Origin of the sequence: Nocardioides hankookensis (assembly GCF_042658885.1) — a bacterium.
GTDB classification, from domain to species: Bacteria; Actinomycetota; Actinomycetes; order Propionibacteriales; family Nocardioidaceae; genus Nocardioides; species Nocardioides hankookensis.
Genome location: NZ_JBHSRJ010000003.1, coordinates 166,174 through 223,844, shown reverse-complemented (window position 1 = coordinate 223,844; position 57,671 = coordinate 166,174). Strand labels below are relative to the sequence as shown.

Annotated in this window: 45 protein-coding genes and 1 pseudogene (2 of these 46 only partly in view); 27 read left to right on the top strand and 19 right to left on the bottom strand. The window is 72.2% G+C overall.

Translation table 11 applies throughout. The annotated features are described in order from the left end of the window. From paaN to ACFPYL_RS06205, 3 genes are all read left to right on the top strand, one after another. Positions 1-974, top strand: partial view of a phenylacetic acid degradation protein PaaN gene (gene paaN / locus ACFPYL_RS06215; protein WP_379151765.1) — the 3' portion only. It extends 679 nt beyond the left edge of the window; 974 of the gene's 1,653 nt are visible here — the last part of the coding sequence; its start codon lies off the left edge, out of view; the stop codon is at positions 972-974. Positions 975-1,070: 96 nt separating this feature from the next. Further along, positions 1,071-2,495, top strand: coding sequence for a DHA2 family efflux MFS transporter permease subunit (locus tag ACFPYL_RS06210; protein WP_379151762.1), 1,425 nt, complete (start codon positions 1,071-1,073; stop codon positions 2,493-2,495). 150 nt (positions 2,496-2,645) lie between these two features. Beyond that, entirely contained in the window at positions 2,646-4,157 is a 1,512-nt protein-coding gene (locus ACFPYL_RS06205) for an amidohydrolase (RefSeq protein ID WP_379151759.1), read from the top strand. A 9-nt stretch (positions 4,158-4,166) separates the two neighbouring features. On the opposite strand, the gene ACFPYL_RS06200 is transcribed toward ACFPYL_RS06205, so the two are convergent. Together ACFPYL_RS06200 and ACFPYL_RS06195 are read right to left on the bottom strand one after the other, a co-directional pair. Beyond that, positions 4,167-11,885: an SdrD B-like domain-containing protein gene (locus ACFPYL_RS06200; RefSeq protein ID WP_379151756.1), complete on the bottom strand. Its 7,719-nt coding sequence runs from the start codon at positions 11,883-11,885 to the stop codon at positions 4,167-4,169. A 60-nt stretch (positions 11,886-11,945) separates the two neighbouring features. Further along, on the bottom strand, positions 11,946-12,839 hold the full coding sequence (locus tag ACFPYL_RS06195) for an SGNH/GDSL hydrolase family protein (RefSeq protein WP_379151753.1): 894 nt from the start codon (positions 12,837-12,839) through the stop codon (positions 11,946-11,948). A gap of 37 nt (positions 12,840-12,876) precedes the next feature. Here ACFPYL_RS06195 and ACFPYL_RS06190 point away from each other — a divergent pair, with 37 nt between their 5' ends. From ACFPYL_RS06190 to ACFPYL_RS06150, 9 genes are all read left to right on the top strand, one after another. Then, a complete protein-coding gene (locus tag ACFPYL_RS06190) occupies positions 12,877-13,833 on the top strand; it encodes a cation diffusion facilitator family transporter (RefSeq protein WP_379151750.1) in 957 nt (318 codons plus the stop codon). Between the two features lie 82 nt (positions 13,834-13,915). Next, positions 13,916-15,046 (top strand): ROK family protein, encoded by a 1,131-nt coding sequence (locus ACFPYL_RS06185; RefSeq protein WP_379151747.1) that lies wholly within the window; start codon positions 13,916-13,918, stop codon positions 15,044-15,046. Positions 15,047-15,117: 71 nt separating this feature from the next. Next, the gene (locus tag ACFPYL_RS06180; RefSeq protein WP_379151744.1) at positions 15,118-16,422 is read left to right on the top strand and encodes an extracellular solute-binding protein; all 1,305 of its coding nucleotides are present in this window, start codon (positions 15,118-15,120) and stop codon (positions 16,420-16,422) included. Positions 16,423-16,531: 109 nt separating this feature from the next. Continuing rightward, positions 16,532-17,452: a carbohydrate ABC transporter permease gene (locus ACFPYL_RS06175; protein WP_379151742.1), complete on the top strand. Its 921-nt coding sequence runs from the start codon at positions 16,532-16,534 to the stop codon at positions 17,450-17,452. Between the two features lies 1 nt (position 17,453). Further along, a complete protein-coding gene (locus tag ACFPYL_RS06170; protein ID WP_379151739.1) occupies positions 17,454-18,293 on the top strand; it encodes a carbohydrate ABC transporter permease in 840 nt (279 codons plus the stop codon). Continuing rightward, positions 18,290-19,669 (top strand): glycoside hydrolase family 3 protein, encoded by a 1,380-nt coding sequence (locus tag ACFPYL_RS06165; protein ID WP_379151736.1) that lies wholly within the window; start codon positions 18,290-18,292, stop codon positions 19,667-19,669. Before ACFPYL_RS06170 ends, ACFPYL_RS06165 begins: the two co-directional genes overlap by 4 nt. A gap of 38 nt (positions 19,670-19,707) precedes the next feature. After that, entirely contained in the window at positions 19,708-20,592 is an 885-nt protein-coding gene (locus tag ACFPYL_RS06160) for an ROK family protein (RefSeq protein WP_379151733.1), read from the top strand. Next, on the top strand, positions 20,589-21,524 hold the full coding sequence (locus tag ACFPYL_RS06155) for an N-acetylglucosamine-6-phosphate deacetylase (RefSeq protein ID WP_379151730.1): 936 nt from the start codon (positions 20,589-20,591) through the stop codon (positions 21,522-21,524). Before ACFPYL_RS06160 ends, ACFPYL_RS06155 begins: the two co-directional genes overlap by 4 nt. Then, complete coding sequence (locus tag ACFPYL_RS06150) at positions 21,524-22,303, top strand: glucosamine-6-phosphate deaminase (RefSeq protein ID WP_379151727.1); 780 nt, start codon at positions 21,524-21,526, stop codon at positions 22,301-22,303. Before ACFPYL_RS06155 ends, ACFPYL_RS06150 begins: the two co-directional genes overlap by 1 nt. 335 nt (positions 22,304-22,638) lie before the next feature. Here ACFPYL_RS06150 and ACFPYL_RS06145 read toward each other — a convergent pair whose 3' ends face one another. After that, positions 22,639-23,295, bottom strand: a complete 657-nt coding sequence (locus ACFPYL_RS06145; RefSeq protein ID WP_379151725.1) for a M20/M25/M40 family metallo-hydrolase — start codon at positions 23,293-23,295, stop codon at positions 22,639-22,641. After that, positions 23,288-24,193: a phospholipase domain-containing protein gene (locus tag ACFPYL_RS06140; protein ID WP_379151722.1), complete on the bottom strand. Its 906-nt coding sequence runs from the start codon at positions 24,191-24,193 to the stop codon at positions 23,288-23,290. Before ACFPYL_RS06140 ends, ACFPYL_RS06145 begins: the two co-directional genes overlap by 8 nt. Positions 24,194-24,306: 113 nt before the next feature. Between ACFPYL_RS06140 and ACFPYL_RS06135 the strand changes: the two genes are divergently transcribed. From ACFPYL_RS06135 to ACFPYL_RS06120, 4 genes are read left to right on the top strand one after another with little or no spacing between them, the layout of a single operon-like run. Further along, positions 24,307-30,684 carry a putative Ig domain-containing protein gene (locus ACFPYL_RS06135; protein ID WP_379151719.1) on the top strand — a complete coding sequence of 2,126 codons (6,378 nt, stop codon included), beginning with the start codon at positions 24,307-24,309 and terminating at the stop codon, positions 30,682-30,684. A gap of 52 nt (positions 30,685-30,736) precedes the next feature. Next, positions 30,737-32,659: a phospholipase C gene (locus ACFPYL_RS06130; protein WP_379151716.1), complete on the top strand. Its 1,923-nt coding sequence runs from the start codon at positions 30,737-30,739 to the stop codon at positions 32,657-32,659. 17 nt (positions 32,660-32,676) lie between these two features. Then, positions 32,677-33,366 (top strand): aspartate/glutamate racemase family protein, encoded by a 690-nt coding sequence (locus ACFPYL_RS06125; protein WP_379151713.1) that lies wholly within the window; start codon positions 32,677-32,679, stop codon positions 33,364-33,366. Continuing rightward, the gene (locus ACFPYL_RS06120) at positions 33,363-33,848 is read left to right on the top strand and encodes a diadenosine tetraphosphate hydrolase (RefSeq protein WP_379151710.1); all 486 of its coding nucleotides are present in this window, start codon (positions 33,363-33,365) and stop codon (positions 33,846-33,848) included. The genes ACFPYL_RS06125 and ACFPYL_RS06120 overlap by 4 nt, the downstream gene beginning before the upstream one ends. Here the strand turns inward: ACFPYL_RS06120 and ACFPYL_RS06115 are convergent. The 3 genes and pseudogenes from ACFPYL_RS06115 to ACFPYL_RS06105 all read right to left on the bottom strand — a co-directional run. Further along, positions 33,835-34,329 (bottom strand): DinB family protein, encoded by a 495-nt coding sequence (locus ACFPYL_RS06115; protein WP_379151708.1) that lies wholly within the window; start codon positions 34,327-34,329, stop codon positions 33,835-33,837. The genes ACFPYL_RS06120 and ACFPYL_RS06115 overlap by 14 nt on opposite strands. Positions 34,330-34,424: 95 nt before the next feature. Next, positions 34,425-35,120, bottom strand: coding sequence for a helix-turn-helix transcriptional regulator (locus ACFPYL_RS06110; protein WP_379151904.1), 696 nt, complete (start codon positions 35,118-35,120; stop codon positions 34,425-34,427). 42 nt (positions 35,121-35,162) lie between these two features. Beyond that, a pseudogene (locus ACFPYL_RS06105) lies at positions 35,163-35,348 on the bottom strand (helix-turn-helix domain-containing protein); the annotation flags it as partial. Between the two features lie 18 nt (positions 35,349-35,366). Here ACFPYL_RS06105 and ACFPYL_RS06100 point away from each other — a divergent pair. After that, positions 35,367-35,927, top strand: a complete 561-nt coding sequence (locus tag ACFPYL_RS06100; RefSeq protein WP_379151705.1) for a mycothiol transferase — start codon at positions 35,367-35,369, stop codon at positions 35,925-35,927. Between the two features lies 1 nt (position 35,928). Here ACFPYL_RS06100 and ACFPYL_RS06095 read toward each other — a convergent pair whose 3' ends face one another. Beyond that, on the bottom strand, positions 35,929-37,092 hold the full coding sequence (locus tag ACFPYL_RS06095; protein WP_379151703.1) for a PucR family transcriptional regulator: 1,164 nt from the start codon (positions 37,090-37,092) through the stop codon (positions 35,929-35,931). Positions 37,093-37,185: 93 nt separating this feature from the next. Between ACFPYL_RS06095 and ACFPYL_RS06090 the strand changes: the two genes are divergently transcribed. Together ACFPYL_RS06090 and ACFPYL_RS06085 are read left to right on the top strand one after the other, a co-directional pair. Next, positions 37,186-38,301, top strand: coding sequence for a ferredoxin reductase (locus tag ACFPYL_RS06090; RefSeq protein WP_379151700.1), 1,116 nt, complete (start codon positions 37,186-37,188; stop codon positions 38,299-38,301). Positions 38,302-38,319: 18 nt separating this feature from the next. Then, positions 38,320-39,555, top strand: a complete 1,236-nt coding sequence (locus ACFPYL_RS06085; protein WP_379151697.1) for a fatty acid desaturase family protein — start codon at positions 38,320-38,322, stop codon at positions 39,553-39,555. A 149-nt stretch (positions 39,556-39,704) separates the two neighbouring features. On the opposite strand, the gene ACFPYL_RS06080 is transcribed toward ACFPYL_RS06085, so the two are convergent. Beyond that, positions 39,705-40,586 carry an aldo/keto reductase family oxidoreductase gene (locus ACFPYL_RS06080; RefSeq protein WP_379151694.1) on the bottom strand — a complete coding sequence of 294 codons (882 nt, stop codon included), beginning with the start codon at positions 40,584-40,586 and terminating at the stop codon, positions 39,705-39,707. Positions 40,587-40,688: 102 nt separating this feature from the next. Between ACFPYL_RS06080 and ACFPYL_RS06075 the strand changes: the two genes are divergently transcribed. After that, positions 40,689-41,549 (top strand): helix-turn-helix domain-containing protein, encoded by an 861-nt coding sequence (locus tag ACFPYL_RS06075; RefSeq protein WP_379151691.1) that lies wholly within the window; start codon positions 40,689-40,691, stop codon positions 41,547-41,549. Then, entirely contained in the window at positions 41,546-41,944 is a 399-nt protein-coding gene (locus ACFPYL_RS06070) for a hypothetical protein (protein WP_379151689.1), read from the top strand. Before ACFPYL_RS06075 ends, ACFPYL_RS06070 begins: the two co-directional genes overlap by 4 nt. A 6-nt stretch (positions 41,945-41,950) precedes the next feature. Here the strand turns inward: ACFPYL_RS06070 and ACFPYL_RS06065 are convergent, their stop codons facing one another. After that, entirely contained in the window at positions 41,951-42,448 is a 498-nt protein-coding gene (locus ACFPYL_RS06065; protein ID WP_379151687.1) for a pyridoxamine 5'-phosphate oxidase family protein, read from the bottom strand. 23 nt (positions 42,449-42,471) lie between these two features. On the opposite strand from ACFPYL_RS06065, the gene ACFPYL_RS06060 reads away from it, so the two are divergent. Beyond that, entirely contained in the window at positions 42,472-43,011 is a 540-nt protein-coding gene (locus ACFPYL_RS06060; RefSeq protein WP_379151684.1) for a hypothetical protein, read from the top strand. Here the strand turns inward: ACFPYL_RS06060 and pgm are convergent. Both pgm and ACFPYL_RS06050 read right to left on the bottom strand, forming a co-directional pair. After that, positions 42,992-44,626 (bottom strand): phosphoglucomutase (alpha-D-glucose-1,6-bisphosphate-dependent), encoded by a 1,635-nt coding sequence (gene pgm, locus ACFPYL_RS06055; protein ID WP_379151682.1) that lies wholly within the window; start codon positions 44,624-44,626, stop codon positions 42,992-42,994. The genes ACFPYL_RS06060 and pgm overlap by 20 nt on opposite strands. A 21-nt stretch (positions 44,627-44,647) precedes the next feature. Next, positions 44,648-45,001, bottom strand: coding sequence for a ClpX C4-type zinc finger protein (locus ACFPYL_RS06050; protein WP_379151679.1), 354 nt, complete (start codon positions 44,999-45,001; stop codon positions 44,648-44,650). 210 nt (positions 45,002-45,211) lie between these two features. Between ACFPYL_RS06050 and ACFPYL_RS06045 the strand changes: the two genes are divergently transcribed. Beyond that, positions 45,212-45,904 (top strand): VC0807 family protein, encoded by a 693-nt coding sequence (locus ACFPYL_RS06045; protein WP_379151676.1) that lies wholly within the window; start codon positions 45,212-45,214, stop codon positions 45,902-45,904. A gap of 10 nt (positions 45,905-45,914) precedes the next feature. Here ACFPYL_RS06045 and ACFPYL_RS06040 read toward each other — a convergent pair whose 3' ends face one another. Further along, a complete protein-coding gene (locus ACFPYL_RS06040) occupies positions 45,915-46,736 on the bottom strand; it encodes an oxidoreductase (protein WP_379151673.1) in 822 nt (273 codons plus the stop codon). Positions 46,737-46,800: 64 nt separating this feature from the next. Between ACFPYL_RS06040 and ACFPYL_RS06035 the strand changes: the two genes are divergently transcribed. After that, positions 46,801-48,210, top strand: coding sequence for a hypothetical protein (locus ACFPYL_RS06035; RefSeq protein WP_379151670.1), 1,410 nt, complete (start codon positions 46,801-46,803; stop codon positions 48,208-48,210). Between the two features lies 1 nt (position 48,211). On the opposite strand, the gene ACFPYL_RS06030 is transcribed toward ACFPYL_RS06035, so the two are convergent. From ACFPYL_RS06030 to ACFPYL_RS06015, 4 genes are all read right to left on the bottom strand, one after another. Continuing rightward, positions 48,212-49,150: an oxidoreductase gene (locus tag ACFPYL_RS06030; RefSeq protein WP_379151667.1), complete on the bottom strand. Its 939-nt coding sequence runs from the start codon at positions 49,148-49,150 to the stop codon at positions 48,212-48,214. Then, positions 49,147-49,974, bottom strand: a complete 828-nt coding sequence (locus ACFPYL_RS06025; RefSeq protein ID WP_379151664.1) for a maleylpyruvate isomerase family mycothiol-dependent enzyme — start codon at positions 49,972-49,974, stop codon at positions 49,147-49,149. Before ACFPYL_RS06025 ends, ACFPYL_RS06030 begins: the two co-directional genes overlap by 4 nt. A 10-nt stretch (positions 49,975-49,984) precedes the next feature. Continuing rightward, positions 49,985-51,664: a GAF domain-containing SpoIIE family protein phosphatase gene (locus ACFPYL_RS06020; RefSeq protein ID WP_379151660.1), complete on the bottom strand. Its 1,680-nt coding sequence runs from the start codon at positions 51,662-51,664 to the stop codon at positions 49,985-49,987. A 74-nt stretch (positions 51,665-51,738) separates the two neighbouring features. Then, positions 51,739-52,341 carry a LysE/ArgO family amino acid transporter gene (locus ACFPYL_RS06015; protein WP_379151657.1) on the bottom strand — a complete coding sequence of 201 codons (603 nt, stop codon included), beginning with the start codon at positions 52,339-52,341 and terminating at the stop codon, positions 51,739-51,741. Between the two features lie 69 nt (positions 52,342-52,410). Between ACFPYL_RS06015 and ACFPYL_RS06010 the strand changes: the two genes are divergently transcribed. Further along, complete coding sequence (locus ACFPYL_RS06010) at positions 52,411-53,283, top strand: LysR family transcriptional regulator ArgP (protein WP_379151654.1); 873 nt, start codon at positions 52,411-52,413, stop codon at positions 53,281-53,283. A 73-nt stretch (positions 53,284-53,356) separates the two neighbouring features. Here ACFPYL_RS06010 and ACFPYL_RS06005 read toward each other — a convergent pair whose 3' ends face one another. Further along, positions 53,357-55,213, bottom strand: coding sequence for an acyl-CoA dehydrogenase (locus ACFPYL_RS06005; RefSeq protein WP_379151651.1), 1,857 nt, complete (start codon positions 55,211-55,213; stop codon positions 53,357-53,359). 181 nt (positions 55,214-55,394) lie between these two features. On the opposite strand from ACFPYL_RS06005, the gene ACFPYL_RS06000 reads away from it, so the two are divergent. Both ACFPYL_RS06000 and ACFPYL_RS05995 read left to right on the top strand, forming a co-directional pair. Next, on the top strand, positions 55,395-56,300 hold the full coding sequence (locus ACFPYL_RS06000) for a sulfite exporter TauE/SafE family protein (protein WP_379151648.1): 906 nt from the start codon (positions 55,395-55,397) through the stop codon (positions 56,298-56,300). Between the two features lie 103 nt (positions 56,301-56,403). Next, positions 56,404-56,862 carry an RrF2 family transcriptional regulator gene (locus ACFPYL_RS05995; protein WP_379151645.1) on the top strand — a complete coding sequence of 153 codons (459 nt, stop codon included), beginning with the start codon at positions 56,404-56,406 and terminating at the stop codon, positions 56,860-56,862. Positions 56,863-56,874: 12 nt separating this feature from the next. Here ACFPYL_RS05995 and ACFPYL_RS05990 read toward each other — a convergent pair whose 3' ends face one another. Beyond that, a protein-coding gene (locus tag ACFPYL_RS05990; protein ID WP_379151642.1) for a hypothetical protein crosses the window boundary here: on the bottom strand, positions 56,875-57,671 show its 3' portion. 67 nt of this gene lie beyond the right edge of the window; the window shows 797 of its 864 coding nt (coding positions 68-864); its start codon lies off the right edge, out of view; its stop codon occupies positions 56,875-56,877.

Genomic DNA, 57,671 nt, shown 5'->3' with positions numbered 1-57,671 from the left:
CGCACCCGTCGGCCGTGCTGCCGATGGCGATCACCGTGCAGGTGTGCCAGGAGGTGCTGGCCGAGGCCGGTTTCGACGTCGGCTTGGTGACCCTCGCCGTCGGCGCGTGCGAGGACCGCCTGCACGAGCGCCTCGCCGTACGCCCGGAGGTCAGGATCGTCGACTTCATGGGGCCGGCGGGGTTCTGTGCCTGGCTCGAGGAACGGGCCGGCCAGGCCGTGCTGTTCACGGGGTGTCCCGGCGTCAACAGCGTCGTCGTCGACTCGACCTCGGACTTCGCGGGGATGTGCGACAACCTGGCCCTCTCGCTGGCCGCGTTCACGGCGCAGATGACCACCGCGCCGCACAACCTCCTGGTGCCGAGGACCGGCATCGACACCGACGAGGGGCGCAAGTCGCCGCGTGACGTGGCCGACGGGATCGCGGCGGCACTGGACCGGCTGCTGCGCCACGACCTCGGCGCGATCGAGGTGCTGGGCGCCCTCGCCACCCCGGCGGTGCTGGCCTTCGCCGAGGCGGCGGCCCGCAAGGGAGAGGAGCTGATCGCGAGCCGGCAGGTGCCGCACCCGACGTACACCGACGCCGAGGTGCGCACCCCGGTGCTGGTGGGCCTCCAGGCGGCCGACGCCGACATCTACTCGGGCGAGAGCATCGGGGCGGTCTGCTACCTCGTCGAGACGGCGGACACCGAGGAGTCGATCGCGCTGTTCTACCTGATGGCGAGCCGCCACGGAGCCGTGACCGCCGGCGTCTACTCGACGTCGGAGGAGGTGCTCGACGAGGTGCGCGACGTCGCCCTGGACGTCGGGGTCGCCCTGTCGGAGAACCTCCTCGGCGACATCGTCGTGAACTCCGTCTCGGCGTTCTCCGACTTCCACGGCACCGGCACGAGTCCGGCGTCCAGCGCCACGATCCTCGACGCTGCGTTCGTGTCACCGCGCTTCCGGGTCGTCCAGTCCCGCCGCCACGTCTGACCGATGAGTCCAGGAGCTCGGGCAGGTCTGTCGATTTCGTAGTCCCCCGTTCGTGGAGAAGGTGACGGAACCTTGTCCCACCGAGGAGATCAGACGATGGCAGACCTCAAGTCCCGCTGGCTGGCGCTCTACGTGCTGTGCCTGGGCGACCTCATGATCGTGCTCGACTCCAGCATCGTGAACGTCGCGCTGCCCTCCATCCAGGCCGACCTGGGCTTCTCCCAGTCGGCGCTCGCCTGGGTGGTCAACGCCTACCTGCTGACCTTCGGCGGGTTCCTGCTGCTCTCCGGCCGGCTCGGCGACCTGCTCGGCAACCGGCGGGTCTTCCTGGGCGGGGTGGTCGCCTTCGTGGCCGCCTCGGTCGCGTGCGGCCTCGCACCGACGTCCGGCCTGCTGGTCGTGGGCCGCGCGGTCCAGGGCCTCGGCGGTGCCGCCGTCTCGGCCGTGGCGCTCGCCCTGATCATGGGACTCTTCACCGACCCGGCCGAGCGCGCGAAGGCGATGGGCTTCTTCGGCTTCGTGATGTCGGGCGGTGGCGCCGTCGGCGTCCTGCTCGGCGGGGTGCTGACCGGCCTCTTCTCGTGGCACTGGATCTTCCTGGTGAACGTGCCGGTCGGCGTCGGCGTGTGGATCGCCGCCCGCCGGGTGCTGCCGGACGACGAGGTCGTCGAGCAGCGCGGCCGGATCGACGTGCTCGGCGCCGTCCTGGTCACCGGTGCGCTGATGCTCTCCGTCTACGGCATCGTCGAGACGTCGGCGCCGCTGATCATCGGCAGCCTCGGGCTGCTCGCCGTCTTCGTCCTCTGGGAGGCGCGGGTCGCGGAGCCGCTGGTGCCGCTGCGTCTCTTCCGGCTCCGCAACGTCGTGGTGTCCCAGGTCGTCGGCGTCCTGTGGGCGGCCGCGATGTTCGCGTGGTTCTTCCTCGCCGCGCTCTACCTCCAGCAGGTGCTGGGGTACGACGCCCTCGAGGTCGGCCTCGCCTTCGTGCCGACCAGCGTCGTGATGGCCTACTGCTCGCTGCGCGTCTCCGACAAGCTGGTCATGCGGTTCGGCATCCGCCCGCCGCTCGTGGCCGGCTTGGCCCTGGCCGCCGTGAGCCTCGCGCTCTTCTCCCGCGCTCCCGTCGACGGCACCTTCGTCACCGACGTGCTGCCCTCGATGCTGCTGCTCGGCGCGGGTGCCGGCATCGCCTTCAACCCGGTGCTGCTCGCGGCGATGGGCGACGTCGAGCCGCACGAGTCCGGGCTCGCCTCCGGCGTCGTGAACACGTCGTTCATGATGGGCGGTGCGCTCGGCCTGGCCGTGCTCGTCAGCATCTCGACGGCTCGCACCGACTCGCTCGCCGCCGACGGCGCCTCCGCGGTCGAGTCGCTCAACGGCGGCCTCCAGGTGGCGTTCGCCGCCGGAGCCGTCGCCGCCGCGCTCGCCGCCGTGGTCGGCGGGCTGTTCCTGCGGCCCAAGCCGATGGTCGCCCCCGACGAGGTCCCCGCGATCGGGGAGCCCTGCCCCGACGTCGTCTGAGCGGCCTGAGAGTTTCATCGGCCGGCCGACATTTCTCACGCTTGGACGATGAAACTTCATCGTCCAAGGTCCAGTTTCATCGGCCGGCCGATGAAACTTGCGGCTCACCCCCGGCGTGACCCCCCCGGCGGCCGCGCTAGCGTGCGCGACATGACGAGCCTGCTGATCCGCAACGCCCGCCTGGTCCCGCTCGGGGCCGGGGAGACCGCCCCCGACGCGCCCGTCGACATCGCGATCCGGGACGGCGTGGTCAGCGCCGTCGACGCCGGGTTGGAGCGGCCGGACGGCGTCGAGGAGCTCGACGCCGAGGGCCGGTGGGCGATCCCGGGGCTCTGGGACCAGCACACCCACCTCGCGCAGTGGACGCTCTCCTCCCAGCGGCTCGACCTCGCGGGCGCGCGGTCGCCGGAGCACGCGATCAGGGCGGTCGCCGAGCGGATCGCGGAGTACCCCGACCTGCCCGTCATCGGCTGGGGTCACCGCTCGGCGGGCTGGGACCGCGAGGTCACGGTGTCCGAGCTCGACGCGGTCTCCGGCGACACCGCCGTCGTTCTGATCAGCGGCGACGGCCACCACGCCTGGCTGAACACCACCGCGCTGCTGCACCTCGCGATGCCGGTCCGCGACTCGGTCGTCCGCGAGACCGAGTGGTTCGCGGCGTACCCGCGCCTGGCCACCCTCGTCGGCAACGACGGCACCTCGCCCGAGGCCTACCGGCGGATGCTCGACGAGTCCGCCGCGCGGGGGATCGCCGGCCTCGTCGACTTCGAGTTCGGTGCGGGCGTCGAGGAGTGGGTCGAGCGGTGGGCGCAGGGCTGCGACCTGCTGCGCGTCCGCGCGGCGACGTACAGCCACCTGCTCGACCAGGTCATCGAGGCGGGCTGGCGCACCGGTGACCCGCTGGCCGACGACCCGCGGCTGACGATGGGCCCGCTGAAGATCATCAGCGACGGCTCGCTCAACACCCGCACGGCCTGGTGCTGCGAGCCGTACGGCGACGCGCACCGCCTCGAGTACCCCGCCGGCCAGCCGAACCTCTCCGGCGACGAGCTGCGCGAGCAGCTCGGCCGGGCGCACCGCGCCGGCCTCGAGGTCGCCACGCACGCGATCGGCGACGCGGCCGTGCAGGAGGCGCTCGCGGCGTACGCCGACACCGGCGCGCGCGGGTCGATCGAGCACGCCCAGATGGCGCGGCGCGACGACGTACGCCGGATGGCCGAGCTCGGCATCCGGGCGAGCGTGCAGCCCGCGCACCTGCTCGACGACCGCGACCTCACCGAGAAGATCTGGGGCGAGCGCTCGGAGCGGTGCTTCGCCTTCCGCTGGATGCTGGACGACGGGGTCGAGCTCGCGCTCGGCTCGGACGCACCGGTCTCGCCGCTCGACCCGTGGCTGGCGATGGCGGCCGCCGTGCACCGCAGCGCCGACGAGCGCGGGCCGTGGCACGGCGAGCAGGCCCTCACCGTGCGCGAGGCGCTGGCGACCTCGGTCGACGGTCAGCCCACCGTGGCCCCGGGCTCACGCGGTGACGTCGCGCTGATCGACCGCGACCCGCTGCTGCGCGACCTCGACCAGGCCGACACCGCCTCCCTCGGCACGGCGCTGCGGACGATGCCGGTCGCCGCGACCGTGGTCGCGGGCCGGCTCGTCCACCGCGCCTGAGTCGACGGCTCAGGCCTGGCGGCGCCTGCGGAGCCCGAGGACCAGCGCACCGGCGCCGACCAGGACCAGCCCGACGCCGAGGCCGACCATCCACGGCGCGACGTCCGACCCGCTGCCGGGCAGGCCGCCGTCGTCGCCACCCGCGCACTCGGTCGTCACCTCCACCGGGATCGCCACGTCGACGACGCCGCCGCGACCGTCGGCGACCTGGTAGCGGACCGTGAAGTCCTCCTCGCCGCTGGTCGACACGACGAGCCTGCCGTTGTCGTTGAGGCTCGCGACCACGTCGGCCGGCACCTCGATCGAGCCCTTGACCACGCGGAGCCGGTCGCCGTTGGCGTCGGTCACGAAGGCGAACGGGTCGAGCCGCACGCTGCCGTCGCACTCGACCGAGATGCCCGCCCCCGCAGCGCCGCCGCCGTCGAAGGTCGGGACGTCGTTCTGGAACACGGCGAAGTCCGCGTCGAGCTCGGGATCGTCGGTGAGGGTCAGGTGGGTGATCGTCGGGTTCCCGCCGTCCAGGTCCGAGATCGGCGCGTCCGGCGCCTTCACCGTGTCGCCGTCGAGCGTCACGGCGTACTTGCCGGGCGCCAGGCCCTCGACCAGGTAGAACGGGTCGTCGCCGGTCGGCTCGCCCCCGCGGGCGCGGGCCTCGGTCCTCGGCGGGTTGCCGGTGACCTGCTGGATGACGACGTCGTCGTCGGTGTCCTCGACACCGTCGGGCCCGAGGTAGCGGACCGTGATCCCGACGCCCTTCAGCGCCTTCTCGTCGGCCTGACGGGTGCCGTCGCGGTTGGTGTCGCGCCAGACGAGGTCGCCGATCTCGGAGTCGCCGACGTAGCCGAAGTCCTGGTCGAGGTTGCTCGCGCCACCGGCCAGCGTCAGCGCGGACGTGGAGTCGTCACCGCCGTCCGGGTCGGCCGTCGGGTGGACGCCCTCCGGCAGGTCGGCCTGGGTGACCGTCACCCGGTAGTCGCCGGCCGGCAGGCCGGTGAAGAGGTAGCCGCCCTCGGGGCCGGTCGCGGTCGTCAGCCGTCCGTCGTCCGCGTTGCCGAAGACGCCGTCGAAGCCGGCCCAGTCGAGCGTCACGCCGACGTCGGTGAGCCCGGGCTCGGTCGGGTCCTGGACGCCGTCGCCGTTGAGGTCCCACCAGACGAAGTCGCCGATCCGGCCCTCGCCGGCGTACCCGAAGTCGACGTCGCGTGCGTTCTCCGCCTGCGCGAGCACGCGCTGGGCGGTGTTCGGGCTGCTGATGCCGTCGAGGTCGTACGCCGGGACGACGCCGCCGGGCAGCGTGCCCGGGTCGACGGTGGCGCGGTACCGGCCGGGCGGAAGGTCCTCCGCCAGGTAGAGGCCGTCGGCGTCCGTCGTGTACGTCCCGAAGTCGACGTTGTCGCCGGCCGTCGCGAGGTCGCCGTCGAAGCCGGCCCAGGTGACCTGGACGTCGACGTCCGGCAGCCGGGGCTCGCCGGGACCGACGACGCCGTCCCTGTTGAAGTCCAGCCAGACCGTGTCACCGAGCGACCCGGTGCCGGCCAGGCCGAAGTCGTAGGTCAGGTTGTCGGAGGCCCCGACGGTGGCGATCCCGACCCCGTCGAGGGCGCCCTCGTTGTCGTGGCTCACGCGCAGGGTGTTGGCGGGCGCCCCGACGAGTGTGGCGCTCACCGTGCCGGTGGGCACCCCGTCGACGGTCCAGCGGCCGTCCACGCCGGTGTCGACGGCGCCGAGGACCACGTTGTCGGCGGCGGTCGACAGGTCACCGTCGCGGCCGGCCCAGACGACCCGGACCCGCTGCCCCGCGATGCCCGGCTCGGTCGGGTCGGCACCCGTCGTCGAGTCGGGACCGTTGCCGTCGCCGTCCACGTCGAGCCAGACCAGGTCCCCGACGGTGCGGACGCCGCGGTAGCCGAAGTCGATGTCCAGGATCGAGCCACCGGCAGGCAGGGTCACCGTGGTGTCGCCGTCCGGTGAGACCGTCGTGCCGTCGCGGTCGTACGTCGCGGTCAGTCCGCCGGGGAGCGTCCCGGGCACGACGGTGACCCGCACCTGACCGGCGGGAATGCCGTTCACGCCGTACCTGCCGAGCGCGTTGGTGGTGCGTGTGACGGTGATGTCGTCGGCGTTGCCGAAGGTGTTGTCGAAGCCCGCCCAGTGCACCGCGACGTCGACCTGGGAGATCCCGGGCTCGTCCGCGGCCTGCACGCCGTTGGCGTCGGTGTCGAACCACACGGTGTCGCCGACCCGTCCGGTGCCGGCGTAGCCGAAGTCGACGTCGGTGACTGATGCGGTCGTCAGGGTACGCACGGCCACGCCATCGGGATCGTCGGTCCCGTCGTCATAGTCGTAGGTGGGCTGGAGGCCGACACCGGCCCCGGATCCGACGGTGACGCGGAAGTCGCCGCTCGGCAGCTGGTCGAAGGTGTAGCGGCCGCGGTCGGCGCCGACGGTGGCCGTGACCGTGTCGGGGAAGGCGACGTTGTCGGCAGTCGTCGAGAAGTCGCCGTCGAAGCCCGCCCACAGCAGCGAGACGGTCGCGCCGTTGATCCCGGGCTCGTCGGCCTCCTGGGTCCCGCTGCGGTCGATGTCGAACCAGACCGTGTCGCCGAGCGAGAGGTCGCCGTCGTAGCCGAAGTCCTGGTCGAGGTTCTCGGCCGCGTCGGGCAGGTTGACCTCGGAACGATTCGTCGGAGCCGTGCCGTCAGGGTCGAACACGTTCACCAGGCCGGGCGGAAGCGTGGAGGTGTCGACCTCCACCCGGTAGTTGCCGGCGGGCAGGAGCGTGTCCGGGTCGTCGGTGTCGTCGGTGTACCAGAGGCCGTTCGCGTCGGTCGTGCGGTTGTAGACGACCTCGTCGCCGTCGGTGTAGTCCGTGTCGTTGTTCGGTCCAGCCCAGGTCACGGTGACGTCGACGCCGGGGATCCCCGGCTCGCCCGGGTCCTGGGTCCCGTCGCGGTCGAGGTCGAGCCACACGAGGTCGCCCAGCCGTCCCCCGTCGAGGTTGACGTGGCCGTCGTCGGTGATGCCGGTGTCACCGGGCTGCGGGTAGTCGCGGACGTCGGGGTTGCCTGCCCGGTCGGCGGTCGGGAGTCCGAAGTACTGCGTGATGGTCGCGGTGTTGACCAGCTCCGGCCCGCTCTGGAGAGAGGTGAGCGGGAAGTCCGCGGCGACATCGAGGGTGTAGGTGATCGTCACCGACTGGCCAGGCAGGATCACCGGGATGTCGAAGCCCAGGCACCAGTCGCCGGCGTTCGACAGGGTGCCGTCCTCGACCGAGTAGTTGCTCCCGGCGGTGATCCCGCCGGTCGGCACCGAGACCTGCGGCGGCACTGCCGTGTCGGCGGCACAGCTCGTCGTGCGCACAGTGTCGGGCTCGTCCTCGACGTGCACGTCGTACGCCGGCCAGTTGGTGCTGCCGTTGGTGAGTGTCAGCCGGTAGGTGACCGTGCCGCCGGTCTCGCCGCGGGCCGGGGTGCCGGCGGTGGTGTGCCGGAAGCCGGTGTCGATGTTGGTCTGGACGTTCTTGACCAGCGTGACCGACGGTTCCGCGATCTCGATCGTCGCGTCGTCGGACTGGGTGTCGGCCGGGTTGGTGGTGTAGCTGAGCGTCGCCGTGTTGGTCAGGCTGTCGCCGGCCTGGGGAGCGGTGGGGCTCTGCTCCTCGACCCGGGCGTCGTACGTGATGACGTAGACGCGGGCGTAGCTGACGGCGGGCAGGTCGCCGAGCTCCCAGGTCGGGGTGTCGGTGACGTCGGTGTTGTTGTCCTCGGGGGTGTCGATCTGCGCGAGCTCGGCCGCGGAGCAGTTCGCGCAGTCGACGCTGACGGTGCGGACGAACGTGGTGTCGCCGCCGGCGAGGTCGTCGACGACCCGGGACGGCCCGAAGTTGAGGCCCGCCCCGAACGTGGCGCGCACGACGTAGCGGGCGGTGTCGCCCACGGTGACGAGAGGGGTGGTGGTGTCCTTGGTGATCGACGGACCGGCGACCTCGAGGGTGACCGAGTCGGTGTCGACGTAGCCCGGGCAGGTGCCCGCGTCCGAGCACCCGCCGGCGTCGCGGCCCGAGCGTTCACCGGCCGGCGTGCCGGTGAGCGACGTCGTGGTGACGCGCGCGCCGTTGGTGAACGTGGTGCCGGCGTCGAGGCCCGTGTTGAGCCGGATCGTGTAGCTGAGGGTGACCGACTCGCCCGGATCCAGGCCGAGCAGCGCGGGCGTGGTGGTGGCGTTCCAGGTGATCGTGGTTCCCGCGACATTGCCGTTGTCGGGGTTGCCGCCGGCGATGACCCCCGAGGTCGGGATGGTGCCGAAGTCGTCGGTCACGACCATGTCGTGCGCCCGCGAGACGGCGGTGCCGGAGTTGTTGGTGACCACCAGCTGGTAGGTGACCGTGCTGCCCGGCTGCGCCGCCGAGGTGTTGGTCGACCGCTTGTCGATGGCGATGTCGGGCTCGACGACCTGGGTGTCGACCGACGCGTGGACGTCCCCGCTGCCGTCGACAGTGCCGTCGTTGTCGACGTCGACGTCGTACGTGAGGTCAGCGGTGTTGGTGACGCTGTTCGGCCGGGTGTTGAGCGGCTCGCCGGGGTCGTCCGGGACGTCCTCGACAACCGCCTGGAAGGTCAGCCGCAGGCACGCATCGGTGTCCGCGGGCGTCACGATGCCCGTGTCGGTGACGAGGATGCCGTTGCCGTTCTCGAACTCCGGGTGAGCGGGCAACGGCGTCGGGTAGGTGCACGGCGACCCCGGCGGGGTCGCCGTGACGGCCGCGGCGCGCACGCTGCCGGGCACCAAGGTCTGACCGGTGCCGACGAGGTCGTCCTCGAGTCGGTAGTTGTCGACGGACGTGCCGGCGGGCTGGCGGGTGTCGAGGGTGTAGGTGATGACCTCGCCGATCGTGGCCTGGTCGTCCGGGTCGTTGCCGGGCTCGTCGACCGACGTGGTGCGCGACTTCGTGAGCGTGATGCCGGGGCTGAAGACGTTGGCCGTGTCGTCGGCGCGGTCGGTGTTCCAGGTGCCCGAGGGGTGGCCGGCCGGGTCGATGTTGTCCCGGGGGACGTACGTGAACGGTCCACCGTTGTTGTCGGCGGCCTGGTACTGCACGACGCCGGCGTGGTTGGTCCACTGCTCGGCGATCGACACGGTCCCCGGCAGCGTCCAGGTGTAGTGCAGGACCACCGTGTCGCCGGGCTCGCCTGTCGCGGCGAGCGTCGGGACCGTCCACTCGATCCGTCCGTCGGCCTGGGAGCAGGCGCCGTCCTCGACGTCGATCTGCGCGCACGTGGCGTCAGGCGGCGTGGGTGTGCTGACACCTCGGGGCAGGAGGTCCCACACGTCCACGTCGGTGGCCGCACGCTCACCGGTGTTGGTGACGGTGACGGCGTAGGTGACCTGGTCCCCGGCGACCACGTCGCGCGCCGGGTCGGTCGGTGGGCTGTAGTCGATCGGGTTGCCCGGGTCGGCGGCCTTCGTCACCTGGCTGATGCCCTTGGTCAGCGTGACGTGCGCCTCCTCGAACCCGATGCTCGCGGAGTCCGGGACGACGAAGACCTCGCCGTTGCTGTTCTGGAAGGAGTAGCGGGCGTTGTTGGTGATCTCGGTGCCGTTGGTCCCGAGGTCCGGGGTGGAGCCTCCGTCGAGGACCGCGGACAGGATCACCTGGGCGGTCTGCGCCGGCTGGACGTCGAGGTTGCCGCGGAGCGAGTACGCCACGCGCTGCCCGTTCGCCGGCGTCCCGGTGACGGTGGGTGCGGGCACCTCGAGCGCGGGCACCTCGTTGTCCGTGCCAGGCGCCGAGGACTCGTAGCGGAAGCCCGGTGGCAGGAAGTCCACGAGCGACACGTCGCCGGTGTTGAGGTAGTCGGGGGCGATCGCGGTCAATCGGAAGCAGACCCGGTCACCGGGCCCCACGCCGTCGGCCAGGTCCGGGTCCCACGTGATCGCCGAGCCGTCGTCGCACTGCTGCCCGTCGCCCGGGACGCCGACGTCCTTCGTGAACTGCACCGCGGTGCCCGCCTGCTCCCGTGAGGAGTCGTCGGTCACGACAGGGTTGTCGGTGGGACCCAGCGGCCCGAACTGCCGGAAGGTCTCGGCGTTCGCCGTGAACGCGGTCGTGTTGACCCAGCTGTCGTTGGCCTGGACGTTCTGGCCGTTGTGGTACTTCTGGAGCGCGACGGTCGAGAAGGAGATCTGGCCGGTCTCGTTGGGCCCGAACGTCCGCGAGGACACATCCCATGACAGCGCCGTCTTGCCGGTGCTCGCGTCGTAGGCGTAGCCGCCGGGGGTCTTGTAGGCGAGGCTCGGGCCAGGGCTGGTGAGGCTGGTACAGCCCGCGCCACCGTGGTCGACGGTGTCGATCGGGCAGGTGCCGTCCGGGGTGGTGTCCGTGACGCCGAGGCCGGTGATGCCGGCGTCGACGACGTACTCCGAGCTCCGGAAGCGCAGCGTCCACGTGGAGATGCCGCCCTGCTCGATGGTCGGGGTGTCGACGACCTTCTGGAGCGCCAGGTCGACGGCCTGCACGGTCTCGTCGGCCGTGACGCTCGCCGACTCGGGACCGGAGCCGGAGTCGAACGACGCGTCGACCACGGCGTGGTTGGTGTACGTCGTGCCGTCGCCGACCTGGGTGGTGTAGGCGCCGGTGTTGTTGTCCAGGTTGGCCGCCTGCGGACCGTTGTTCGCCGGGGTCGCGCCGGGCCACGCCGTCGTGTTCTCGCGCTGCGGGATGCCCGCGACGTACGTGAGCGTCTTGGTCTCGTTGGCGGCGAAGGTGGCGCTGACGGTCCACACGACGTGCGTGTAGACGCCCGACGCCAGCGGCCCGGCGCCGTCCGGGTCGGCGTTGACGGTCTCGACCGTGGCCGGGTCCTGGCACGTGCTGCCGGGGTCGGTGCCCTGGATCAGCGACCCGGCGCCGGGGTACTCCACGCCCGAGGAGTTGTCCACGTCGCCGCAGCCGAGGAACTCCAGGCCGGCAGGCAGCCAGTCCTCGATGTTGGTCACCACGACGCCCGCCTCGTCGCCACTCTGGGCCGACAGGGTGTACACGGTCTGGTGGTCGTGCACGCCGCGGAGCAGCTCGTTCTCGGGGGAGGGCTCGGACTTCGTCAGCAGGATCGGGACCAGCGTGGTCGACCCGGTCGCGGAGTCGTTGTGGTCGCTGTCGGTGACGACCGGTGTCACCGGGTCGCCGCCGCTCGGGTTGACCTGTGGGATCACGCTGTCGTCGTCGCTCACGTCGCCGCGCACCGGGACGGGCTGGACGGTGTCGTTGACGCTCCACGCGTCGGGCCCGGTGGTCTCGTGCTGGAGCGAGTAGTGGAACGTGTAGAAGCTGGTCGGCTTGATGTCGACGAGGTTCTCCCACACGTACGCCGTCCCGGTCGGCGTGCCACCGGCGTCGGTGGTGGCGAAGGAGCGGGTCGGCGCCTGGTCCGACGACGAGACGCTGATGCCGAGCGGGACGGTCACCGTGAGCGCGAGGTTGTACGCCGTGGTGTCGCCGGTGTTGCGGGCCGTGACGGTGACCGGAGTCTCGCTGCCGATGAGGGTGTTGCCCGGCATCGACTGGGAGATGTCGAGGGCGGCGACGGCATCCGCGCGCGGCGTCAGCGACTGCGGGAGCGGGACGACCGTGAGCATCGCAGCGACCAGCGCGGCCGCGGCGAGCACCCCGATCCGGGCGTCGAGGGGACGACTGTGGGGTCGGGTCCGAGCGCCCGGCGTACGCAGCATTTCAGCATCGTAAGCGCGAATTCGGCCTCTGAACTGGCCCGATGTGGGTGAACCTTCGGATCATTCCCCGCGCTGGAGCGCGTCGACGACCAGCCCGGCGACGGCCTGCTGCTCGACGGCGAGCGGGTGGTAGGCGAGCGCGCGGTCGGCGGACGTGACCCGGCCGTTGATCCAGGGGACGTCGGAGCAGATGTCATGCCCGGCGCTCGGACCCCACACGTCGACGTACTCGACCTGGGTGTCCGCGGCAGCGTCCTGCAGTGCCTGGGTGAGGCCCTCGTTGACCTGGCGGGCGAAGGGATAGTCGTCCGCGGCGAGCGGCAGGTCCTCGCAGGTGCCCGACCCCGGGACGATCTGCGGGTAGCCGACGACCAGGATCCGGGCCTCCGGCGACCGCTGGCGGACACCCTCCACCACCCCGGCCACGTTGGCGCGGATCCGGGCCAACGTGGCCGTGGCGGTCTGCTGGAGCTGGTCGACGCAGGTGCTGCCGGGCGGTGCGGTGGCGAGCTTCGTGCAGGCCCCGAGCACGGCGCCGAAGAGGCCTTCGTCGTTGCCGCCGATGCCGATCGTCACCAGGTCGGTGCCCGGTGTGAGGGCGTCGAACTGCGGCGGCACCGTGCCGGTCATGCCCTGCTGGGGCGTCGTCATGTGCACCGTGCCCGCCCCGCTGCAGCTGACGTCGGTCAGCCGCGTCCCCGGCATCGCGGTGGCGACCAGGGCGGGGTAGTTGACGCCCGAGCGCAGGCAGATGGTGCTGGTGTCCGTCGGCGGGACGAGCGGGGCCGCGGTGTAGGAGTCGCCGAGCGCGACGTACTGGTCGTACGCCGTCGGCGCCGCCGTCGGGCTGCCCGTGGTCTCCGCCGGTGCGGGTGCGGGCGCCGGCTCGGCGTCACTGCAGCCGGCGAGCACGGCGGCCGCGAGCAGCAGCAGGGCGGGGAAGGCGCGACGCATGTCCTCGACGGTACGGGCCGGGCGGATACTGGGCGTCATGGCCTCCAGCGACGTCCCAGCCGCTCCGACCGGTGGGGAGTCCCTCCTGACCGTCGTCATCGCCCTCGCCGCCAACACCCTCCTGGCCATCGCCAAGACGGCGGCCGCCGTCCTCACCGGCTCGGCCGCGATGGTGGCGGAGGCCGCCCACTCGTGGGCCGACTCGGGCAACGAGGTGTTCCTGCTGGTGGCCGAGCGCAGCGGCAGCCGACCGCGCGACGAGGAGCACCCCCGGGGCTACGGGCGCGCGACGTACGCCTGGTCGATGATCGCGGCCTTCGGCCTCTTCACCGCCGGTGCGGTCGTGTCGATCTGGCACGGCGTCACGCAGCTCACGAGCGAGTCGGAGGAGACCAGCTACCTGGTCAACTACGTCGTGCTCGGCATCGCGTTCCTGCTGGAGGGCACGTCGTTCGTCCAGGCCAGCCGCCAGGTCCACGGCGCCTCGCAGCGACTCGCGATGCACCCGCTGCGCTACGTCGCGCAGACCTCGAACCCGACCCTGCGCGCGGTCTTCTTCGAGGACTTCTCGGCGCTGCTGGGCATCTTCATCGCGGGCGCCGGGATCGGGCTGCACCAGCTGACCGGCAACGGGATCTTCGACGCGGTCGCCTCGATAGCGATCGGCGTGCTGCTCGCCCTGGTCGCGGTCTTCCTGATCCGCCGCAACATGGACTACCTGCTCGGGGAGGCGCCGACCCCCGAGACCCGATCGCGGGTGATCGCCGGGCTGCTCGAGCACCCCCAGATCGAGCGGCTCACCTACCTGCACCTCGAGTACGTCGGGCCGGCGCGGCTCTTCGTCGTCGCTGCCGTCGACCTGGTCGGCGACGACACCGAGGACCACCTCGCCATCCGCCTGCGGCAGGTGGAGACCGACATCGAGCAGCACCCGCTCATCGAGGACGCCGTCCTCACGCTGGCGCTGCCGGACCGGCCCTCGCTCGTCCCCTGATCGCCGCCGAGACCAACTCGTGACGGGCGAATTCTGCCGAAACGCTTGACGAAGAATAAGTAAGTGCGCTGAACTAACAAACGTGACCACGACCTCACCGGTGGGCCGGCAGCTCCGGCCCCGCGGCAAGCTCCTCCAGGAGGACGCCCGTCGCCACCACCGGTCGCTGCTGCTCCAGCAGCTGTTCCGCGAGGGTCCGGCCAGCCGCGCGGACCTGGCGCGGACCAGCGGTCTGACCCGGGTCACGGTCTCCGACCTGGTCGGCGAGCTGGTCGCGGACGGGCTGGTCGAGGAGCTCGGGGCCCCCGCCGAGAGCCGGGTCGGCAAGCCGCCGACGCTGGTCGGCCTGGCCGCGGACTCCACCCACATCATCGGCATCGACCTGTCGGCGACGGACCGGATGACCGGTGCGGTCATCAACCTCGCCGGCGAGGTCCAGGCCCGCCACGAGCTGCCGCTCGGCGGGGCCGTCGGCGAGGACGCCGTCGCCCTGGTCCACCAGCTCGCGGCCGCCCTGATCGCGATGACCGACCGCCCCGTGCTCGGCATCGGCGTCGGCAGCCCCGGCGTCGTCGACGCCCACGGCACCGTCATCGACGCGCCCAACCTGGCCTGGAGCGACACCCCGCTCGCCGCCAGCCTGACCGCGGCGTACGACGTCCCGGTCTTCGTCGCGAACGACGCCAACACCGCCGTCCTCGGCGAGCACACCTTCGGCGCCTCCGGCGACGGCGGCCTGATGGTGCTCCGGGTCGGGACCGGTGTCGGTGCCGGTCTGGTGCTCGGCGGCTCGCTGCTGCACGGCCACCTCGGGGCGGCCGGCGAGATCGGCCACGTCGTGGTCGACCCGGACGGCGAGCGCTGCGCGTGCTCGCGCACGGGCTGCCTGGAGACGATCCTCGCGGTCCCGCACCTGCGGCGGCGGCTCGCCGAGGGGGCGGACCCGGCGGAGGTCCTCGGCGGCGTCGGTGAGCAGCTCGGGGCTGCACTGGCGCCGGTCGTGGGGACCCTCAACCTGCACGAGCTGGTGCTGAGCGGCCCGCAGGAGCTGCTCGACGGCCCGCTCCTGGAGGCGGCCGACCGGAGCATCCGCGTGCGGACCATGCCGGTCAGCTCGGCGGGCCTCGTGGTCCGCACCTCGACGCTCGGCGAGGACGTGGTCCTCGTCGGTGCTGCCGTCCTCGTCCTCGCCGGACAGCTCGGCGTCTCCTGACGACCCCCATCTCGGGACCACCATCACCACCCACCACCACATCAGCAGAAGCTCGACGAGAGGAAACAGCGGTGCGCATCAAGAAGCCCCTCAGGAACGCTGCGGCGGTCGCGGCCATCGCCACGATGGCCGTGGCGAGCCTGGCCGCCTGCGGCAGTGACAGCAGCGACGGCGACGCGTCGAGCGACGGACCCAAGACGGCGGACATCCGCGTCTGGCTCAACGGCACGGACACCCCGCAGGAGGCGCGGGACTGGCTGAAGAAGACCTTCGAGGAGGAGAACCCCGGCTCCACGCTGACCATCGAGCAGCAGGAGTGGGACGGCCTCGTCGAGAAGCTCACGACCTCGCTCTCCAGCGAGTCCGAGACCCCGGACGTCGTCGAGATCGGCAACACGCAGGCCCCGACCTTCACGTCGGCCGGCGCCTTCTCCGACATGACGGACCAGCTCGACAGCCTCGGCGGCGACGACCTCCTCCAGGGCTTCGTCGACGGCGCGACCGTCGACGGCTCGACGTACGCCGTGCCGTACTACGCCGGCTCGAAGTACGTCTTCTACCGCAAGGACCTCTTCAAGGCCGCCGGCATCACCGCCGTACCGACCACGATGGACGAGTTCATCGACGACGCCATCAAGCTGAAGCAGGCCAACGCCAAGCCGGCCAACTTCTCCGGCTTCTGGTTCCCGGGCCAGGACTGGCGCAACGGCGCCGCCTTCATCTGGGACGCCGGCGGCGACCTGGCGACGGCGGACGGCGACGAGTGGTCGGGCGCCCTCGAGAGCCCCGAGTCGATCGCCGGTCTCGAGACCGCGCAGAAGCTCTTCACCGAGGCCTCGGGTGCGGCCAAGGACGGCAACGAGGCCGACTCGTGGACGCCGTTCTGCGCCGGTGAGATCGGCATGGTCTCGGCCCCCGGCTGGATCAAGGGCCTGATCCTGGACCCGAAGACCGGCTGCCCCGACACCTACGGCAAGGAGATCGGCGTCTTCGCCCTCCCCGGCAGCGACGGCCAGCCCGCCCCGGTCCTCCTCGGCGGCTCGGACATCGCGATCGCGGCCAAGTCGGCCAACCAGGAGCTGGCCCAGAAGGCCGTCGCCCTGATGCTCAGCGAGGACTACCAGACGATCATGGCGAAGGCCGGCCTCACGCCCGCCCTCAACTCGCTCGCCCCGCTCCTCGGTGACGACGAGTTCGCCCAGGCCACGATCGCCGCCGCGTCCAACGCGAAGCTCACCCCGGCCGCGCCGGGCTGGGCCAACGTCGAGGGCTCGCGCGTCCTCGAGGACCTGTTCAGCGGCCTGGCCCAGGGCGGCGACCCCGCCGAGCTGGCCGCCAAGGCCGACGAGCAGATGAACGACCAGATCAACGGCTGACCCAGCCACCTGCAACACCCAGCAGCACCCGGCCGGGGCGGTGTGAACCGCCGCCCCGGCCGTGGCATGCCCACCATGTACGACCGGACCGGTCGGAAGGAGGATCGTGATGACTGACCAGACCGTCGATAAGCCGCCCCGTGCCCGGCGTACGTCGTTCCCGTACCTGCTGCTGGTCCCGGCCACGGTCGCCCTCGTCGTCGCCCTCGGCTACCCGCTGGTGCGCCAGGTGATCCTGTCCTTCCAGGACTACGGGCTGGCCCAGCAGTTCGGGAAGCCGCCCGAGTGGGTCGGCGTCGACAACTACCGCGAGCTGGTCACCGACCCCTACCTGTGGCGGGTCACCCTCCGCTCCCTTGTCTTCTGCCTCGTCAACGCCGCCGCGACCATGGTGATCGGCGTCGGGCTCGCGCTGCTGATGCGGCACATGGCGAAGGGGGTGCGGCTGCTGCTGCAGACCGGCCTCCTGCTCGCCTGGGCGATGCCGGTGGTCGCCTCGCTGACGGTCTGGCAGTGGCTCTTCGACACCAACTACGGCGTCATCAACTACGCGCTCACCAAGCTGGGCTTCGACTACGAGGGCCACCCCTGGTTGCTGCAGCCGCTCTCCTTCTTCTTCGTCGCGACCGTGATCGTCGTGTGGATGAGCGTGCCGTTCGTCGCGTTCACCGTGTACGCCGCGCTCACCCAGGTCCCCGAGGAGCTGATGGAGTCGGCCGAGATCGACGGCGCCGGGGCGGGTGGCCGGCTGCGCCACATCGTCTTCCCGGCGATCCGCCCGGTCCTGCTCGTGGTCGCGCTGCTCCAGGTGATCTGGGACCTGCGCGTCTTCACCCAGATCTACATCCTCCAGCAGGCCGGCGGCTCCACCCGCGACACCAACCTGCTCGGCACCTACATCTACCGGCTCGGGATCGGGGGCGGGAAGTTCGGCATGGCCGCGGCCGTCGCGATCTTCATGCTCGTGCTGACGGTCCTCCTGACCGCGCCGTACGTCCGGTCCATGCTCAAGCAGGAGAGGGAGGACTGACATGCCTCGCCCTGCCAGCCGTCCCCTGCGCGTCACGGCCAACGTCGTCGGCGTGATCGCCTTCGTGATCGCCGCGTTCCCCGTCTACTGGATGGTCAACAGCTCGTTCCTCGACCGCAACGAGATCCGCAACCCGGTGCCCACCTGGGTGCCGTTCGGCGGCGACCTCGACAACTTCCGGACCGTCTTCGAGGGCGACCAGTTCCTCAACGCGATGAAGATCAGCCTGGTCGTGACGCTGCTGACGATCGTGGTCGCGCTCGCCTTCGCGTTCGTGGCGTCCGTCGCGCTGTCGCGGTTCCGCTTCCGCGGCCGGATGTCCTTCATCGTGACGCTGCTGATCATCCAGATGATCCCGGTCGAGGGCCTCTTCATCTCCCAGTACAAGATGCTGGAGACGATGAACCTGCTCAACACGGTCGTCGGCCTGAGCCTGGTCTACGTCTCGCTGGTGCTGCCCTTCACGATCTGGACCCTGCGCGGCTTCGTCACGGGCGTGCCCTACGAGCTCGAGGAGGCCGCGATGATGGACGGCTGCTCGCGCACCCAGGCGTTCTTCCGGATCACCTTCCCGTTGCTGGCTCCCGGCCTGGTCGCCACCGGTGTCTTCGGGTTCATCCAGGCGTGGAACGAGTTCTCCCTCGCGCTGATCGTGATGACGCGCGAGGACCACCGCACCCTGCCGCTGTGGCTCTCCACCTTCACCGACGTCAACCGCGGCACCGACTGGGGCGGCATCATGGCCGGCTCCACGTTGATCGCCGTCCCCGTCATCATCTTCTTCCTCGTCGTCCAGGGCCGGATGGTCAGCGGCCTCACCTCGGGTGCGGTGAAGGGATGACGGACTCCCTCGACACCCTCGCGCTGCGGGTCCTGCTGCCGGCCTTCGTCGGCACCACGCTGCCTGACGAGTACGCCGAGCTGCTCGCCGACGGCCTCGGCGGGATCTGCTACTTCGCCATCAACACCGAGGACGGTCCGGACGCGGTGGCACGGCTGAGCGCGGCGATCCGCGCGGCCAACCCGGACGCGGTCATCGCCGTCGACGAGGAGGGCGGCGACGTGACGCGGCTGCACGCCCTCGACGGCAGCCCGGTGCTCGGGCCGGCCGCGCTCGGCGCCGCTGACGACGTCGACCTCACCCGCGAGGTCGGCCGCTCGATCGGCGCGGAGCTGGCCGCGGTCGGCATCAACCTCGACCTCGGCCCGGTCGCGGACGTCAACAGCAACCCGGACAACCCGGTCATCGGCACCCGCAGCTTCGGGGCCGAGCCGCAGCTCGTCGCGCGGCACGTCGCGGCCTGGGTGACCGGTCTCCAGGAGGCCGGCGTCGCCGCGTGCGCCAAGCACTTCCCGGGCCACGGCGACACCGCCCAGGACAGCCACCTCGAGCTGCCCACCGTCGACGCCGACCTCGAGGTGCTGCGCGCCCGCGAGCTGGTGCCCTTCGCCGCGGTCGTCGAGGCCGGCATCGCCTCGGTGATGACCTCGCACATCGTCGTACCTGCCGTCGACCCCGACCTGCCCGGCACCCTGAGCGCGCCCGTCCTCGGGCTGCTGCGCGACGAGCTCGGGTACGACGGCGTGATCGTCAGCGACGCCCTCGACATGGCCGGCGCGTCGGCCGGGCGCGGGATCCCGGAGGCGGCCGTCCTGTCGCTGGCCGCCGGCGCCGACCTGCTCTGCATCGGCACCGACGTCGCCGTCGCGACCGTCCGCGAGACCCAGGCCGCCATCGTCGCGGCCGTCCACGACGGGCGGCTCTCCGAGGAGCGGCTGCGGTCCGCGGCGACCCGAACCGCGCAGTTGCGTCGCTATGACATGGCCGGGGTCCCGGACGGTGCCGTTCCAGCGCAGTTGCGCGCGGCCCGCGCCGCGACCCTCGTCGAGGGCGACCTGCCGGACCTGACAGGCGCCGAGATCGTCAGCGTCTCCACGGCCGCCAACATCGCCATCGGGGAGGTCCCGTGGGGGATCGAGCCGGACCGCACCGTGGCGCCCGGCGAGCCGTTCACGAGCGAGCGGCCCGTTGTCCTCCAGGTCCGCGACGCGCACCGCCGTCCCGAGATCGACCTCGAGGGCGCGGCCGTCGTCGTCGAGTGGGGGTGGCCTGGACCGTACGCCGGACCGGCGCCCCGGATCTGCCCGCGCGGCTACTCTCGTCCCGGAGCGGCCGCTGTGACCGAACTGCTGCGAAAGGCCGGGTGGGAGCGGTGAGTGCCGCACAGCGCGGAGCGCTGACTCAGGAGCTGAGCGTGGGTCTCGACATCGGGGCCACCAAGACCCTCGGGCTGGTGCTCGACGCCGACGGCGGGATCCTCGCCGAGGTGCGCGAGCCCACCAAGCCCGGCGCCGACGGCATCGTCGCCTCGGCCGCCCGGGTCTACGACGCGCTCCGGGTCGCGACCGGCCAGCCGCTCGACGGCGTCCTCGGGGTCGGGATCCCGGGCCTCGTCGACGTCGAGCGCGGCGCGGTCAAGCACGCCGTGAATCTGGGCGTCGACGGCGACTGGCTGCCGCTGCGCGACCTCTTGGCCGGACGGCTCGGCGTGCCGGTCGCGCTCGAGAACGACGTCAACGCGGCCACCCTGGGTGCCGCGGCCCTCGACCACGTGAGCGACCTCGTCTACCTGAGCATCGGCACCGGCCTCGCCGCCGGTCTCGTCCTCGACGGGCGGCTCCGGCGTGGGGCGCACGGCGCGGCCGGCGAGATCGGCCACGTGCCGGTCGACCCGCAGGGCGTCGTGTGCCAGTGCGGCCAGCGTGGCTGCCTCGAGACGATCGCCTCGGGCTCGGCCCTCGCCGCAGCGTGGCCGGCCGGAGACGTACCGCCGGCGCAGGCGCTCTTCGCCGCGGCCCGCACCGGCGACCCGACCGCGATCGCCGCGCGGGACCGCTTCTCCGCCGGCGTCGCCAGCGCGATCCGCGTCCTCAGCCTGGCCGTCGACCCCGAGAGCATCGTGCTCGGCGGCGGCGTCGCGCAGCTGGGCGAGCCGCTGCGGCTGGCCGTCGCGCAGGCGCTGCTGGAGCAGGCGGCGAGCTCGCCGTTCCTCGCCTCGCTCGACCTGGCCGGCCGGCTGCGGGTCGTGCCGTCCGACTACCCGGTCGCCGCCGTCGGCGCCGCGTTCCTCGGTCGATGACCACCTATCCAGGCCTCGTCGACGCGCAGGTCAACGGCGCGGCCGGCATCGACCTCACTGCCGAGCCGCACCGGCTCTGGGAGGTGGCGTCCGCGCTGCCGGCGTACGGCGTCGTGGCGTTCGTCCCCACCGTGATCACCTCCGACCCGGCAGCCCGGCGTACGGCGCTGGACACGCTCGCGGCCGGACCGCCCGCCGGCTGGAGCGGCGCCGAGCCGCTCGGCCTGCACTTCGAGGGACCGATGATCGCGCCGACCCGCAAAGGCGCCCACCCCGAGCACTGGCTGCGGGCGCCGTCCCTCGACCTCGTCGACGGGTGGTCGCGCGAGAGCGGTGTCGTGATGGCGACGATCGCGCCCGAGCTGCCCGGCGCGCTCGAGGTGATCGAGCTCCTCTCGACCCGCGGTGTGGTCGTGTCCGTCGGCCACACCGCGGCCGGCACCGCCGATGTGGCCGCCGCTGTCGAGGCCGGCGCCCGGTGCGTCACCCACCTCGGCAACGCGATGGCACCCGTGCTGCCGCGCGACCCCGGCCCCGTCGGGACCGCCCTGGGTGGTGACGACCTGGTCGCCGGCGTGATCGTCGACGGCCACCACCTCGACCCGCTCTTCGTGCGTACGGCGTGGCGCGCCCTCGGACCGGACCGCTTCCTCTCGGTCTCCGACACCACCGCCGGCCTCGGCCTCCCCGACGGCCCGGCACGGCTCGGCGACCAGGACGTCGTCGTGTCGGAGGGGACGGTGCGGCTCCACGACGGCACCCTCGCCGGCTCGGCGGCTTCCCTGCTCGACTGCCTGCGCACCCTGGTCGCCCAGACCGGCTGCTCCGTCGACGACGCGGTCGCGACCGCCACCACCACCCCGCTCACCCTGCTCGGCCTGCCGCCCCGCGAGGAGCGGATCGAGCTCACCGACGACCTGGAGCTGTCCTGATGGAGGTCGTCCCGCTCGGCACGCCCGAGGAGGTCGGCGCCGTCGCCGCCGACGTGATCGAGGCGCTGGTCCGCCGCGACCCCGAGGCCGTGCTGGGTCTCGCCACCGGGTCGAGCCCGCTCCCGACCTACCGGGAGCTCATCGGGCGTCGCGAGGCCGAGACAGCTCCGTCGTACGACGAGGTCCGCTGCTTCACGCTCGACGAGTACGTCGGCCTGCCGGTCGGGCACCCGGAGACCTACCGGGAGACGATCTTCCGCGAGCTCACCGACGGCCTCGGCATCGATCGCGCGCGGGTCTCCAGCCCCGACGCGATGGACCCCGAGCACGCCGGCCCCCGCTACGAGGACGCGATCGCCGCCGCCGGCGGCGTCGACCTGCAGGTGCTCGGGATCGGCGCGGACGGCCACCTGGCGTTCAACGAGCCGGGCTCGTCGCTGGCGTCCCTGACCCGGATGAAGACCCTGACCGACCAGACCCGGCGCGACAACGCGCGGTTCTTCGGGTCGGTCGACGAGGTGCCGCACCACGTCCTGACCCAGGGCCTCGGCACCATCCTCCGCGCCCGTCACCTGCTGCTGGTCGCGACCGGGGCCGGCAAGGCAGCGGCGATCGCCGCCGCCGTCGAGGGTCCGCTCTCGGCCTCCTGCCCGGCCTCCGTGCTGCAGATGCACCCGCACGCCACCGTGCTCGTCGACGAGGAGGCCGGTGCCGGTCTGGCTCGGCTCGGCTACTACCGCGAGGTCTACGCCGGCAAGCCGGCCTGGCAGGGCTGGTAGCCACCTGTCCTGCTGGGTTGGTTGTCGACAACCAACCCGAGCCATGATGCAGCTGAGACAGCAGGATCCAACGCCCAGGGCAGCGACGACGATCGCGAGGCGCAGTTCTATCGCGACCACGTCGACCAGTGGGTGGTCCAGGTCCTCGAGGGGGACGACCCCTGGACGGCGTACGACGCAGCCATGTGTGCGGCGGGGGCGACGTCGGACGACCTGGACTGGCTGCCGCATGGCGGCGGTGTGTATGTGACGTGGATGGCGACGCGGACTTCTGGAGCGAGGTGTGGCCGGGTCGTCGCCTGCGACCTGATCGAGTGGCCGTCGTTCGCGCGAGCTCAGCCCTGCAGCCGGGTGCGCAGCACGAACTCGCACTCGGTGAGCTCGGCCGTCGGCACGAACTCACCGGGGGAGTGCGCCACGGCCGGGTCGCCGGGGCCGAAGACCTCGAACGGGACGCCGAGCGCGGTCAGGTGCTCGGCACCCGAGCAGCTCAGCGACGCCGTCGTCCCGACGACGCCGGAGGTCGGCTCGACCAGGATCGCCAGGCCGACGTCGAGGAGGTCGGGGCGCGCCTCGGCCAGCGCGGCGAGCCCGGCGCCCTCGCCACCCGCGTAGAAGAGGAAGGTCACGTCGCGCTCGTACGCCGGCTGCGCGGCCTTGAGCACCACCGCGAGACCGCCCTTCGCGTCGCACGCTCCCGTGCCGAAGACCTTGCCCATCTCGACGTAGGCGAACGTGTCGGGCTCGCCGGCGACGGTGTCCAGGTGCCCGGCGACCAGCACGCGCTCGCCGGAGTCGGGGCGGGCCCGCGTGCGAGCGACGACGGCGTTGCCGACGCGCTCGACGGTGAGGTGGGGCAGTGGGGTCAGCGCGGTCTCGACCGAGTCCGCGAGGTCGCCCTCGTCCCCGGTCTCCGAGCCGATGTTGACCAACGACATCGCCAGGGAGACGACGTCGAGGTCGAGGATCAGGGGCAGGGTGAAGTCACTCATCGCACTCTCCTGTGAGGTGGGGGCCTGTGAGGTGGGGGCCTGTGAGGTGGGGGCCTGTGAAGTGGCGGGCGAAGCCGGGGCCGGTCACGGTCACGTCGTAGCGGCCGTCGCGTACGGCGACCGGGACCGTCACGACGCGCGGTCGGGAGACCGACGACTCGGGCACGGTGACGGCGTCGGGTCCGTCGGCGCCGTCGACCCGGAGGTGGATGCCACGGGTGGCACCGGCGTTGGCCAGCACCAGCGAGACGGCACCGTCCGTCACCCGGATCTCCGCGGTCGGCGCGTAGGGGAGCGGTCGGACCGACGCACCGTCAGGGAGCTCGACGGGCTCGCCGAGGTCGAGGGCGAGGAGGAGGTCTCCGCAGACCCGGCGCCGCCACTCGGTGAGCCAGATCCGGGCCTCGTGGCCGCGGCCGGCGGTCCATCGTTCGCACAGCTGGATGAGCGAGGTGTGGTCGCACACCTCGTCGCTGACCCAGGCCCGCGTGGTCCACGGCGTACGCAGCAGCAGGGTCCCCGGCGCACCGAGCGCGGTCCCCCACCTCTCGACGACCGCGGGCGCGTCACCGCCGGCGAGCGCGACCGCGACCAGGGTCGCGGGCGGGAGGTCGTCGAGCCCGTCGAGCACGGCCTGCACGGTCTCGCGGCCGGCCTCGATGACGGTGACGTCGCCGAGGGTGTCGGGCATCGAGGCCCGCAGGTGCACCGTGACTCCGGCCTCGCGCAGGGCGACGGCGAAGCTCGGCCAGACCCGCTCCGCACGCTCCTCGCCCGGCGGCGTGAGGTGGTAGCGCCGGCAGGTCGTGACGTGCTCGGGGAGGTCGGTGACGGACGTGATCGGCACGTCCTCGGCGAGGACGAGGAGCAGGTGCTCGACGTCGTTCAGGGCAGGCACAGTGCGACACCTTCGCACGAATTACATAGGGAGCCTAACGATCATCTGAGGACCCCCGGCCGTTCACCGGACGGGCACGATCTGTTGCGGCGTCACCGTGATGCTCACGCCTCGTGACACACCTGAAGAGCTGGCGCGGCGTGGTCGCCGCCATCGTGACCACCGGCCTCACCGCCACCATGGCCGCCCTCGTCGCGGCTCCGGCCCAGGCGGCCGAGCCCCTCGACCACCTCGTCATCTCGGCCGTCTACGGCAGTGACGGCGGCGCCTACAACAGCGACTGGGTCCAGCTCTACAACCCGACGGACCACGACATCTCGCTGGGCACGATCGACGGGTCGACGGTCACGCCGAGCTACTACCAGTGCTACCGCAGCATCAGCGGCACCAGCTGCAGCAGCTCGATGAAGCTCTACGGCACGGTACGCGCGCACCACTACTTCCTCATCTGGGACGGGCACAACGCCGCGGCCGGCACCGACCGCGGCACGCCGCCGGCGGGAGTCACGCCGGACCTGAACTTCGCCCTCAACGCGGCCGGCACCGCGGGCAGCTCGACCGACCCGTCGGGCCAGTCGAACGGCGGCTTCGGTGGCTACTCCACCGGCGGCCAGATCCTGTTGCTCAACGCCTCCAGCGGCGGCGCCTACACCGGCACCGGCGACCTCGCGTCGACCGCCGCCCGCAACGCCGGCGTCGTCGACGCCGTGGGGTGGACCAAGTACGCGTCGTCGGCGTACACCCAGCCGGGCAGCGCGGAGACCAGCGGCGTCACGCCGGTGACCGGTGCGTCCGCCGGGACCACGAACGCCTACATCTCGGTGCGGACGTTCACCGACGGGGTCCCGCAGGACACCGACAAGAGCTCGAACGACTTCACGGCCCTCACGACGGCCGACTTCACGCTCCACTCGCAGATCTCCGACCACGTGGCCGTGGCCGCGGTGGACGACACCGAGGTCAGCCGCGGCGAGGCGATGGCGCCGCTCCAGGTGCACGGCAGCAAGGGCACGGGCGCGCTGACGTACGACGCGACCGGGCTCCCCGACGGCCTCGACATCGACGAGAACACCGGCGTCATCAGCGGTACGCCGGCCGAGACCGTCGCGCTCACGGGCTACCCCGTCACGGTCACCGTCTCCGACCACACGCCGACCGGGGCCGAGACGGCGACGACCACGTTCACGCTCACCGTCAGCAGCGCGCTGCGGGTGGACGACCTGGACGACGTCGTCGTGCGCAAGGGCACCGCCCTCGACCCGATCCAGGTGACCGTCCACGGCGGGACGCCCGACTACCACTACGCCGCGACCGGGCTGCCGACCGGCGTCACCATCGGCGAGACCTCCGGTGCCATCAGCGGCACCCCGACCGGTGCCGCCGGGCGCTACGACGTGCACCTGACCGTCGACGACAGCGGCGCGGGCGGGGCCGTGCAGTCGGCCTCGACCGACTTCACCATCGTCGTGCGCCCGAAGGCGTCGACGCCCGGCGACACCGACCCGCTGGCCGGGCTGCGGATCAACGAGGTCGTGGCGACCGGCACCCCGGCCGACGACTGGGTCGAGCTGGTCAACACGGGTGCGGCCGTCTCCGGTGCCGCGGTCAACCTGGTCGACGACGACGGCCACACCTTCCACGTGCCGACGCAGGACGTCCCGGCCGGCGGCCACGTCGTCGTCGAAGGCGCGGACCTCGACGCCGCCGGCCTCGACCTCGGCGCCGAGGACACGCTCGACCTCACGACCGCCGACGACACCCAGCTCGACGAGACGTCCTGGACGTCGTTCACGTCGACCTCGTGGGCGCGCTTCCCCGACGGCACCGGCGACTTCGTCGTCTCCAAGCACGCCACCAAGGGCACGACGAACGCCGTCCCGTCGACGTACGCCACCGACGACCTGGTGATCGCCGCCGTGTTCGGCGCGAACTCCGACTCGGTCCGGTGGTCCAACGACTGGGTCGAGCTCTACAACCCGACCGACCACCCGATCTCGCTGGGCACGATCGACACGACCACCACGCCCAACGCGACGGTGACCCCGAACTACGCCCTCTGCTACCGCAGCTACAACGCCACGGGTGCGTGCAGCAGCCTGGTCAAGCTGTACGGGACCGTGGCACCCCACCACTACTTCTTCCTCTGGTACAAGAACGCGCACTCCCCGGCGGACCAGGGGACCTACCCGGCGGGCTTCACGCCCGACCTCGACTTCTCGGTCGCGACGCCCGGCAACGGCAACCAGTCCGGCACCAACATGGGTGGCTGCAACACGGGTGGCCAGATCGAGCTGCTCGACGCGACCAAGGGCGTCAACCCGATCAACGGCGACCTGTCGTCGGACGCGTCGCGGGCAGCCGGTGCGGTGGACGGCGTCGGCTGGATGAACGCCTCCACCAACCAGCCGACGGCCGCCGAGAGCAAGGGTGCGCCGACGCTCACCGGTGTCGACTCGGGCACCAACAACACCTGCGTCGTCGCGCGGAAGTTCGCCGACGGGTACGCCGTCGACTCCGACGCGAACCGCTCGGACTTCACCCCGGTCGCGGCCATCGACTCCTTCGTCGCCCACTCGCAGCACGACGACCGCGTGGCGATCGCGCCGGTCGCCGACGCCGAGATCTCGCTCAACGCGCCGATGGACCCGATCCCGGTCCACGCCACCGCCATCTGGGGCGACCTGGCCTACACGGCCACCGGCCTGCCGACCGGCGTCTCGATCAACCCGAGCACCGGCGTCATCGCTGGCACGCCGACGTCGGACGGCGACATCGGCGACCACACCGTGACCGTCACCGTCGCCGACGGCGTCCCGAGCGACACCGCGACGACGACGTTCACGCTGACCCTCAGCAAGATCCTGCGCCTGGACCCGATCGCGGACGTCTCCGTGCGCCAGGGCTCCGCCCTGACCGAGATCCACGCGAAGGCCCACGGCGGCGCGCCGGGCTACACGTACGCCGCCACCGGCCTGCCCGCCGGGGTCACCATCGACGCCGGCACCGGCGTCATCGGCGGCACCCCGACCGCCGCCCCCGGCAGGTACGACGTGCACGTCACCGCCACCGACAGCGGCGTCGGCGACCAGCAGGGCTCCGTCTCCCGGGACTTCGCGCTCGTCGTGCTCCCGGCGACCGGCGGCCCCGGCGCGGGTGACCCGCTGGCGGGCCTCACGATCAACGAGGTCAGGACGACCGGCACCCCGGCCAAGGACTGGGTCGAGCTCTACAACACCGGCGACGCCCTCGACGGCGCCACGGTCGTCCTCCAGGACAGCGCGGGCGACACCTACTCGGTGCCCGCCCACGACATCGCCGCCGACGGCTTCCTCGTCGTGGACGGCGTCGACCTCGACGCCGCCGGCCTCGACCTCGCGGCCGCCGACACGCTCTACCTCACCGAGGTCGACGGCACGCTGCTCGACGAGACCTCGTGGTCGTCGGCCGCGCCGACCTCGTGGGCGCGCGACCCCGACGGCACCGGCGACTTCGGCGTCTCGGCGTACGCGACCAAGGGCGCGCCGAACAGCGGACCCCCGGTCATCGGGCCCAACGACCTGCTGGTCACCGAGGTCAACTACGACAACAACTCGACCGACTACTACGAGTACAGCGAGGTCACCAACACGACCGACCACCCGATCGACTTCTCGGCGTACGGGCTCACGATGACCAAGAGCGGCGCGGTGATGACCTTCCACGACCCGGCCGACACCACGCAGACCTCGCCGACGGTCGACCCGGTCATCCCCGCGCACGGCACCCAGGTCTTCTGGTGGGTCGAGACCCAGTACTTCGGCGTGAAGACAACCGCGCAGTTCCGCGCCAACTACGGCATCCCCGTGACGACGCCGGTCGTGCTGGTCTACGGCTTCAGCTCGATGGCCAACTCCGGTGGTGACCACAGCTACTACATCTCGGTCAACAAGGACGGTGGCACGCCGGTCTCGCGGGCCTGGGTCGACACCCCCTGCGCGGCCAACACGCTCAACGGTGCGGCCGTCTGCACGGCCACCAACGGCAACTACGCCGAGCACTACGAGCTGCCGGCCGACCGCTCCAACGCGGACGCGGCGGTCTGGTACAACTCGCTCTACGCCGGGGGCGACTCCGTCGGCCACCCGCTGAAGAAGGCGCTGAGCAGCCCCAGCACCGTCGACCTCGAGCAGCTCGGGTTCACCCGCGCCGTGAAGATCACGGCGACCAGCAGCTCGGCGGTCACGCTCACCAACACGGCGAGCTCCGCGGTCGGCCTGTCGGGCTACGTCCTCGAGAACCGGGCCGGCTCCGACTACCCGCTGCCGGCCGGCACGACCCTCGCCGCCGGCGCGGAGCTGTCGATCCCGTCGACCGACACCGGCTTCACCCTGGCCGGCACGGACTGGGTCACCCTCCTCGCACCGCGCGGCTACGCCTACACCGACGGCGCCGGCATCGTCGACACCACCGGGCCCCTGCTCACGGCGGTGCCCTACGACTCGAGCACCGGCGGCGAGCCGGTGATCGACGAGACCACCGGCCTGCCGCTGCCCCCGGCGGGTGGCCTCTACCGCCCCGCCGGCATCTCGGCCGCCAACGGCACGGTCTACGTCTCCAACACCGGCGACAACGTGCTGGCCTCCATCACCGACGGCGAGACGACCACCGTGGCGGGCTCGCTGACGGGGTACGGCGACCTCGGCGACGAGGGCCCGGCCAAGGACGCGCAGCTCTACCAGCCCGGCGGCACCGCCATCGACGCGGCCGGCAACCTCTACGTCGCCGACAGCGGCGACAACGTGGTCCGCAAGGTCACGACCGACGGCGTCATCCACCGCTTCGCCGGCACCGGCCTCGCCGGTGGTGCGGGCGCCGCGGTCACCGCGACCAGCACGCCGCTCAGCGTGAACCTCTGGCACCCCAACGACGTCGCCGTCGACAGCGCGGGCAACGTCTTCATCGCCGACACCTACGACCACCGGGTCCTCGAGGTCAGTGCGGCCGGGGTCATCTCGGTCGTCGCCGGCACGGGCCGCGCCGGCTACACCGGCGACGGCGCGTCCGGCGCCAGCGCGCGGCTCGCCCAGCCTGCGGGCGTCGCCGTGGACAGCGAGGAGAACGTCTACATCGCCGACGCGTCCAACAACGTCGTCCGCCGCGTCGACGGTGCCACCGGCGTGATCACCACGGTCGCCGGCGACTACGCCAAGGACCAGGCCACCAACAGCTGCCTCGGCGCCTACTCCGGCGATGGCGGCCCGGCGACCTCGGCGCAGCTCAACACGCCGCAGGACCTCGCGCTCGACGGCCGGGGCAACCTCTTCATCGCCGACACCTTCAACCACGCGATCCGTCAGGTCACGCCGGACGGCACCATCTCCACGCTGGTCAACACCTCGGGCGCGGCCGGGACGGAGAACCTCAGCCCGGTCGGCGGCGGCTCCTACCCCTGGCGCACGCACCTCAACACGCCGTACGCCGTGGCGGTCGACCGGTCGACGAACATCGTCTACGTCGCCGACACGAAGAACAACGCGGTCGCCCAGGTGGTGCACGCGGCGTTCGACGGTGACGCGTCCGGCCCGATCGAGCCGGCCGAGCAGGTCGCGGTGACCGGCTCCGGCACGGCGGCGACGGCCTGCGCCGTGCTGCTCAACGGCCCGGTCGTCTCGGCGAGCGCCCCGACGATCTCGGGCACGCTCGCGGTGGGCTCGACCCTCATCGCCTCCGCCGGCACGTGGACGCCGACGCCGGACTCCTTCACCTACCAGTGGCTGCGCGACGGCGTCCCGATCGTCGGTGCGACGCAGGCGACCTACACGCCGACGACCGCCGACGGCGGCCACCTCATCGCGGTCGCGGTGACGGGCGTCAAGGACGGCTTCGCCTCCACCAGCACGACCTCGGCCGCGGTGAGCATCCCGGCGCCGGTCGAGCCGGGTGAGAAGACGCTGACGACCGCGGTGCCGACCCTGTCCGGCACGTTCGCCGTCGGCTCGAAGGTGACTGCCGCGCCGGGCGCCTGGAAGGCAGGCACCGCACCGGTGACGTCGTTCGGCTACCAGTGGCTGCGCAACGGCGTGCCCGTCGCAGGCGCCACGTCGCCGACGTACGCCGTGACCGCGGCCGACGCCCGGACCCGGCTCTCCGTGCAGGTGACCGGCAGCTACCCGACGTACACGACGGCGACGGCGCTCTCCGCGTCGCACGTCGTCGCGGCCGGCACCCTGACCCGCGGCAAGCCGGTGGTCCACGGCGCCGCCAAGGTCGGGCGACGGCTGACCGCCTCGCCGGGCGCCTGGCGGGCCGGGACGGTCCGGCTGTCCGGCTCCCACCTGAAGTACCAGTGGCTCGTCGGCGGGAAGCGGATCCCCGGCGCCACCAAGGCGAGCTACAAGATCCCGCGGAAGCTCCAGCACAAGCGGATCTCGGTCAAGGTCACCGGCGCCTACCCCGGCTACGGCACGGCCACCGTCACCTCGCGGCCGACGGTCCCCGTCAAGGCCAAGTGACCCCGCCCGCACCCCAGTGCGAACACCAGAGCGCGACGAACAGAAGGAAGTCATGACCGAGAACAGCAGCACCCCGCTCGACACCCAGACCACCCGCCGCACGGTGGTGATGGGCGCGGCGGCCGTCGCGGGCGCGGCCGGCATGTCCGGGCTCCTGCCGACCCGGCTCGAGGCGGCAGCCGCCGCCGAGCCGGAGGAGTTCGACCTGTCCAAGATCAAGCACGTCGTCTACGTGATGCAGGAGAACCGGTCCTTCGACCACTACTTCGGGACCTTCCCCGGGGTGCGCGGCTTCGACGACCCGGACGCGATGACGCTGGCCAACGGCAACTCGGTCTTCCAGCAGCCCGACCCGTCGAACCCGGACGGCTTCCTGCTCCCGTTCCACATGGACACGAAGAACACCGGCGCCGCCGCGATCCCGTCGCTGTCGCACGACTGGCGCGACCAGCACGCGTCGTGGAACAAGGGCGCGATGGACGGCTGGCTGAGCACCCACGTCGCGTCGGACGGTGCGGCCAAGGGCAGCTACACCATGGGCTACATGCTCCAGGAGGACATCCCCTTCCACTGGGCGCTCGCGGAGAACTTCACGCTGCTCGACAACTACCACTGCTCGGTCATGGGCCCGACGTACCCGAACCGCGCGATCTGGATGTCGGGCACCAACGACCCGCAGGGCGAGCAGGGCGGGCCGATCCTCGAGACGGTGGCGCCGAACACGCTGACCTGGAAATCCGCGGCCGAGGTGCTGTACGACGCCGGCTACAGCATCAAGACCTACTCGAGCTCGGGCTCGTACAACTACTTCAAGTGGTGGCAGAGCTTCAAGACCGTCGGGCAGGTCGACACCGAGCTCTACAACTGGGCCACCGGCACGGGCACGCTCTTCGGCAACGGGACGCCCGGTGGCGCCGGCAACCCGCTCGCCCCGACGAAGGCCCAGGTCGGCTACCTCGCCTTCGAGGAGGACTGCGCCAACGGCACCCTCGCCGACGTGACGTGGCTCTTCCCCGACGGCCCGTACGCCTCGGACGAGCACCCGCCGAACACCCCGGCCGCCGGCGCCTACTTCCTCGCGTCGAAGCTCGAGGCGCTGGCCGCGAACCCCGACCTGTGGGCCTCGACCGTCTTCATCATCAACTACGACGAGAACGACGGCTTCTTCGACCACGTGCCGCCGCCGGTCCCGGACCCCGACCTGCACCCCGAGGAGTACGTCCACATGCCCTCGCCGCGGGGCACGCCCGGTGGTGGTCTCCCCGCGGGCGCCGGCTTCCGGGTCCCGTGCCTGATCATCTCGCCGTGGACCGTGGGCGGGCACGTCTACTCCCAGGTCGCCGACCACACCTCGCCGCTCCAGCTCATCGAGGCGATCACCGCCGCCGGTGGCCTCTCCGGCAAGGACCCGGTCACGTTCGACGCGATCACGCCGTGGCGCCGCGCGACCTTCGACGACCTCGCCGGCGCGTTCCAGGCGGTGCCGCAGGCAGCGCCCGCCGACGCGGAGTTCGGCCACGATGCGCGGCAGGCCGACTACGCCGCCCAGCTGACCGCGTCAGCGCTGCCGATGCCGTCGCGCCCGAACGCCGTGCAGACGGTCCCGCACCAGCTCCCCGCGGACCAGCCGTCGTCGGGAGCGACCAGCGAGGCGACGCCGGCTGCGACGTCGAAGCCGGAGGCGACCGCCGCGGTCGCGCCGGTGAAGAGCTCGGTCACCGTGACCGAGGCGGTGCGGTCGGGACGCAAGGCCGCGCTGCGGGTCGTCGGTGCCAAGCCGGCCAGCCGGGTCGTCGTACGCCACGCCCACGGCGCCGTCGTCGCACGGACCGCCGCCACCGCGGACGGCACCGCCGCGATCCGGATCAGCACCAAGCACCTGAAGGTCGGCCACCAGCACCGGTTCACCGTCATGTACGTCGACGCGGTCGGCCACCACCACACCCGCAACGTGGCGTTCAAGGTCACCCACTGATCTGGTAGGCAGGGCCCATGCGACGCATCGGCCTGCTGGGCGGGATGAGCTGGGAGAGCTCGGCGCTGTTCTACGACCTGCTGAACCGCGGGGTCGTCGAGCGGCTCGGCGGGTTCCACTCCGCGAGGCTGCTGATGAGCTCGGTCGACTTCGCCGAGATCGAGGAGCTGCAGCGCGCCGGCGACTGGGACCGCGCCGGCGAGCTGCTGGCCGACGAGGCCAAGCGCCTCGAGGCCGCCGGTGCCGACCTCCTGGTGCTCTGCACCAACACCATGCACAAGGTGGCGCCCGCGATCGAGGCGTCCACCGGCGTACCCCTGCTGCACCTCGGTGACGTGACCGCCACCGCGGTACGCGCCGCGGGCCTCACGAGGGTCGGGCTGCTCGCCACCCGCTTCACGATGGAGCAGCACTTCTACGTCGACCGGATCGCCCGGCACGGCATCGCGGTGGTGGTGCCGACAGCCGAGGACCGCGAGGTCGTGCACCGGATCATCTACGAGGAGCTGGTGCTCGGCATCGTGCGCGACGAGTCGCGGGAGGCCTACCGCGGGGTCATGGAGCGGTTGGTCGCCCGCGGCGCCGAAGGCATCGTGCTCGGCTGCACCGAGATCGAGCTGCTCGTCGGCGCCGACGACACCTCGGTCCCCGTCTTCCCGACCACCCAGCTGCACGTGGACGCTGCCCTCGACGCGGCGCTCGCATGACCGGGGACTACCGCGCCGACTACGTGGGCACAGCGCTGGCCGGAACCAACCCGACCGTGCTGCGCCGGCTGCGCGCGGGCTTCGCCGTCATCGGGGACGTCCAGCACCTGCCGGGCTACTGCGTCCTGATCACCGACGACCCGACGGCCGACCAGCTCACCGACCTGGCACCGGCCCAGCAGGTGGTCTTCCTGGAGGACATGGCGATCCTCGGCCGGGCGGTCGCCGCGGTGTGCGCGCGCCGCGACCCGCAGTTCCGGCGGATCAACCTGGAGATCCAGGGCAACACCGACGCCTTCCTGCACGCCCACGTGACGCCGCGCTACGAGTGGGAGCCGGCCGACGTCGTCGGCTGGCCGGCGGCCCTGCACCACTGGACGAAGCAGGTCGACGCCGGTCACGCCCTCGGCCCGCAGCACGACGAGCTGCGCGCCGACCTGGTCGCCGAGCTCGACCGGCAGGTGGCCACTACCGGCCGGTGACCTCGTCGATCTGCTCGCGCAGGATGTCGGCGTGCCCGACGTGGCGGATCAGCTCGCTGGTCGTGTGGGCCAGCACCCAGCGCAGCGTCTTCTGCTTGCCGTCGACGGTCATCACCGTCAGCGCGTCCGGTGACCCGGCCGCGGCGATGTGCCGGTCGGCCTCGTCGACGGCGGCCCGGAAGTCGGCGATCACCTCGGCCGCCGTACGGTCCGGCGGGACCACCATGGTGAAGTCGGTGTCGGCGTACGCCGGGTCGCCGCCGACGTGGTGCGCGAACCACCAGCGCTCGCCTGCCGCGCAGTGCTGCACCAGGCCGAGCAGGTTCGTGTCGGACACAACGAGGCGCCGCCGGAGCTGCTCCTCGTCGAGCCCGTCCACCTTCTTGAGCAGGCAGGACCGGGCGAAGTTCAGGAAGGCGAGGGCGGTGTCGAGCTCCCCGCCGTCGTCGCGCGGCACGATCTCACGTTGCGTCTCCAGCATGGGTCGAGACCCTAGGCGGGACGTGGCGCCGCCTGAGCCGGACGCATCGCACCTGACGTATCTGTCGCGATTGGTCCGATCTCGCGACACGTACGTCAGGTACGAGCGGTGCCGCCCAGGCGGCGGCCGAGCTCGGCGAGGGCCGCGCGCACCTCGTCGCCGACGACGGTGAAGTCGACCGGGATCTGCGCGAGCTGCCGGGCGTACCAGTCAGGGTCCTCGGTGCTGGCCACCATCCTCGTCCGGTGGCCGGGCAGCTCCTCGAGCAGCGCGAGGCTGCGCGGCACCCAGCGGCGCACCCACTCGGGCGGCGCCTCGACGACCACCTCGACGGCGTACCGCCAGCCCTGCGAGAAGTGCTCCTCGACGGCCCGCAGCGCGTCGAGGCCCACCGGGGGAGTGAAGGTCTCGGGGAGCGTCGCGGCGTCCTCGACCCGGTCGACGCGCAGCACCCGCTGGGCGTCGCGGCTGCGCGACCAGCAGAGCAGGTACCACCGGCTGTGCCGCAGCACGACCGCCCACGGCTCCACGACCATCTGCGAGAGGTGGTCGCCGGACCGGTAGGAGAGCTCCAGCAGGCGGGCCGAGGAGCTGGCGGCCAGCAGCCGGTCCAGTTGGGGGTGCGGGGCGGCCGCGCGCGCCGGCTCCGGCAGGGGTACGGCGAGCCGCTCGGGCAGCGCGCGCACGATCTTGCCGAGCGCGCCGCCGACGACGTCGGCCGGGTCGGCGGCACCCGGGTGCCCCTCCAGCGTCGCCATCACCAGGCCGGCCGCCTCGGCCGCGCTGAACATCAGCGGCGGCAGCCGCAGCCCGCGGCCGACCCGGTAGCCGCCGTACGGGCCGCTGACGGACTCGATCGGCAGGTCCGCCTCCCGCAGGATCGCGACGTAGCGCCGGGCCGCACGGTCGGTGACGCCGAGGGCGGTGCCGAGCTGGTCCGCGGTGATCCCGGGGCGCGCCTGGATCAGCTCGAGCGCCTGAAGAGCTCGAGCGGTCGGGGAAGTAGATCGTCCGGGAATGCTCCTAGTCTGCCGGTCATGACCACTTCTCCGTACGAGTTCCAGACCGAGCCTCCGCTCGCGGGCGACGAGACCGAGGCACTCCTCGGCTCCCTCAACCGGATGCGGACCTACCTGCTGTGGAAGTGCGGCGGCCTCGACGCCGCCGGTCTCCGCGCCACGCTCGGGGCCTCGCCCCTCACGCTGGGCGGCCTGCTCAAGCACCTCTCGGCGGTCGAGGCGGTGACCTTCGCGTGGAAGCTCCACGGTCGCCGGCCCTTCCCGCCGTTCGACGAGTGGGACTGGGACGACGAGGGGTCGGCCTTCCGGGTCGAGGACGACGACACCCCGGAGTCGCTCGAGACGCTCTTCAAGGAGTCGGTGGCGCAGGGCCAGGCGCTCGTCGACGAGGCGATCGCGTCGGTCGGGCTCGGCGGCCAGGCCGACATCGCCGACGACCAGGGCACGCACGCCAACGTGCGCCGGCTCGTCTACGACATGATCGAGGAGTACGGCCGCCACGTCGGCCACGCCGACCTGATCCGCGAGTCCGTCGACGGGCTCACGGGCGAGGACCCGGGCGAGGACTGGCGCCCGTAGCTCAGCCCAGCGCCACCGTCAGGGCCAGCACCGTGTCGGGGTCGTCGAGGCGGTCGCCGTACAGCTCGCGCAGCTGACCCATCCGGTAGCGCACCGTCTGGGCGTGCACGAAGAGGTCGGCGGCGACGTCCTCGCGCCGCCCCTGGTGCAGCAGCCACGAGCGCAGCGTGTCGGTGAGCTTCTCGGCGGTGCCGGGACGCAGGTCGGCGAGCGGAGCGAGCAGCTGGGCGCGCAGGTCGGCGCGGGCGGCCGGGTCGGCCTCGAGGACGAGCGGCACCAGGTGTGCCTCGGTGTCGAGCTCGAGGCCGGCGGCGCGGGCGCGCAGGGCGCGGTCGTACGACGCGCGCACCTCGAGCCAGGGCCGGGCCGGGCCGGCGGTGCAGCCGCGAGTGCCGAGGGTGCGTAGCAGTGCCGTACGCCGGTGGCCGTGCGCGTCGGGCACCAGCAGCAGCACGCTCTCGTCGAGGTCGGGCGCCTCGGTCGCCGCGATCGTCGCCGGGGAGACCGACGCGAGCACCGGCCGCACCTGCGACTCGGGCACGATCACGGCGGTGAGGGTGCGCGGCGGCTCCCAGCCGGCCCGCTCGACCGCGGCCTGCACGGTCTCGACCGGCGAGCCGGTCAGCAGGTGGTGGGCGATCCGCTCGAGCCGGCGCTGGCGGACGCGGCCGGTGGTCGCGAGCTCGTCGGTGTGCCCGGCGACACTCGCCGCCGACAGCTCGTCGATGTAGGCGAAGACGAGCTCCGCGAACGCGACCAGCGTCTCGGCGTCCAGCCCGTTGCGCACCGCGGTCGTCGACATCTCGCGCCAGGAGACGCGGGCACCGATCCGGTACGCCGCGAGCAGCGCCTCCGTCGTCCGGCCGCTGCGGGCCTCGCCGCGCCCGAGCTGGTAGGCGCCCTCGACCGCGGGTGCCGTCGGCGTCGAGACCTCGGCGCCGCGCTTGCCGCTGGCGAGGGAGAGGAAGCCGCCGAGCGCGAGCTGCACCGCGTTGCGGATGGTCTCGCCCATCGGGCCGCTGAACGCGTCGGTGTAGCTGGGGACCTCGTCGATGATCGCCGCGACCACGTGCTCGGCGACCTCGGGCAGCTCGCCACGCATCCGGTCGACGGCGAGCGGGGGGAGGCGCAGACCGTGGTCGGCGGTGCGGCGTACGGCGGCCATGGCGTCCTTTTTGTCATCTGCGAACAACTGTGACGTGGATCTTCACGTCCTGCGGTCATGATCTTACGCGCAGGGCGCAGCACACTGGAACACATGAGCATCACCCTTCCGTCCACCACGACCCGGTCCGGCCGCGGGATCTCCCTCCGCGCCCACCTGCGCCGCGTCGCGGAGGCGGCCGTCACGCCGCTGGAGCTCAGCGACGTCCTCGACGTGTTCCACCCGCTGCGCCGAGGCGCCGACCTCCGAGCCCGCATCGTCGAGGTCCGCCCCGAGACCCACCAGTCCGCCACGATCGTGCTCCAGCCGGGTCGCGACTGGACCGGCCACGTGCCCGGTCAGTACGCCCGCGTCGGTGTCGACGTCGACGGCGTCCGCCTCTGGCGCACCTACTCCCTGACGCACGGGCCGCGCGCGGACCGCCGGATCAGCATCACGGTCAAGGCGATCCCCGACGGCGTCGTCTCCAACCACCTCGTCCACCACGCCCGCGCCGGCCAGATGATCCAGCTCGACCAGGCGCAGGGCGAGTTCGTCCTCCCGCAGCCGATCCCGGGCAAGCTGCTGCTCGTCACCGCCGGCTCCGGCATCACGCCGGTCATCGGCATGCTGCGCAACCTCTTCTCCCGCGCCGAGCGCCCGAAGACCGACATCGTGCTGCTGCACTCGGCCCTCTCGCGGGCCGAGGTGATCTTCGGCAGCGAGCTGCGCCAGTACGACGCCGCCGGGTGGCTGCGCCTCGTCGAGATGCACACCGACGTCCACGGGATGCTCGACGTCGACGACCTCGACGAGATCGTCCCCGACCTGGCCGAGCGCACGGCGTACGCCTGCGGGCCGGCAGGCCTGCTCGACGCGCTCCAGGAGCACTACGACGGGCGCGGCCTGACCCTCACCACCGAGCGCTTCCGCCCGGCGACCGTCGTGGCCGGCGAGGGTGGCACGGTCACCTTCGCGGGCGGCACCGTCGTCGAGGCCGACGGCGCGACCCCGATCCTCGACGCGGCGGAGAGCGCCGGCGTCCTGATGCCCAGCGGCTGCCGGATGGGCATCTGCATGGGCTGCGTCGTCCCCCTGAAGGAGGGTGCGGTGCGCGACCTGCGCAACGGCGCCCTGACCGTCGCGGTCCCCGGCGAGACCGGGCCCGGCGGCGTACGCATCCAGACCTGCATCAGCGCCGCCGCTGGTGCCTGCCACATCGATCACTGATCACACGAGGAGCGACCGATGACCACGATCACCAAGAAGCCCGTCAACCCGACCGCGCACCTCACCCCCGAGGACATCGAGCAGCTCGGCGTCGAGCTCGACGCGATCCGTCAGGATGTCCTTGACACGCGGGGCGAGAAGGACGCGGCGTACATCCGCAACATCGTCTCCGTGCAGCGCCGCCTCGAGCTGGCGTCGCGGGCGGTGCTGCTCGGCTCCGCGCTGCCGCCGCTGTGGGTGCTCGGCACCGTCGGCCTGTCGGTGGCCAAGATCCTCGAGAACATGGAGATCGGCCACAACGTCATGCACGGCCAGTGGGACTGGATGCGTGACCCGAAGATCCACTCGACCACGTGGGAGTGGGACAACGCGTCGACCGCCGACGGCTGGAAGCACGCGCACAACGAGATCCACCACACGTACACGAACATCGTCGGCAAGGACAACGACCTCGGCTACGGCATCATGCGCGTCGACGAGGACCAGCGCTGGCACCCGATGTACCTCGCTCAGCCGCTGTGGAACTTCATCAACGCCTGCTTCTTCGAGTACGGCATCGCGGCGTACGACCTCGAGCTGGGCCGCAACCTGCGGATCCCCAAGGAGAAGCGCAGCGAGCAGTTCAAGAACAACCTGTCGAAGACGCTGAAGAAGATCCGCAAGCAGGCCACCAAGGACTACGTCGTCAACCCGGCGCTGGCGATCCCGTTCGGCGGCTTCCTGCCGACCCTCGCGGCGAACTTCACCGCCAACCTGGTGCGCAACGTGTGGTCGCACTCCGTGATCATGTGCGGCCACTTCCCCGAGGGCGTCGAGACGTTCGAGAAGAAGTCGATCCCGGACGACGAGACCCGCGGCGAGTGGTACCTGCGCCAGATGCTCGGCTCCGCCAACATCTCCGGCTCCAAGGCCATGCACCTGATGAGCGGCAACCTGTCGCACCAGATCGAGCACCACCTCTTCCCCGACCTGCCGTCCAACCGGTACGCCGAGGTCGCGCCGAAGGTCCAGGCGCTCTTCGAGAAGTACGACCTCAACTACCACTCGGCCCCGCTGCCGCAGCAGGTCTACTCGGCCTGGCACAAGGTGGTCCGGCTCTCGCTGCCCAACGGCTGGCTCGAGACCACCACGGTCAAGAACCTCCCCGAGCAGTCCAAGCTGCTCTGGGCGATGACCACCAAGGGCCCCAAGGTCCGCCGCGCCGCCGCCGCGCGCCTCCAGCAGCAGGCGCGCCGGATGACCAAGGCGGCCTGAGCGCTCTCCCAGGGATACCCGGTCAACCGGGTGTTCCTGAACTTGTAGGGCCATGCAAAGCCCGAGAAGTTCAGGAAGTGCCCTACAAGTCCGCACGAGACCCGAACGGCACGCCGCCGACCGACGGCGTGTCGCGCGGGTTCTGGCGGTCAGCCGGTGAAACCCGCAGACACGCCGATCGCGTCCAGCTCGGCGACGTCCTCGGCCGACAGGGCCAGCCCGGCGCCGGCGACGTTCTCGCGCAGGTGCGCGACGGACGAGGTGCCGGGGATCAGCAGGATGTTGGGCGAGCGCTGCACCAGCCACGCCAGCGCGACCGCCATGGGGGTGGACGAGAGCCGCGCGGCGACGGCCGACAGCGCCGCGGACTGCAGGGGGCTGAAGCCGCCGAGCGGGAAGTACGGCACGTAGGCGATGCCCTGGGCGGCGAGCGAGGAGATCAGCTCGTCGTCGCCTCGGTGCGCGAGGTTGTACTCGTTCTGCACCTGGACGACGGGCGCGATCGTCTGCGCCTCGGCGACCTGCGCCGGCGAGACGGTCGACAGGCCGATGTGCCGCACGAGGCCCTCCTGCTGGAGCTCGGCCATCGCCTCCATCCGCTCTGCGATCGACGCGGTGGGCTCGTCCATGATCCGCAGGTTGACCACGTCCATGGCGTCCAGGCCGAGGTTCTCCAGGTTGTCGAGGACTCCCTGGCGCAGCTCGGCGGGGGACTGGGCGGGCACCCAGCCGCCCTCGTCGTCGCGCCGGCCGCCGACCTTGGAGACGATCACGAGGTCCTCGGTGTACGGGTGCAGCGCCTCCTTGATGAGGCGGTTGGTGACGTGCGGTCCGTAGAAGTCGCTGGTGTCGATGTGGGTGATCCCGAGCTCCACGACCGTGCGGAGGACGTCGAGCGCGCCGTCGTGGTCGGCCGGCGGTCCGAAGACGTGCGGGCCGGCGAGCTGCATGGCGCCGTACCCGACGCGGGTGACCGTCAGGTCGCCCATCGTCCAGGTGCCGCCGGGGAGAGTGGTGGTCGAAGTAGTCATGGCTCCACGGTGCGTCGCGACGGGACGCTTACCCAGACCCCCAGCGTTCCTGGGAGTGGCAGGGCCAGGGACGGTACGGCGGTCGCGGCTACCGTGGAGCGGGTGACCGACGACAACCGCCTGGGCGACTACCTCCGGGCCCGCCGCGAGCTGGTGACGCCGGAGAGCGTCGGCCTGCCGGTCCACGGCGTACGTCGGGTCGCGGGGCTGCGTCGCGAGGAGGTCGCGATGCTCGCCGGCATCAGCGCCGACTACTACCTGCGTCTCGAGCAGGGCCGCGACCGCAACCCGTCGATCCAGGTGCTCGAGGCGCTGGCCGGAGTCCTGCAGCTGGACGCGACCGCCACCGACTACCTGCTGCGACTCGGCGCGCCGAAGCCCCGCCGCCGCGCCCGGCGCCCTCGCCCGGAGACCGTGCCGGTGCCGACAGCCCAGCTGTTGAGCGTGATCGGGCTTCCGGCGTTCATCGAGGGACGCTACCTCGACGTCCTCGCGGCCAACGACCTGGTCACTGCGTTGCTGCCCAATGTCCGTGTCGGCGAGAACCGGCTGCGCTCCGTCTTCCTCGACCCGGCCGAGCGGGTGCTGCACCCCGACTGGGCGGCCACGGCACCGCGGCTGGTCGCCGGCTTCCGCAACCGGATCGGCGACCGCGCCGACGACCCGCGCGTCGTCCAGCTGGTCGGCGAGCTGTCGCTGGGCAGCGAGGAGTTCCGCCAGGCGTGGGCGCGCCACGACGTGAAGCCGATCCAGAGCCGCTCCATCCGGCTCGACCACCCCCAGGTCGGCGAGATCGAGCTCGCGCTCTCGAAGCTCGCCATCGAGGGAACCGACGGGCAGATGCTCGTCGTCTACCACGCGGTCCCGCGCACGGACGCGGCCGACAAGCTCGCCCTGCTGACCTCCCTCGTCAGGGACTACCCCACCGGAGCCACACCCCCGTCCAGCATGATCTCCCCATGAGGTTCACCGAGCACGAGCTGACCGCGGCCCTGACCGGAGCGGCGAAGAGCGTGCTGGCCGCGCAGGACAAGTCCGTGCGCAAGGGCAAGCGGAGCGTCGACGAGGCGTGGGACGGGCTCACCCAGTACGGCCGGTTCCAGCTGCTCGACGGCCTCGGCGACCAGGTGCTGCCCGTGCTCGTCGCGCTCCCGGACGTCGAGGTCGAGCCCGGGACCCGTCCCACCTTCACCGAGCAGCAGGTGACCGCCACCGTCGAGGAGAAGGTCGGCGACGACCTCGGCCGGCTCCGCCGCGCGGTGACCGTGAAGGCGCGCGTCGCCCTGGTGCAGGTCGCGCTCGCGCACGTGCCGGTCCGTCAGGACCCCGACGCGCTGATCGTGCCCGACCACCTCTGAGCGATTTCAGAAGCGGTACGTCGTCTGGCTGTGCGGCGACTTGCCGAACGCGATCACCTTGGCGGGGCGGACGACGTACACCCGCGGCTGGCTGCCGTCCCCGCTCGTGAAGCCCTCGTCGTCGGCCTCCCAGGCCCAGTCCTGGCCGTACTTCAGCAGCCACGCGTCGGCGAGCGGCCACAGCCGCTCGGCGCCGGTCACCCGTTCGGCCGCACCCTCGACGACGACGTCCGTGCCGGAGCGCCAGGTGTTGCGTCCGGTGGTGACGGTGACCAGTGGCGCGTGCTCGAGGTTGGCGTGCTTCTGCTCGCCGACGCCCGTGCAGAACGCGAAGGCGCCGTCGTGCCAGACCCCGACCAGCGGGGTCGTGTGCGGACGCCCGTCGGTGCGCACCGTCGTGAGCCAGTAGAGCTCGGCCCGCGCCAGCACCCGCTCGACGTCGGTCCAGGCGGGCGCGGTCGCGGCGGGGTCGCCGAAGCGGAGGTCGATCGATCCGGTGGTCATGAGGTTCCGACTACGGTCGGAGCGTGTTCTCATCGGTCGCCGCCACACCCGCCGAGGTCGCGGCCGGGCTGCCCGGCGACGACCTCGTGCCGGCAGCGGACGTCGTGATGGACCGCGCCTTCTCGGTGGCCGCTCCGCCGGAGACCGTGTGGCCGTGGTTCGCCCAGCTCGGCAAGAACCGTGCGGGCTGGTACCTGACCCGGTCGGTCGAGCGACTCGTGCCCCGCAGCAGCCGGGCGATCCGGCGGATCGACCCCGCGCTCCAGGACCTGGCCGTCGGGCACGTGATCGACGACTGGGGCGGCCGCGACGCGACGTTCGAGATCGCGCTGCTCGAGCCGCCGCACGTGCTGGTGCACACGTCCACCCGCGGACGCACCGACCTCACCTGGGCGATCGTGCTGACGCCGTACGCCGGGGGCACCCGCGTGCAGCTCCGCCTCCGCCTCGGGACCGTGCGGCATCGCCGGCTCGCGTCGACCGTCGGCGAGCTCTTCGACGCCGCGACCGTCGCCGGCCTGGCCGCCGGGCTGCGCGAGCGCGTCAGCCCAGCGCCGCGTTGACCACCTCGCGCGCCTCGGACTGCACCTCGGCGAGGTGCTCCGGCCCGCGGAACGACTCGGCGTAGATCTTGTAGACGTCCTCGGTCCCCGACGGCCGGGCGGCGAACCACGCCGACTCGGTCGTCACCTTCAGCCCGCCGATCTTGGCGCCGTTGCCGGGTGCCTCGGTCAGCTTGGCGGTGATCTCCTCGCCCGCCAGGGACGTCGCCGCGACGTCCGAGGCCGACAGCGCGGCGAGCGCCGCCTTCTGCTCCCGGCTGGCCGCCGCGTCGATCCGGGCGTACGCCGGCTCCCCGTGCTCGGCGACCAGGTCGGCGTAGTGGGCCGACGGCGACTGGCCCGTCCTCGCCAGGATCTCCGAGGCGAGCAGGGCGAGGATGATGCCGTCCTTGTCGGTGGTCCAGGCGGAGCCGTCCGTGCGCAGGAAGGACGCCCCCGCCGACTCCTCACCGCCGAACCCGAACGAGCCGTCGATGAGGCCGGGCACGAACCACTTGAAGCCGACCGGGACCTCGATCAGCTCCCGCCCGATCGACGCCGCGACCTTGTCGATCATCGACGACGACACGAGCGTCTTGCCGATCCGCGCGCCCGCGGGCCAGCCCGGCCGGGCGCCGCCGAAGAGGTAGCCGATCGCGACCGCCAGGAAGTGGTTGGGGTTCATCAGGCCGGCGTCCGGCGTGACGATGCCGTGCCGGTCGGAGTCCGCGTCGTTGCCGGTCGCGATGTCGTACTTCTCCTTCTGCGCGATCAGCGACGCCATCGCCGACGGCGAGGAGCAGTCCATCCGGATCTTGCCGTCCCAGTCGAGCGTCATGAAGCGCCAGGTCGGGTCGACCAGCGGGTTCACCACGGTCAGGTCGAGCCCGTGCCGCTCGGCGATCGCTGCCCAGTAGTCGACCGACGCGCCGCCCAGCGGGTCGGCGCCGATCCGGACTCCCGCCTCCTTGATCGCCGCGAGGTCGACGACGTGCGGCAGGTCGTCGACGTAGGTCCCCAGGAAGTCATACGACGTGGCTGCCCGGCGCGCCACCTCGTATGACGTCCGCTTGACCTCGGCCAGCCCACCGCGGATGAGCTCGTTGGCGCGAGCCGCGATCACCGACGTGGCGTCGGAGTCCGCGGGTCCACCGTGGGGCGGGTTGTACTTGAAGCCGCCGTCGGAGGGCGGGTTGTGGGACGGCGTGACCACGATGCCGTCCGCGAGGCCGGAGGTCTTCCCGAGGTTCGCCCGGATGATCGCGTGCGAGACCGCGGGCGTCGGCGTGTAGCGGTCGTCGGCGTCGACCAGCACGGTGACGTCGTTGGCGGCCAGCACCTCGAGCGCGGTCGCCCACGCCGGCTCCGAGAGCCCGTGGGTGTCGCGACCGATGAAGAGCGGCCCGTCGTACCCCTGCTCGCGCCGGTAGTCCACGATCGCCTGGGTGGTCGCCAGGATGTGGGTCTCGTTGAAGGCGGTCCGAAGCGACGACCCCCGGTGCCCGCTGGTGCCGAACGCGACCTGCTGGTCGGGATCCTCCGGGTCCGGCACGCCGGTGTAGTACGCCGTCACCAGGTGCGCGACGTCGACGAGGTCCGAGGGCTGGGCGGGCTGTCCCGCTCTGGGGTCGCTCATGGCGCCATCATGCCCCCCGGGCTAGCGCGCACCCTCGCTGAACCGCTCCTGCGCCTCGCGGCGGGGGATGCCGAGCGCCTGACCGATGGAGGTCCACGACAGCTTCCGCGACCGGGCGAGGTCGACCCACTCGACCAGGAAGTCCTCCGCCTGGAACGCCGACTGCTGGATCGACCAGAGGTGCCCGAGCAGCTCGACGTCGGTCAGCCGCTCCCACGGGGGCGCCTTCGACTCCCGCTCGCCGGTCAGCACGCGCGCGAAGTCCGCCACGCAGGTCCCGCAGATGAACGCGCCGAGGCCGCCGAAGAGCGGTGGGTCCTCACGACCCTCGTCCCCGCAGAACGAGCAGAACTTCAGGCTGGGATCGAGGTCCATCGTGCTCCTGTTGCCGACTCCCGAGACGGCGGGCCCCCGCCCGCCGTCGGAACAGTACGGGGGGTCCGCTCAGGTGTCAGCCGGTCGTGCCGATGAGACACAGGTCACCACCCCGGCGTGTCGGGCTCCTGCTGGTTTGCACCAGCTGGCCTCCGGGCAGGCCGAGGTGACGCTCCCTCCCGGCGGCCCCGGTCGCCAGTCAGGTCTTCCATGTCTCTCCTCGCAGCCCCGCCCGCCCCGCCCGTCGTCGAGCCGACCGTGCCCGCCGACCGCCCGGCGCCCCCGCGGCTGCGCGCGGTGATCCGCCGGGTCGCGGCCAGCCTGGTCGTGGCGTGCGTGGTCCCGGCCACCGTCTTCTACACGGCGTTCCGGCTGTACGGCGTCTGGTTCGCGATCTTCGCCGCGCTGACCTGGTCGTACGGCGCGATCGCGTGGCGCGCCGTCACGGGTCGTCGTACGTCGGGCCTGCTGATCCTGACCGCCAGCGTGATGACGCTGCGCACCCTGGTCGCGCTGCTGACCGACAGCACGTTCCTCTACTTCCTCCAGCCGATCATCACCGACGCCCTGATCGGGACCGCGTTCCTCGTCTCCGCGATGACCGCCCGTCCGATGGTGGCCCGGCTGGCCGGCGACTTCTACCCGATGGACGACGAGCTCGCGTGCCGTCCGGGCGTGCGCTGCCTCTTCCGCAACCTCACCCTGATGTGGGCGGCCCTGGCGCTCGCCAAGGCCGGCTTCACCCTCTGGTTGCTGCTCTCGCAGTCCGTCGAGACCTTCGTGCTGGTCAAGAGCGTCTCGATGCTCTCGATCAACGCCTCGGCCGTCGCCGCGACGATCGGCCTCGCCGTCCTTGTCGGGCGCCGCGAGGGCCTGCTGCACCCGCGGCTGGCGACCGTCTGACCGAGCGCACTCAGCCGATCGCATCGAGCGTCGCGACGTCGTCGGCGTCGAGCACGAGCCGTCCGGCCGCGAGGTTCTCCTCGAGGTGCGCCACCGAGCTGGTGCCGGGGATGAGCAGGATGTTGGGCGAGCGTTGAAGCAGCCAGGCGAGCGCGACCTGCATGTGCGTCGCGCCGTGCTTGGCCGCGACCCCGTCGACGGCGGCCAGGGCCAGCGGGCTGAACCCGCCGAGCGGGAAGAACGGCACGTAGTAGATGCCCTGCTCCGCCAGCGCGTCGACGAACTCGTCGTCCTCGCGGTGCGCGACGTTGTAGGCGTTCTGCACCATCGCCACCGGCGCGATGTCCTGGGCGGCCTTCACCTGCTCCGGCGTGCAGTTGCTGAGGCCGAGGTCGCCGACGAGCCCCTGCGAGCGGAGGTCGGCCAGCACCGTCCACTGCGCCTCGAAGCCGCCGTCGTCGCCGTCCATGAACCGCAGGTTGACCCCGCCGAGCCGCTCGACGCCGAGCCGGCCGAGGTTGTCGTGCACCGCTGACTTGATCTCGTCGGGCGCGAACGCCGGCAGCCACGCGCCGTCGTCGTCGCGCCGGGCGCCGACCTTGGTGACCAGCACCAGCTCCGGCGGGTAGGGGTGCAGCGCCTCGCGGATCAGGTCGTTGACGACGTACGGGCCGTAGTAGTCGCTGGTGTCGATGTGGTCCACACCGAGCTCGACCGCCCGCTGGAGCACCCGCCTCGCCTCGTCCGGGTCGGCCGGCGGCCCGATGATCCCGGGGCCCGTCAGCCTCATCGCGCCGTACCCGATCCGCTTCACGTCCGAGAGTCGCTTCATGCCCCCACTCTGCTCCGGCGCGTGCGCGGAGCCAAGGGGCCGGCGGACACTACGATCTCGGGCGATGAGGTTCGGTCGCACGCTCGCCCTGCTCGGCGTCGCGGTCCTCTGGCTCGGCCTCGGTCCGCTCGTTCTCGTCGCCGCGGGGCTCTCGCTGCTGTGGCCGCCGCTGCGCGCCTGGCTCCGCCCGACCCGTCGCGTGGTCGCCGTCTGGGCGGCCGTGGTCGTGGTGCTCGCCGGCCTCGCGGTGGTCGTCCCGGACGGCTGGGTGCCGATCCCGCCCGGTCCGGGGCGCTGGGTCACCCCGGAGTACGTCGGCCGCCCGTCCGTCGCCGGTGCGGTGCGCGGTCCGGTCGGCGAGTCGCCGACCGTCACCACGAAGTCGTACGGCGTCAGCGACTGCGAACGCATCGAGCTGGACGATGACGGCCGTCTGGTGCTGGTCTGCGGCGGCGACCACCCGGTGGTGCGGGTCGTCGACCCGGACAGCCTGCGCCAGGTGCGGTCCGCGGACCTGCCCGGCTCCGGCTGCGACGGCCGGCTGGTGGTCGACGGCAACGACGTCGTCGCCTCGAGTGGTCAGCGGATCTTCCGGCTCGGCGTCGACGACCTGGTCGTCGAGTCCTCGGTCGACCTCGCCGGCGAGCTCGGGAGCGACGACTGTGTGACCGGGCTCGGTGTCGACCCGTCCGGCCGGGTGTGGTTCGCGTCGGGAGAGGGCGTCGTCGGCCTCGTCGCGGGCCGCAAGGCGCGCACCGTCGACCTCGGTGACCGGGTCGACAGGTCGCTGACCGTCACCGACGACGGCGTGTACGTCGCGGGGGCGGACGCCCTGCACCGCGTCGACGTGGAGACCGGGAACCCCACGCCCACCTGGGCCGCGGCGTACGACGACGGCGGTGAGCGGGGCAGCGCTCCGGTCGTCCTGCCCGACGGGCTGGTCGCGGTCGCCGACAACCGGGACCCTCGGCTCGAGGTGGCCTTCCACCGCGCCGACACCGGCGAAGTGGTCTGCCGCACGGAGGTCTTCGACGACGACGAGGGCGCGACCGACGGCGGTCTCGTCGCCGCCGACACCGGCGTCGTGGTGACGAACTCCCACGGCTACGGCGGTGCCCTGTCCGCGATCCTCGGCCGCACGACCAGCAGGGGCATCGCGCGGGTCGACGTCGTCGACGGTCGCTGCCGGGTCTCGTGGACGACCGACATGGACACCCCGAGCGGTGCGCCGGCGGTCTCCACCGACGACGGGTTCGTCTACGTCTGGACCAAGCGGCACAGCTGGCTCGGCGTCGACGCGTGGTACTTCAGCGCCCTCGACCTGCGCACCGGCCGCCTCGCCTGGGCCCGCCGCACCGGTCTCAACGCCCTCGTCGACAACCACGGCGGCGCCGTCACCCTCGGCGCCGACCGCTCGGCGTACGTCCCCGTCCTCGGTGGCCTCGTCAAGGTCGCCGACCGCGAGGTCGGCTGAGTCACGGGTAGTCGATGCCCGTGACCTGCTCGCTGATCTCCCACAGCCGCCGCTGGGCGTCCTCGTCGTTCGAGAGCTTGTTGCTGGTGGTCACCCGCGGCCGGCCGCCCCACTCGAGCATGCCGTCGGGACCGACGTACGTCGCGCCGGGGAGGTCGGCGGTCGCCGCCATCAGCGTCGGCCAGGCACCCTGCTCGGCGGTGTTGGGCGAGACCAGCTTGATCGCGCCGTCGAGGATCGAGGCGATGCCGCCGCTCGAGCGGCCGTACTGCCCGTTGGCCGCCAGGTGCGTCGACGCGAAGCCCGGGTGCGCGGCGAGCGCGTGCACCGGCAGGTCCGCACGCCGGAGCCGGCGGTCCAGCTCGTAGGCGAAGAGCAGGTTGGCGAGCTTCGACCGGCCGTAGGTCGGCCAGCGCTGGTAGCGGCCGCGCTGGGCACGCGGGTCCTCCAGCGGCGCGGACCGCGCGATCCGGTGCATCTGCGAGGAGACCGAGACGACCCGGCCGTGGCCCGACGCCACGAGCTGCGGCAGCAGCAGCCCGGTCAGCAGGAACGGCCCGAAGTGGTTGGTCGCCATCTGGAGCTCGAGGCCGTCGCCCGTGCGGTGGTACGGCGTGCCCATGACGCCCGCGTTGTTGACGAGCACGTCGAGCGGCCCGAGGTCGGCGGCCGCAGCGGCGGCGCGGCGTACGGAGGAGAGGTCGGCGAGGTCGAGCTCGACCTTCTCGAGGGCCGCGGCCGGGACCTCGGCCAGGATCGCCTGCTCGGTCTCGGTGATCCGCTCGGGCGACCGCCCGGTCAGGACGACCCGGGCACCGTGGCGGGCGAGCTCCAGGGCGGTGTGGTGGCCGAGGCCGCCGACCGTCGTCCCGGTGACGAGGATCGTGCGCCCCGTCTGGTCCGGGACGTGCGTCGGGTCCCAGCGCTCGGCGCGGCTCACGGAGTCGTCGCCATCGCGCCGATGATGCGACCCGCCAGGTCGTCGTCACCGGTGACGGCGTAGGTGCCCGGCTCGGGCTCGCAGCGGCCGCCGGCCAGCCGGATGAACGCCTCGCGATCCATCCGCAGCGTGACGTCGACCGACGACGGCGCGCTCGCGAGCCGCTCGCCCCGACGGGCGTCGTTGACCGCGAAGGCGAACGGGTCGCTGCCCTCCAGCTCGAGCACCACGGTCGTGCCGGGCTCGGCGCCGGCGCGCTTGGCGACGACGAAGCCGAGGCTCTCGGCGAGGTACTCGGCCGTGTGCCGCGCGGCGGGGGAGTCCATGCCGCCCGGGCGGTCGACGGCGCGACGGATGTCCTGCTCGTGCATCCACACGTCGAGCGGGCGGTTGCGCAGCAGCGTGCGCCAGTCCCAGCCGACGCCGCCGAAGATCGGCTCGGGCTTGCCGCCCGGGTCCGCGGGCGGGTCGGCGAGCAGCGCCGTGTGCCGCGCGGTGGCGGCGGACCGGATCTCGTTGATGATCGCGTCCGGGCTGGCGTCGCGCCGGGTCACCACCCCGATCTCGGTGTAGAGCCCCATGAACCCGGTGACGTGCGCGGGCTCGCCGACCTCGGCGGTCTCCTCCGGCGCGCCGGCGAGGATGCTCTCGAGGTGGGCGACGTGGGAGGCGACGGCCTTCACGTCCCAGCCCGGCAGGTCGGTCGGGGTCGACCACTCCTCGGCCGGCAGCTCCTCGAGCAGGTCGGTGAAGTCGTTGATCGCCTGCCACCAGACATCGACGTACGCGCGGAGCAGCTCGACGTCGTTCACGGGGTCCGTCATGCCCAGCACCCTATGCGCGCAGGTGTACGGCGAGCACGGCGACGTCGTCGCGCAGCCGGTCGCCGAGCAGATCCCCCAGCACGCGGTCGAGGAACTCCTCGACGTCGAGCTCGTGGTGCCGGTGCGCCGACGCGGCCAGCCGGTCGAGGCCTTCGTCGATCGACTCGTCGCGGCGTTCGACGAGGCCGTCGGTGTAGAGGAGGAGCGTCGTCCCCGGCGTCAGCTCGAAGCTGTGGTCGGTCCGCTCGGTCGTGGGCTCCACCCCGACCATGAGGTCGGGGCGGCCGGCGTCCAGGAAGGACGCCTCGCCCGCCGCCGACACGACGAGAGGTGGCGGGTGACCGGCGTTCGTCCAGCGCAGGCTGCGCCCCTCGACGCGGGCGTAGACGAGGGTGGCCATGGCGTCGACGTCGAGGTCGCGCATCGCCTGGTCGAGCAGGCCGACCTGGGCCGCGGGCCCGTCGGCGAGCGACCAGGCGATCGTGCGCAGCATGGTCCGCAGCTGACCCATCACCGCGGCGGCGGCGATGTCGTGCCCCACGACGTCGCCGACCATCAGGCTGGTCGCGCCGGACTGGCTGACCACCACGTCGTACCAGTCGCCACCCACCTGGTCCCGCGTCGCCGCGGGCCGGTAGCGAGCGGCCAGCTCGAGGTCCGCCGAGGGCGGCAGTGCGGGGAGCAGCGCGCTCTGGAGCGTGACCAGCGCGTCCAACCGCTCCTGCAGCAGGCCGGCCCGCTGCACGGCCTGTGCCGAGTACGACGCGAGCGCCTCGATGGTGATCCGGTCCTCGTCGGTCATCGGGTGCGGACCGTCCCAGATCAGCGCCAGCGTCCCGAGCACCGCACCGCGGGTGATCAGCGGTTGGAAGGTGCGCGCGTCGCCGACCTGCTTCACGGTGTCGAGGTGCGGATAGATCGCGTTCTGGAGGTCCTTGGTCCCGAAGTACTCGGCGCGGCCGTGCACCGCCGCCCCACCCAGCGGGTTGGTGTCGTCGTACGGGAGCGCAGCGTTGCGCAGCGCGGACGTCCAGCTCGTCGCCGGGGGTGCGACGAACGTGAGCACCTCCCGCGCGTGGTCGCCGCTCGGCCCGTCGTCCGGGCCGCGGAGCCAGATCCCGGCGTGGAGGCATCCGAGCTGGTCGACGGCGATCCGCTCGACGGCCACCGCGACGTCGGTCATGGTCCGGGTGGCGGACAGCCCCTCGCTCAGGGCGAGCAGGACCCGGCTGCGGTGCACGAGGTCCTGGCCGTTGATCCGGAGCCCGCGCTCGGACAGCTCCGTCGAGCAGGCGGCGGCGAGGTCCTCGAGCAGCTCCAGCTCGTCGGCCGTCCAGTCCCGCGCCTCCTGGTCGATCGCGCAGAGCGAGCCGACGATCTCGCCGGTGTGGTCGGTGATCGGCCATCCGGCGTACGCGACCACGCCGAGGTCGGGGATCGCGAGGTTGGTCCGCAGGCGGGCGTCCTCGCGGGCGTCGGACACGATCAGGGGCTGCTGGTCGGCGACGACGTACTGGCAGAACGAGTGGGACAGCGGCGTCTCGCGCTGGGCGTCCACCTCGGGCGGCAGCCCGCAGGCCCCCGGGAAGACCTGGCGGTCGGACTCGACGAGCGAGACCAGTGCCACGGGCACCCCGACGGACCGGCACACGAGCCGCGCGTACCGGTCGAACGACGGATCTGGCTCCATGACGGGGCAGACGCTATCGGGCGGTCGGGTGGTCGCGTGGACGGATCCCCAGATCCTCACCCGCGCGGGTGGAGTCAGCCGGTCGCGAGCTTGAGGGCGATGAGCAGCATGGTGAGGCCGATGAGGACGTCGAGTACCTGCCAGGCCCGGGGGCTGGAGAGGAAGCGGCTCGCGTAGCGCGCGCCGTACCCGAGCCCGCTGAACCACAGGACGCTGCCGAGCGCCGCGCCCGCAGCGAACCACCAACGCCCGGTCGGGCCCTCGTGGTTGGCGATGGTGCCGAGCAGCAGCACGGTGTCGAGGTAGACGTGCGGGTTGAGCCAGGTGAGGGCCAGCGCCCGCGTGGCCACGCCCCGCCTGCTGACGCTGACCCGCTCGTCCGCCCGCAGCGACTCGGGCCTGCGGGCGCGGAGCAGCGAGGAGACGCCGTACCAGGTCAGGAACGCGACGCCGAGCCAGCGCACGACGTCGAGGACCCACGGTGCGTGCTCGACGACCCGGCCGATGCCGGCGACGCCCGCCAGGATGAGCACCAGGTCCGAGAGCGCGCAGATCGCGACGACCAGCCCGACGTGCTCGCGCGCCAGGCCCTGCCGCAGCACGTAGGCGTTCTGCGCACCGATCGCGACGATCAGGGAGAGGCCGGTGAGCAGGCCGGCAGCGGCGGAGTCGAGCACGGGGCAACGCTAGGTGTCCGATCGTCTGAAGGACAGCGAATGTTTCTGCAACACCATTAGCGTGGCTTCATGGAACTCGCACCGGCCCAGCTCGACGCCCTGGTCGCGATCGCCGACCACGGCACCTTCGAAGCGGCGGCCCGCCACCTGCACGTGACGGCGTCCGCCATCAGCCAGCGGATCCGGGCGCTCGAGTCGGACGTCGGCCAGGTCGTGGTCCGGCGTACGACGCCCTGCACGCCGACCCGCGCCGGGGAGGAGCTCATCCGGCTCGCCCGGCAGACCCGGCTCCTGCACGACGAGGTCCGCGAGGCGCTCGCGCACGGCCACCTCGGCACCGTCGACCTGCCCGTCGCGGTGAGCGCCGACTCCCTGGCGACCTGGTTCCGCGCGGCGCTGGCCGACGTCGCCGGTTGGCCCGACGTGGCGCTGCGGCTGCACGTCGAGGACCAGGCGTTCTCGGCCGACCTGCTCCGCAGCGGCGACGTGCTCGCTGCCGTGACGTCCGAGCCCGCGCCCGTCCAGGGCTGCTCCGTCGAGGCGCTCGGCCGCCTGCGCTACGTGCCGGCCGCGGCGCCGGAGGTCGCGGAGCGGTGGCGTCGCGGCCGCGGCCCCGACTGGGCGGCGATGCCGATGGTGGTCTTCAACGAGAAGGACACGCTCCAGCACGACCTGCTCGCCGCGCGCGGCGTCGGCGAGCCGGCGGTCGTGCACCGGGTGCCGACGTCGGCCGACTTCCTCGAGGCCGTCTGCCTGGGCCTGGGCTGGGGGATGATCCCGGTCCCCCAGCTCGCCCCGCTGGTCGAGCGGAGCCGCCTGGTCCCGCTGGGCTCCCGCCTGCACGTCGACGTCCCGCTCTTCTGGCAGCGCTGGCGCCTGGACTCACCGACGCTCGACCGCCTCACCGACGTCGTACGCCGCGCTGCTGGTGCCCTGAGATGAGTCGAGCCGGCGCTGGTTTGCACCTCCAGGTGAAAACCAGCGCCGGCTCGGCTGGAAACTGTTGCCGGGTCGGCTAGAAGGCGGACTCGTCCAGGTCCATCAGGGACAGGTCGGTCGCCTCGGCGAGCTGACGCTCGGCGGCGATCTTCGGCAGCACGTTCTGGGCGAAGAACTGCGCGGCCGCGATCTTGCCCTCGTAGAAGGACTTGTCCTTGCCAGGGTCGCCACCGAGCTTCTCGAGCGCGACCTCGGCCTGGCGCAGCAGCAGCCACGAGCAGACCACGTCACCGAGCACCATCAGCAGGCGGCTGGTGTTGAGGCCGACCTTGTAGATGTTGCGGACCTCGTCCTGGGCGGACATCAGGTCGTTGATCATGTGGCCGACGATCGCCTGCGCGTCGTCGAGGGCCGTCGCGAGCAGCTCGCGCTCCACCTTGAGGCGACCGTTGCCGGCCTCGCTCGCGATGAACGCCGAGATCTCGTTGGCCAGGTGGCCGAGCGCGGCACCCTGGTCCTTGACGATCTTGCGGAAGAAGAAGTCCTGGCCCTGGATCGCCGTGGTGCCCTCGTAAAGGGTGTCGATCTTGGCGTCGCGGACGTACTGCTCGATCGGGTACTCCTGCAGGAAGCCGGAGCCACCGAAGGTCTGCAGCGACTCGGTGCCGAGCAGCGTCCACGAGCGCTCCGAGCCGTAGCCCTTCACGATCGGGAGCAGCAGGTCGTTGACCTTCTCCGCCAGCTCGTCGCGCCCGCCCTCGTGCTCGGCGACCATCACCTGGTCCTGCCAGGTGGCGGTGTAGAGCACCAGCGCGCGCATCGCCTCGGCGTACGACTTCTGCGTCATCAGCGAGCGGCGTACGTCGGGGTGGTGCGTGATCGTCACGCGCGGGGCGGTCTTGTCGGCGGACTGCGCGAGGTCGGCGCCCTGGACGCGCTCCTTGGCGAACTCGAGCGCGTTGAGGTAGCCGGTCGACAGCGTCGCGATGGCCTTGGTGCCGACCATCATCCGGGCGTTCTCGATGACCTGGAACATCTGCGCGATGCCGTTGTGCACCTCGCCGAGCAGGTAGCCGACGGCCGCCTCGCCGCCGCCGACCTGCGGGTCGCCGAAGGTGAGCTCGCAGGTGTTGGAGACCTTGATGCCCATCTTGTGCTCGACGTTGGTGACGTAGGCGCCGTTGCGCTCGCCCAGCTCGCCGGTCTCGAGGTCGAAGTGGAACTTCGGCACGATGAAGAGGCTCAGGCCCTTGGTGCCCGGGCCGCCGGCGCCCTCGACGCCGACCGGGCGGGCCAGCACCATGTGGATGATGTTGTCGCTCAGGTCGCCCTCGGCCGAGGTGATGAAGCGCTTGACGCCCTCGATGTTCCAGGTGCCGTCGTCGTTCTGGGTGGCCTTGGTGCGGCCGGCGCCGACGTCGGAGCCGGCGTCGGGCTCGGTGAGCACCATGGTGGTGTTCCAGCCCTGGTCGACGACGAGCTGGGCGATCTTGCGGTCGCGCTCGTTGCCGTTGCGGTGGATCACGCCCGCGAACATCGGGCCGGCGCCGTACATCCAGATCGCGGGGTTGGCGCCGAGCACGAGCTCGCCCATCGCCCAGTTGATGCTGGAGGGGGCGGGCGTGCCGCCGAGCTCGGCGAACGTGCTGAGGCGCCAGTACTCGGCGTCCATCCACGCGTGGTAGCTCTTCTTGAACGACTCCGGCAGCGGCGCCGTGTTGGTCGTCGGGTCGAAGACCGGCGGGTTGCGGTCGGCGTCGGCGAACGACGCGGCGAGGTCCTCGCGCGCCAGTCGGTCGACCTCGGCGAGGATCTCGCGGGCGGTGTCCGCGTCGACCTCGGCGAACGGGCCGGTGCCGAGGACCTGGTCGCGTCCGAAGACCTCGAACAGGTTGAACTCGATGTCCCGGAGGTTGCTCTTGTAGTGGCTCACTGCCCCACCTTCGCCATGCTTGTCGTCAGAGTACTGGTCGGTAACTTCCATGGTACGTACTCGTCAGTAACCCCGCAAGACAACCCCCTCAAACCTCCCGGGACCGGGAGGCGAACGGTTGACACCCCGGCGAATCCGAATGACTATCAAGTCACTAGAGTTAATTCGTCGAGGTGATGAGATGCGCAAGCTGGTGGTGCTGGCCCTGGTCGGCCTGGTCGCCCAGCTGGTCGACGGCTCGCTGGGCATGGGCTACGGCGTCACGTCGGCGACGCTGCTCGTGGCCGGCGGCCTCGGCCCCGCCGCAGCGTCCGCGGCGATCCACTTCTCCGAGATCGGGACCTCGCTCGTCTCCGGCATCTCGCATCAGGCGCTCGGCAACGTCGACTGGCGCACCGTCTCGATCCTCGCGGTCCCCGGCTTCGTCGGGGCGTTCGCCGGGGCGACGCTGCTGGTCAACCTCGAGCCGAGCCTGACGAAGCCGCTGGTCGCCGCGATCCTGCTGGCCCTCGGCGTCTACGTCACCTGGCGCTTCCTCGCGCTGCGCACCCTGCGCTTCCAGCGACGGCCGTCCGTCCGCTTCCTCGCGCCGCTCGGGCTCGTGGCGGGCGTCGTCGACGCGATCGGTGGCGGCGGCTGGGGTCCGGTCGGGACCACGTCGATGCTCTCGTCGGGCCGGCTCGAGCCGCGCAAGGTGGTCGGATCGGTCGACACCGCCGAGTTCGTCGTGACCGTCGGGGCCTCGCTCGGCTTCCTCCTCGCGCTCGGCAGCCAGGGCATCAGCTGGGCGTACGTCGCGGCCCTGCTCGTCGGTGGCGTCGTCGCAGCCCCGATCGCGGCCACCCTGGTGCGCTTCCTGCCGCCCCGGGTCCTGGGCGTCTGTGTCGGCGGCGTGATCGTGCTGACGAACCTGAAGACGCTGGCGGAGGTCGCCGGCGTCCCTGGGATCACCATCGCCCTGCTCGCGTCGCTGGTGTTCACGACCTGGGTGCTCTGGGTCGCGTACGCCGTCAAGCTGGAGCAGGCCGAGCGGGAGGGTGGCGACGGGCCGCCGCAGGAGCGGGTCCGGGCACACCTCGCCGTCTGAGGGCCGACCGAGGGGCCGACCGAGGGGCCGTGTGAGCGACGGGACGGTGCGACAAGCCACCAAGGTCGAGTGAACAAGTCGACACATCTGACACACTGGACGCATGCGAGTTTCCGCCAAGTCCGACTACGCCCTCCGTGCGCTGATCGAGATGGCCTCGCGCGAGGACGGCCGCGCGGTGAGCGCGGAGGAGCTCGGCCGGCTCCAGGAGATCCCGCACGGGTTCCTCCAGGCGATCCTGGCCGACCTGCGTCGGGCGGGCGTCGTGATGTCGCAGCGCGGGCAGTCCGGCGGGTGGCGGATGGGGCGCCCGGCGTCCGAGGTGTCGGTCGCCGACGTCATCCGTGCGGTCGACGGCCCGCTCGTCTCCGTCTACGGCCTGCGGCCCGAGGCGGTCACCTACAACGAGGCCGCCGACGTGCTCCAGCACGTGTGGATCGCGGCCCGGCGCTCGCTGCGCGACGTCTTCGAGCGGGTGTCGATCCAGGACCTCGCCGACCGCAAGCTCCCCGACGCCGTCACGTCACGCACCGCCGACGAGGACGCCTGGCAGCCGCACTGAGCCCGGTCGCGGTCAGGCCTTCCCGAGCCGCCGCTTGAGCTTGGCGCGCTTCTTCTCGAGCTTCTCGGTGCGCGCGGTCAGCACCTGGTTCTCCTCGCGCAGGTCGCCGACCTCGACCACCAGGGCGGCGACGAGGTCCGCCGTCACCTGGAGCTGGTCGGCGAGCGCGAGCGGTCGCGGTGCGTCGGACGGCAGCAGCGACGCGGTGTCGCCGCGGACGTCGTACCCGCCGTCGGCGAGGCTCTTGCGCCAGCGCTCGGCCCGCTCGAGGAGCTCGTCGTCGCTGGCGGGCGCTCCGTCGACGGCGCGGATCAGCGAACGGACCAGGGCGGTCGACAGGGTCGGCTCCGGCAGCGGGAGCCGGCCGGCGTCGAACCCGACGACCTCGCCGAGCCCGCGCCACACCGCCTCGCGGGCGTCGCCCTCGGTCGGTACGACGAGGACGTGCAGGCGCTGCGGCTCCTTGACCGCCGCCGACCAGCGCTCGACGACCGCGGCGAGGTCCGGGCCGGCGGCGTCGCGGGCAGTGACGACCACGTGGACCTGGAGGCCGGCCAGCGTGTCGAGCAGCAGGTCGATCTGGGGGCGGGTGCAGGTGGCGAGGAGCTCCTGGCTGACGACGACGTCGCCCTGGCCCGTCTGCGCGCGACGGCAGATCTGCGCCCAGGTGCCCTCGACCGCCTTGCGGGGGTAGCCCCAGGCCCGGTGGTCGCGGCGGATCTCGATCGCGGCGCGGAACATCTCGTCGGCCGAGGCGGCGGGGACCTGCACCCCCTGCTCGGCGAGGGCGCCGGCGTGCTCGGCGAGCG

Coding starts and splice junctions, on each gene's coding strand:
- ACFPYL_RS06065 (WP_379151687.1), bottom strand. CDS start 42,448: ATGACCACCGGATCGATCGACCTCCGCTTCGGCGACCCCGCCGCGACC.
- ACFPYL_RS06025 (WP_379151664.1), bottom strand. CDS start 49,974: ATGACGGACCCCGTGAACGACGTCGAGCTGCTCCGCGCGTACGTCGAT.
- ACFPYL_RS05995 (WP_379151645.1), top strand. CDS start 56,404: ATGCGAGTTTCCGCCAAGTCCGACTACGCCCTCCGTGCGCTGATCGAG.
- ACFPYL_RS06170 (WP_379151739.1), top strand. CDS start 17,454: ATGCCTCGCCCTGCCAGCCGTCCCCTGCGCGTCACGGCCAACGTCGTC.
- ACFPYL_RS06190 (WP_379151750.1), top strand. CDS start 12,877: ATGGCCTCCAGCGACGTCCCAGCCGCTCCGACCGGTGGGGAGTCCCTC.
- ACFPYL_RS06130 (WP_379151716.1), top strand. CDS start 30,737: ATGACCGAGAACAGCAGCACCCCGCTCGACACCCAGACCACCCGCCGC.
- ACFPYL_RS06165 (WP_379151736.1), top strand. CDS start 18,290: ATGACGGACTCCCTCGACACCCTCGCGCTGCGGGTCCTGCTGCCGGCC.
- ACFPYL_RS06050 (WP_379151679.1), bottom strand. CDS start 45,001: ATGGACCTCGATCCCAGCCTGAAGTTCTGCTCGTTCTGCGGGGACGAG.
- ACFPYL_RS06100 (WP_379151705.1), top strand. CDS start 35,367: ATGACCACTTCTCCGTACGAGTTCCAGACCGAGCCTCCGCTCGCGGGC.
- ACFPYL_RS06110 (WP_379151904.1), bottom strand. CDS start 35,120: ATGTTCAGCGCGGCCGAGGCGGCCGGCCTGGTGATGGCGACGCTGGAG.
- ACFPYL_RS06155 (WP_379151730.1), top strand. CDS start 20,589: ATGACCACCTATCCAGGCCTCGTCGACGCGCAGGTCAACGGCGCGGCC.
- ACFPYL_RS06175 (WP_379151742.1), top strand. CDS start 16,532: ATGACTGACCAGACCGTCGATAAGCCGCCCCGTGCCCGGCGTACGTCG.
- ACFPYL_RS06080 (WP_379151694.1), bottom strand. CDS start 40,586: ATGACTACTTCGACCACCACTCTCCCCGGCGGCACCTGGACGATGGGC.
- ACFPYL_RS06085 (WP_379151697.1), top strand. CDS start 38,320: ATGACCACGATCACCAAGAAGCCCGTCAACCCGACCGCGCACCTCACC.
- ACFPYL_RS06115 (WP_379151708.1), bottom strand. CDS start 34,329: ATGCTGGAGACGCAACGTGAGATCGTGCCGCGCGACGACGGCGGGGAG.
- ACFPYL_RS06150 (WP_379151727.1), top strand. CDS start 21,524: ATGGAGGTCGTCCCGCTCGGCACGCCCGAGGAGGTCGGCGCCGTCGCC.
- ACFPYL_RS06045 (WP_379151676.1), top strand. CDS start 45,212: ATGTCTCTCCTCGCAGCCCCGCCCGCCCCGCCCGTCGTCGAGCCGACC.
- ACFPYL_RS06020 (WP_379151660.1), bottom strand. CDS start 51,664: ATGGAGCCAGATCCGTCGTTCGACCGGTACGCGCGGCTCGTGTGCCGG.
- ACFPYL_RS06210 (WP_379151762.1), top strand. CDS start 1,071: ATGGCAGACCTCAAGTCCCGCTGGCTGGCGCTCTACGTGCTGTGCCTG.
- ACFPYL_RS06095 (WP_379151703.1), bottom strand. CDS start 37,092: ATGGCCGCCGTACGCCGCACCGCCGACCACGGTCTGCGCCTCCCCCCG.
- ACFPYL_RS06010 (WP_379151654.1), top strand. CDS start 52,411: ATGGAACTCGCACCGGCCCAGCTCGACGCCCTGGTCGCGATCGCCGAC.
- ACFPYL_RS06070 (WP_379151689.1), top strand. CDS start 41,546: ATGAGGTTCACCGAGCACGAGCTGACCGCGGCCCTGACCGGAGCGGCG.
- ACFPYL_RS06200 (WP_379151756.1), bottom strand. CDS start 11,885: ATGCTGCGTACGCCGGGCGCTCGGACCCGACCCCACAGTCGTCCCCTC.
- ACFPYL_RS06000 (WP_379151648.1), top strand. CDS start 55,395: ATGCGCAAGCTGGTGGTGCTGGCCCTGGTCGGCCTGGTCGCCCAGCTG.
- ACFPYL_RS06205 (WP_379151759.1), top strand. CDS start 2,646: ATGACGAGCCTGCTGATCCGCAACGCCCGCCTGGTCCCGCTCGGGGCC.
- ACFPYL_RS06035 (WP_379151670.1), top strand. CDS start 46,801: ATGAGGTTCGGTCGCACGCTCGCCCTGCTCGGCGTCGCGGTCCTCTGG.
- pgm (WP_379151682.1), bottom strand. CDS start 44,626: ATGAGCGACCCCAGAGCGGGACAGCCCGCCCAGCCCTCGGACCTCGTC.
- ACFPYL_RS06195 (WP_379151753.1), bottom strand. CDS start 12,839: ATGCGTCGCGCCTTCCCCGCCCTGCTGCTGCTCGCGGCCGCCGTGCTC.
- ACFPYL_RS06125 (WP_379151713.1), top strand. CDS start 32,677: ATGCGACGCATCGGCCTGCTGGGCGGGATGAGCTGGGAGAGCTCGGCG.
- ACFPYL_RS06040 (WP_379151673.1), bottom strand. CDS start 46,736: ATGAAGCGACTCTCGGACGTGAAGCGGATCGGGTACGGCGCGATGAGG.
- ACFPYL_RS06120 (WP_379151710.1), top strand. CDS start 33,363: ATGACCGGGGACTACCGCGCCGACTACGTGGGCACAGCGCTGGCCGGA.
- ACFPYL_RS06145 (WP_379151725.1), bottom strand. CDS start 23,295: ATGAGTGACTTCACCCTGCCCCTGATCCTCGACCTCGACGTCGTCTCC.
- ACFPYL_RS06090 (WP_379151700.1), top strand. CDS start 37,186: ATGAGCATCACCCTTCCGTCCACCACGACCCGGTCCGGCCGCGGGATC.